At 69.0% G+C, this 57671-nt stretch carries 27 protein-coding genes (1 of these 27 running past the window's edge); 17 read left to right on the top strand and 10 right to left on the bottom strand.

Translation table 11 applies throughout. The features are described from left to right. A protein-coding gene (locus AWB89_RS25630; RefSeq protein ID WP_372515208.1) for an acyltransferase family protein crosses the window boundary here: on the top strand, positions 1–1145 show its 3' portion. It extends 1039 nt beyond the left edge of the window; only the last 1145 of its 2184 coding nucleotides appear in the window; its start codon lies off the left edge, out of view; the stop codon is at positions 1143–1145. Positions 1146–1155: 10 nt separating this feature from the next. On the opposite strand, the gene AWB89_RS25625 is transcribed toward AWB89_RS25630, so the two are convergent. Next, a complete protein-coding gene (locus AWB89_RS25625; protein ID WP_085177493.1) occupies positions 1156–2796 on the bottom strand; it encodes a GMC oxidoreductase in 1641 nt (546 codons plus the stop codon). A 135-nt stretch (positions 2797–2931) separates the two neighbouring features. Here AWB89_RS25625 and AWB89_RS25620 point away from each other — a divergent pair, with 135 nt between their 5' ends. Then, complete coding sequence (locus tag AWB89_RS25620) at positions 2932–3933, top strand: Gfo/Idh/MocA family protein (protein ID WP_085096515.1); 1002 nt, start codon at positions 2932–2934, stop codon at positions 3931–3933. 18 nt (positions 3934–3951) lie between these two features. On the opposite strand, the gene AWB89_RS25615 is transcribed toward AWB89_RS25620, so the two are convergent. Next, positions 3952–4746 (bottom strand): alpha/beta fold hydrolase, encoded by a 795-nt coding sequence (locus AWB89_RS25615; protein ID WP_085177491.1) that lies wholly within the window; start codon positions 4744–4746, stop codon positions 3952–3954. A 182-nt stretch (positions 4747–4928) separates the two neighbouring features. Between AWB89_RS25615 and AWB89_RS25610 the strand changes: the two genes are divergently transcribed. Both AWB89_RS25610 and AWB89_RS25605 read left to right on the top strand, forming a co-directional pair. Then, positions 4929–6311: a nucleotide sugar dehydrogenase gene (locus tag AWB89_RS25610; protein ID WP_085177489.1), complete on the top strand. Its 1383-nt coding sequence runs from the start codon at positions 4929–4931 to the stop codon at positions 6309–6311. Positions 6312–6360: 49 nt separating this feature from the next. Further along, the gene (locus AWB89_RS25605; protein WP_085177487.1) at positions 6361–7356 is read left to right on the top strand and encodes an NAD-dependent epimerase/dehydratase family protein; all 996 of its coding nucleotides are present in this window, start codon (positions 6361–6363) and stop codon (positions 7354–7356) included. A 6-nt stretch (positions 7357–7362) separates the two neighbouring features. On the opposite strand, the gene AWB89_RS25600 is transcribed toward AWB89_RS25605, so the two are convergent. Continuing rightward, a complete protein-coding gene (locus AWB89_RS25600) occupies positions 7363–9570 on the bottom strand; it encodes an acyltransferase family protein (RefSeq protein WP_085094637.1) in 2208 nt (735 codons plus the stop codon). Positions 9571–9751: 181 nt separating this feature from the next. Here AWB89_RS25600 and AWB89_RS25595 point away from each other — a divergent pair, with 181 nt between their 5' ends. Continuing rightward, positions 9752–11020, top strand: a complete 1269-nt coding sequence (locus AWB89_RS25595; RefSeq protein ID WP_085177485.1) for a glycosyltransferase — start codon at positions 9752–9754, stop codon at positions 11018–11020. A 5-nt stretch (positions 11021–11025) separates the two neighbouring features. On the opposite strand, the gene AWB89_RS25590 is transcribed toward AWB89_RS25595, so the two are convergent. Both AWB89_RS25590 and AWB89_RS25585 read right to left on the bottom strand, forming a co-directional pair. Beyond that, entirely contained in the window at positions 11026–13215 is a 2190-nt protein-coding gene (locus tag AWB89_RS25590; RefSeq protein ID WP_085177483.1) for an acyltransferase family protein, read from the bottom strand. A 267-nt stretch (positions 13216–13482) separates the two neighbouring features. Then, positions 13483–14445 (bottom strand): sulfotransferase, encoded by a 963-nt coding sequence (locus tag AWB89_RS25585; protein ID WP_085177481.1) that lies wholly within the window; start codon positions 14443–14445, stop codon positions 13483–13485. 455 nt (positions 14446–14900) lie between these two features. On the opposite strand from AWB89_RS25585, the gene AWB89_RS25580 reads away from it, so the two are divergent. Next, positions 14901–15242 (top strand): hypothetical protein, encoded by a 342-nt coding sequence (locus tag AWB89_RS25580; protein WP_241520607.1) that lies wholly within the window; start codon positions 14901–14903, stop codon positions 15240–15242. Then, positions 15239–15973, top strand: a complete 735-nt coding sequence (locus AWB89_RS25575; protein WP_085177478.1) for a hypothetical protein — start codon at positions 15239–15241, stop codon at positions 15971–15973. Before AWB89_RS25580 ends, AWB89_RS25575 begins: the two co-directional genes overlap by 4 nt. 108 nt (positions 15974–16081) lie before the next feature. Here AWB89_RS25575 and AWB89_RS25570 read toward each other — a convergent pair whose 3' ends face one another. Both AWB89_RS25570 and AWB89_RS25565 read right to left on the bottom strand, forming a co-directional pair. Then, positions 16082–17143 (bottom strand): NAD-dependent epimerase/dehydratase family protein, encoded by a 1062-nt coding sequence (locus AWB89_RS25570; protein WP_085177476.1) that lies wholly within the window; start codon positions 17141–17143, stop codon positions 16082–16084. Positions 17144–17271: 128 nt separating this feature from the next. After that, the gene (locus tag AWB89_RS25565; RefSeq protein WP_085177474.1) at positions 17272–19482 is read right to left on the bottom strand and encodes an acyltransferase family protein; all 2211 of its coding nucleotides are present in this window, start codon (positions 19480–19482) and stop codon (positions 17272–17274) included. A 224-nt stretch (positions 19483–19706) separates the two neighbouring features. On the opposite strand from AWB89_RS25565, the gene AWB89_RS25560 reads away from it, so the two are divergent. From AWB89_RS25560 to AWB89_RS25540, 5 genes are all read left to right on the top strand, one after another. Next, on the top strand, positions 19707–20843 hold the full coding sequence (locus AWB89_RS25560) for a class I SAM-dependent methyltransferase (protein WP_241520606.1): 1137 nt from the start codon (positions 19707–19709) through the stop codon (positions 20841–20843). A gap of 21 nt (positions 20844–20864) precedes the next feature. Beyond that, complete coding sequence (locus AWB89_RS25555) at positions 20865–22133, top strand: glycosyltransferase (RefSeq protein ID WP_085177472.1); 1269 nt, start codon at positions 20865–20867, stop codon at positions 22131–22133. A gap of 81 nt (positions 22134–22214) precedes the next feature. After that, a complete protein-coding gene (locus AWB89_RS25550) occupies positions 22215–23450 on the top strand; it encodes a glycosyltransferase (protein ID WP_085094647.1) in 1236 nt (411 codons plus the stop codon). Positions 23451–23756: 306 nt separating this feature from the next. After that, positions 23757–34793 carry a type I polyketide synthase gene (locus AWB89_RS25545; RefSeq protein WP_085177471.1) on the top strand — a complete coding sequence of 3679 codons (11037 nt, stop codon included), beginning with the start codon at positions 23757–23759 and terminating at the stop codon, positions 34791–34793. Positions 34794–34954: 161 nt separating this feature from the next. Next, positions 34955–35917 (top strand): sulfotransferase, encoded by a 963-nt coding sequence (locus AWB89_RS25540; protein ID WP_139830524.1) that lies wholly within the window; start codon positions 34955–34957, stop codon positions 35915–35917. A gap of 13 nt (positions 35918–35930) precedes the next feature. Here the strand turns inward: AWB89_RS25540 and AWB89_RS25535 are convergent, their stop codons facing one another. Then, positions 35931–36797 (bottom strand): class I SAM-dependent methyltransferase, encoded by an 867-nt coding sequence (locus tag AWB89_RS25535; RefSeq protein ID WP_085177470.1) that lies wholly within the window; start codon positions 36795–36797, stop codon positions 35931–35933. Between the two features lie 757 nt (positions 36798–37554). Between AWB89_RS25535 and AWB89_RS25530 the strand changes: the two genes are divergently transcribed. Genes AWB89_RS25530 through AWB89_RS27190 form a run of 3 tightly spaced genes read left to right on the top strand, consistent with a single transcriptional unit; the run spans position 37555 to position 54933 of the window. After that, positions 37555–37785 carry an MbtH family protein gene (locus AWB89_RS25530; RefSeq protein ID WP_085177469.1) on the top strand — a complete coding sequence of 77 codons (231 nt, stop codon included), beginning with the start codon at positions 37555–37557 and terminating at the stop codon, positions 37783–37785. Between the two features lie 5 nt (positions 37786–37790). Next, on the top strand, positions 37791–42350 hold the full coding sequence (locus AWB89_RS25525; RefSeq protein ID WP_085177467.1) for a non-ribosomal peptide synthetase: 4560 nt from the start codon (positions 37791–37793) through the stop codon (positions 42348–42350). Beyond that, entirely contained in the window at positions 42337–54933 is a 12597-nt protein-coding gene (locus tag AWB89_RS27190; protein ID WP_142282642.1) for a non-ribosomal peptide synthetase, read from the top strand. The genes AWB89_RS25525 and AWB89_RS27190 overlap by 14 nt, the downstream gene beginning before the upstream one ends. A 29-nt stretch (positions 54934–54962) precedes the next feature. Here the strand turns inward: AWB89_RS27190 and AWB89_RS25515 are convergent, their stop codons facing one another. Further along, positions 54963–55619, bottom strand: coding sequence for a methyltransferase family protein (locus tag AWB89_RS25515; RefSeq protein ID WP_085094659.1), 657 nt, complete (start codon positions 55617–55619; stop codon positions 54963–54965). Between the two features lie 277 nt (positions 55620–55896). Further along, positions 55897–56154, bottom strand: coding sequence for a hypothetical protein (locus tag AWB89_RS25510; protein WP_085094661.1), 258 nt, complete (start codon positions 56152–56154; stop codon positions 55897–55899). Between the two features lie 298 nt (positions 56155–56452). Here AWB89_RS25510 and AWB89_RS27185 point away from each other — a divergent pair, with 298 nt between their 5' ends. Then, positions 56453–56770 carry a hypothetical protein gene (locus AWB89_RS27185; protein WP_139830526.1) on the top strand — a complete coding sequence of 106 codons (318 nt, stop codon included), beginning with the start codon at positions 56453–56455 and terminating at the stop codon, positions 56768–56770. A gap of 228 nt (positions 56771–56998) precedes the next feature. After that, positions 56999–57671 (top strand): PE family protein (locus tag AWB89_RS28370; protein WP_142282641.1); only part of this gene is annotated, 673 nt, incomplete at its 3' end.

Raw genomic sequence — 57671 nt, 5'->3', positions numbered from 1 at the left:
TGGGGCTGGCGGCCAGGTTGGCGGCGGCGCTGCTCTCCGGCGCGTTGGCGGTGCTCACCCTTCGCTTCATCGAGAACCCCCTGCGATTCGCCGCGCCGATACGCCGGTCCGCCTGGGCCAGCCTCGCGCTGGGCGGTGCCGCCACCGCGGTTGCGGTATGCGTGGGCCTGGTGCTGCTGGAACATGTGCCGACCCCCGTCGGGCGTGGCCCGGCGGCTGCGACGCTGACCGTCACGGCGGCGCCCGTCCCGGCGGGCTCGGGCATCGAGGCCTACGACGCGGCCGTGCGGCAGGCGTTCGGGCAGGTGCAGGCCGCCGTCGCGGCGTCGGCCGACCTCAAATTCGTCCCGTCGAACCTGAGCCCGCCGCTCGCGCGGTCCGGCGACTTGTTGTTCAACGGTTGCCTGCGCAACATCGCCGAAGTCGGACAGCCCGAGTGTGCATCCGGCGATACCGCCTCGACGACGACGATCGCCCTCGCCGGCGACTCGAACGCGGCGATGTGGAACCCTGCGCTGCAGGAGATCGCCGGCCAGCGGCACTGGCGGCTGGAGACGCTGGCCAAGGGGGCCTGCCCGTTGATGGACCTGCCCAGCAGCGTCCCTCTGCACCACCTGGCCGAACGATATTCACACTGCCAGCAATGGCGCGAGCAGATCATGGCCCGGTTGCGTGCCGAGCACCCTCGGCTGGTGGTGCTGAGCATGTGGCGGGGCTACACCGCCGACGGCGAACGGCTATTGGGAGTCGACGCGTACGGCCGGGCCTGGCTCGACAGCCTGACCCGTCTCGTGCAGCAGCTGCGCGGCACCGGCACCAAGGTGCTGGTGCTCGGGCCGATCCCGGATCCGCAGTCCGAGGTGCCGATCTGCCTGTCCGGCCACCTCGATGACGCGACGGCCTGCTCGCCGCCCACGTCGGCGGCGATCAACCAGCCCGGCATCGCGGGCGAGTCGGCCGCCACCAGGGCCGGCGGCGGACAATACGCCGACCTCACGGAGCTGTTCTGCACCAAGGCCCGCTGCCCGGTCATCGTCGGCAACACCCTGGTTTACCGCGACTGGCGACACATCACGTTGGAATACTCGCGGGTGTTGGCGCCGGCGATCGGGGCGCTGACCGACCGCGCGCTGGCCGGCGGCTGACCTCGGACGGTCAGGTGGCGAAGTGCGCCTGGTTGACGTGGGCGGCCACTCGCAGGGCGTTGGCCGCGACCGTCAGGCTGGGGTTCAAACCGGCGCTGGACGGGAAGAACGACGTGTCCACCACGTAGAGGTTGTCCACTTCGTGCGCACGGTTCTGCGGGTCCAGCACGCTGGTCCTGGGATCGTCGCCGAAGCGGCAGGTGCCGCAGACGTGGCCCAGGTTGGTGTTGTCTTTGCCGTTGCCCAGGGTGAGGTGGCGAAACGGCTGCAGGACCTCCTTCAGCCGCCGCACGAACGCCGCGCGGCGCTCGACCTCGCTCGGGTGTAGCCGGTACCGCAGTCGCAGCCGCTGGCGATCGTCCGCGCCGGGCCGATCGCTGGGCAGGACGCGGTTGTCCAGATACGGCAGGTCCTCCATGATTCCGGCCAGCACCAGTCCGCCGGTGACGAACCGCCGATACAACCCGCGTCCCGCGGGGTTCGTCGCGCGCAGCGCCTTCCCCCGCCAGCCGGGGCGGTTGGCCAGCCACTCCAGGGGCGGTATCTCGCCGAACGACTGCACGGTGCCGTATTTCTGCCCCTCGACGAAATAGAAGTCGTTGAGCCCGATCTCCTTGTTGGCGGCCGCGGTCCTGCGTTGGGGGTTTGGCCAGACCTCGATCGGCTCCAGCAGGTGGCGCATCAGGTTGCGGCCCACCCAGTCCGAGCCGTTGGCCAGTCCGCGCGGCCACTGCCCGGACCGGGAGTTGAGCAACAGCACCGGGGTGGCCAGCGCGCCGGCGGCCAGCACCACCACGTTGCCCTGCAACGCCAGCATGTCGGAGCGATACTGGGCGATCACCCGCTGCACCCGGGTCCGGTCCGCCTCCAGATGGACGACCCGGCATTCGGTCAGCAGGCCGGCGCCATGCTCGGCAATGGCGGGCAGCACGCCATTGCGGGCGGCGTCGTTCTTGCACGACCGCTCGCACAGATAGGTCTGGCAGGTGACACACCCCTCGGTGTAATCGCAGGCCATCGGCAGGTGGTAGGGGTGCAGCCCGCGGCCGGTCAGGTAGTTGACCAGCGGCTGGTTGTCGAGTGAAAACGGCGGGGCCGCGGGCAAACCGACGGCGGCGGCCTCGGGGCGCAGCGGATCGGGCGCGCCGCGCACGTTGAGAAGTTTTTCGGCTTCGGCGTACCAGGGACTCAGCTCGTCGTAGGTGATCGGCCAGGCCTCGGGCACGGTGGAGTCACCGGGGTCGCGGAAGTTCTGCCGCGGCGTGAAGTCTCGGGCGAAGAATCGTTCGCAGACCATGCCGTACAGCGCCGACGAGCCGCCGGTGCCGCTGCCGATGAACGGCGTGAACCGCTTGGGGGAGCGCCCGCTGATGTCTTCGATCTCGTCCGTGCAGCGCCCGGCCCGGGCCAGGGCGTCGTAGTAGGCCTCAGCGGAACGGGCGGCCTTCGGTTCGGCCAGTTCGGGGATGGCCGCGCGGATCGTGCCGGCCGTGCCGGGCAGTGTCGAGCGGCCCTTTTCGACGAACAGCACCCGCCGGCCCGAGCGGGCCAGCGAGTAGCCCAGCATCCCGCCGCCCATGCCGGTGCCCACGACGATCGCGTCCCACACCACGCGTTCGGCCTCGCGCGCGCTCAACTCGCGGTCAGCCAATCGAGCTCCTCGGCGGATGGTGTCCAACGCTTTGCCCGGTCGGGGCGAATCGCGATCCTAGCACCGCCTTGCCGCCGTCCGACCCGTTCAAAAATGTTGCGGTGGCCAGCGGCGGCGGCTGTTAGCATCGCCCCCATGTCTGCAGGCGGCGCCCCGGTACGGATCGGCATCCTCGGCGCTTCGCGTTGGGCGCCGACGACGTTTCTCACCCCGGCCAAGGAGAACTCCGAGGTCGTCGTCGCCGCGGTGGCCTCACGCGACGCCTCCCGCGCTCGGGACTTTGCCGCCAAACACGGCATCGCCCGCGCGCACGACAGCTACGAGGCGCTCGTCGCCGATCCGGACCTGGACGCCGTCTACAACCTGCTGCCGACGAGCGTGCACGGCCGGTGGACCCGCGCCACGCTCGACGCGGGGAAGCACGTGCTGTGCGAAAAGCCGTTCACCGCCAATGCCGCCGAGGCCCGCGAGATCGCCGAACTCGCCGACAAGTCCGACCGGGTCGTGATGGAGGCGCTCCAGTACCGCTACCACCCGCTGACCGCGCGGGTCGAGCAGATCATCGCGTCGGGGGAGCTGGGCACGTTGGAGCGGGTGGAGGTCGCCGTCTGCGTGTTGCTGCCGAAGCGCTCCAACGCCAACGTCTACGACTACTCCCTGGCCGGGGGCGCGGTGATGGATGCCGGCGTCTACACGGTCGACATGCTCCGGACGTTCGGCGGTTCGACGCCCGAGGTCGTCTCGGCGAAAGCGAAGCTGGACGGCCCTCAGGTCGACCGGGTCATGACGGCGGAGATGCGGTTCGCCGAGGGGCACACCGGCCGGCTGCACTGCGCGCTGTGGTCGTCGAACCTGTTTTGGGCGAACGCCAAGATCATCGGGGATCGCGGCCAGCTGAGCTACTTCAGCCCGGCGGCGCCGCACCTGTTGCCCCGGCTGTCGATCCGCTCGGCCGATTCCAAGCGGGTGGAGCGCTTCCCCCGGCGCACCACCTACGCGTATCAGCTCGACGCTTTCGCCGGGGCGGTGCTGCGCGGGGAGCCGGTGAAGACGACGTCCGAAGGCGCGATCGAGAACATGACCGTCATCGACGCGATCTACCGGGCGGCCGGCCTCCCGCTGCGCCAGCCGGGCTGAGTCGCCGACCGGCTCCGATCAGCGACGGGCCGACCTCGGCGGCGCGATCTCGGGCGGCAGCGCGCCATCGGTGAACCACGCGTCGACGGTGCGCGCGAACAGGTCCGGGTAGCGCGTGGCCCAATCGTGCGGCATGCCGGTCGCGACCCGGTCGACACCGTTGGGCATCTGCTGTGCGAGGGCCGCGGCCCAGCGGCGCGCGACCGGCAGCTCCTTGCCGCCGGTCAGGAACAACGTGGGTGAATCCGATTGGCCGAGGTTCTCGGGCAGCGTGAACCCCGAGGACGCCATGATGACGTCGGCGAGCTGTCCGCTGGTGATGAGGCGCACGTCCTCGCGATAGTCGTCGACATGGGCGGGGGGAACCTTGCCCTGCCAGGCGGTCCGGTAGCGCCGCACCATCGCGCGGTACATCGAGTTCCGGGCGGGCAGCGACAGCAGGCGCCGCGTCAACGGCACGAACGGCACCCTGTTGATGGCGGCCCCGCACAGCACCGCCCGGTCGACGAGTTTGGGCTCGGTCGCCAGCAACTGCACCCCGACCTGAGCGCCGAGCGACAGGCCCACTACGTGTGCCCGCCCGGTCTCCACCCGGGAGCGAATGAGGTCCGCCACCGCGGCGGCGGCCCGTCCCATCTCGAAGGGGCCGTGTTCAAAGCTCTTGCCGTAGTGGGGCAGATCGGGGACCAGGCAGTGGTATTGCTGCATCCGTTCGACCACCGGCTCCCAGAACCAACCGCTGGTATACGCGCCGTGCAGGAAGACGATCGCGGGTGCCCCGACCGGACCGGATTCGCGCACGAACAGGTCCATGCGGGCGACCCTATCAGCCGTCCTGCGACCTTTCCGGCCTACCGAGCGGTCATCAGCCACGGTGTTCCCAAACTTCTGGTCTATTGCACTGGTGTTGGATAGACTGCCGGACGAGTTAGCCGGGGGCGGGAGGCCCCCACCATTCCACAACGCGCACGGGGGACCGAAGGGCAAGGTTCCGGATGGCTGAAGGTGTGTTCGGGCGCAGCGACGCTGAGACCGATCTACTGGTCCGTGGCATGCGGTCGGGGATCGCGGTGGTGGGCTTCGGCTACATCGGCACGGTGATCGGTGCGGTGCTGGCCGATCGCGGCTGGCCGGTGACCGGAATCGACGTGCGGCAGAACGTCGTCGAGGAGATCAACTCGGGCAAGACCAGCGTTCCCGAACCGGGGCTGGGCGAGATGGTGGCCAACAACGTGCGAGTCGGCCGCCTGCGCGCCACGACCGATTTCGGCGCCCTGGCGCACAACGACTTCGTCATCGTCACCGTCGGCACGCCACTGGGTCCGGATTACGAGCCCATCGTCGATGACATCAAGGCGGCGGCGCGGGCGGTGGGGGAGCACCTGCACCGCGGTCATCTCGTCATCCTCAAGAGCACCGTGCCGCCCGACACCACCGAAAACCTGGTGCTGCCGATCCTGGAGGAGGCCTCGGGGCTGCGGGCCGGGGTGGACTTCGGGTTGGCGTTTTGCCCGGAGCGGCTCGCCGAGGGCCAGGCCATCAGCGAGCTGACGTCCATCCCGGTGGTGGTGGGCGCGGTCGATGAGGTCACCGCGCGGGCCTGCTCGACGCTGTGGCGACACGCCCTGGGTGTGGAATCCATCGTCGTGGACGATCCGCGCACGGCCGAGATGGTCAAGCTCGCCGACAATCTGTGGATCGATCTCAACATCGCGATGGCCAATGAGCTGGCCAAGGTGTGCGACCGGCTGAACATGGACGGGCTGCAGGTCATCGACGCGGCCAACTCGATGCCCAAGGGCACGCACAAGGTGAACATCTTGCGGCCGAGCATGGGCGTGGGAGGGTACTGCCTGACCAAGGATCCCTGGTTCGTCAACCATCTCGGAGAGTCGCTGGGGTTGGAGCTGGGCATCCCGCGCACGTCGCGCACGGTCAACGACACCATGCCCGCCTACACCTATGGGCTGCTCACGCAGCTGCTCGCCGAACAGGACAAGGTCATCGAGTCCAGCAAGATCGCGGTGTTGGGCATCGCGTTTAAGAACAACACCGGTGATTGCCGGCTCACGCCCACCAAGTACGTCGTCGAGTTACTCGAACAGTCCGGCTGCGAGCTGTCCATCCATGACCCCTGGGTGCCCGACGAGGAGGCGCCCACGGTGACAACGATCCCACTGACCCCCGACATCGAGTCCGCGGTCAAGGATGCCGACGCGCTGGTGGTCCTCGCCGGTCACCGAGAATTCCACCAGATTCCGCTGGCCCGGCTCGCGGATCTGACGGCGTCGGGGTGCGTGTTCCTCGACGGTCGCAACAGCTTCGACCCAGCGGCCGTGCGCGCCGCCGGTTTCGTGTACAAGGGCATCGGCCGGTAGCCATACTGCAGGCGAAGGTAAACCCGTACACAGAACTGAAAGAGCGAATATGTCTCATGTCGTCGTAACGGGCGGCTACGGCTTGATCGGGTCGCATTTGGTCTCCGCACTGCTGGGGCGTGGCGACTCGGTGACGGTTTTCGACCAGGCAAAGAACACCCGCGACACCAGCATCGACTTCGACCGGCACCCCAACTTCCGGTTCGTGCAAGGCGACGTCACCGATCTGAGCGCCCTCGAACAGGCCCTCACCCCCGGCGTCGACAAGGTCTTCCACCTGGCCGCGGTTGTCGGCGTCAAGAACTACATGAAGGATCCGCTGCAGGTTCTCGACGTCAACGTGACCGGCACCCGCAACGTCCTGGAGCTGAGCCAGCGGCACGGCACCCGCGTGGTGTTCGCCAGCACGTCCGAGGTGTTCGGCAAGAACCCCAACCCGCCGTGGGCCGAGGACGACGACCGCGTGCTCGGTTCGACCAAAACGGCGCGGTGGAGCTACAGCACCAGCAAGGCCATGGCCGAGCATCTGGTGTTCGCGATGCACACCGCCTACGGACTGCCGGTGACGGTCGTTCGCTACTTCAACGTCTACGGCCCGCGGCAGAACCCGATCTTCGTGATTTCGCAGACCGTGCACCGCATCCTCAACGGGCTGCGGCCGTTGCTCTACGACTCGGGTGACCAAACCCGGTGCTTCACCTACGTCGACGACGCCATCGCCGGCACCCTGCTGGCGGCCGACAGCGACGCGGCGATCGGCGAGGCTTTCAACATCGGCAGCATGACCGAGACGACCATGCGCGACGCCATCGAACTGGCGATCAAGATCGCCAACGTCGATTCGGTGTCCGAGGCCGAAGTCGTCGACACGGCGGAGCGCTACGGGGGTCGCTACGAGGACATCCCTCGCCGCATCCCGGACTCGACGAAGGCGCAACGCGAGCTGGGCTGGCGCCTGAAGGTCGACGTCGAGGAGGGGATTCGCCGCACCATCGATTGGGCGCGAGCCAACCCCTGGTACCTGAAAGGACCCGCGGGGGATTAGGGCGCGCTAGCCGCGGGCGAGCGCGCGGTCGGCGAGCGCTCCCATCGCCGGTGCCAACTGCCGGGAGTAATCGGCCGTGATGTGGTTCCAGTCGAGGTAAACCATGGCGTTGCCGACGATGACGGGGCAGCGGGTCGTGGTGCAGAACAGCTCGGTGAGGTCCGCGTACTGCCCGCCGCTGGCCTTGGTGGCGGCGGTCTCGGCCGCGATGCCGGCGTCGCTGACCGCGGTCGACCGCGGCGGCGCGCAGGCCGTCGCGTCGTCGAGGTGCCCGGACAGGCAGTCCGGTACCGCCGTGGCCGGGTCGGGGACCGGCCCCAGCACCAGCACCGTGGCGCCGGTGCTGCGCAGCTGCTGCACCAAGCGGCTCAGGCTGGCGATCCACGCCGGGTCGTAGGGCGTGTAGCCCGCCTGCCAGCTGCCCTCGCTGCGCTCCCGCGACATGCTCACCATGACGAGCCGCGGGTGCTCGGCGCGGAGCCGGGCCAGGATCAAGGCGCGCCACTCGTCGCAGTGCATGAAGCGCTCGATCAGGCCATCGAGGTGTTTCGCGATGGGCACGTCGAGCAGCGGGCAGCCCGCCTTGGCCATCATCTCCAGCCGCCAGTGCCGTTGCGCGGCGATCTGTTGAAACGCCGGGTTCCACATCGCGGCGTGCGAGTCGCCGACCAGGGCCACCGTCGTGCTCGAGGCGGTATCGCCCGTCGCGCACTCGGGCTGGCCGCCTTGGTTGGCCCCGCGAAAGCAGCCGCTGGACCACATCGCGTTCTGGCCGGCCGTCGCTTCGGCAACCGGCGGCTGCAGGTTCGACGGCACGGCCTTCAGGTCGGCCGACGCCGCGACCGCGGCCTGCGCCTGCGCGAACGCTTGCTGCACCGCCGCGTCGTACGCGTCGATGCCGGCACCCGCGGGGACCGGCGCCACGTTGATCGTCAACGGCGCGCCCGGGGCGCCGCGGCCGACCGGGATCGGGATCCACGCCAGCATCGCCACGCCCACGCCGACGGCGACCGCGGTGGCGGCGGCGCCGACTGCGAAGCTGGCCAGTGGAGACTTGCGCAGGGCGCCGGCGTATCGCAGCGGGCTTTCGACGTAGCGCAGCGTGAGCATCCCGAGGCCGCCGGAGAGGAGGACCGCCACCAGCCTGCCGGCCAGCCCCAGCTGGTGGCCCAGCAGGGGTACCGCGAGGACCAGCACCGGCCAGTGCCACAGATACCACGAATAGGACAGCCGGCCCATCTCGCGCATCGGCTTGACCGCCAGGATGCGGCCCGCCCCCTGCGTCGGCGTGGCGCAGCCGGCGCCGATCACCAGGACGGTGCCCAGCAGCGGCCAGATCGCCGCGGTGCCCGGATACGGCGTGGCCGGGGTCAGCTGGTTGCAGACCAACACGATCAGGGCCAGCCCCGCCCAGCCGGTGATCGCGGCCGCCCGCGCCGGAAGCCGGCGCCACTGGCCGGCCGTCAGCGCCAGCATCCCGCCCACGGCCAAATCCCAGGCCCGGGTGGGCAGCGAAAAGTACGCCGCCGGCGGCACCAGGTAAGTGGTCAGCAGCGATAGCGCGAACGACAGGACCGCGACCAACCCGAAGACGATCAGGAAGGAGCGCTTCGGCGACTTCGCTGAAGTAGTAGTAGTAGTGGCGCCGGTACGCCGGCGGGCACGGCGGATCACCCACCACGTGCCGATGATCAGCAGCGGCCACACCAGGTAGAACTGCTCCTCGACGCCCAGGGTCCAGTAGTGCTGGAAGGGCGACGGTGGCTGGTGGCCGCCGAAGTAGTCGACGTTTTCGTGAATGAACCAGTAGTTGCCGACATACAAGGCGCAGGCGATGCCGTCCTCCGTGACGCTTTTGGCCTGCAGGGGCGACAGCAAGACGGCCGAGGCGATCACGGTCACGCTGCCGATGAGGGCAGCCACCGGCAGCAGGCGGCGGACCCGCGCCGCGTAGAACTTGCGCAGCCCGAGGGTGCCGGTGTTGTTCACCTCGCGCCACAGCTGCCCGGTGATGACGAAACCCGAAATGATGAAGAAGATGTCCGGGCCGACGAACCCACCGCTGGCGCCCGGCACGTCGGCGTGAAAGAGCAGGATCGCCACGAGCGTCACGGCGCGCAGGCCCTCGATGTCCGGGCGGAATTCCTTGTGCGCCGATCCCCGACCTTGCGCTACCCCGGCAGGGCTAACGCTTTCGGCCTGGACCACGGTCACCCACTTGTCTGAGGAGGCGTTTCATCGAATCGAGGCATTATCACACACACGTTCAATGCCGCTCGGCCGAATCGGGTTCAACATCCCCGATGCCCGGTTATGCTGCTGGGCGGCTGAGCCGGGGACGCGAGCTGCCGCTTCCATTCCCCAGAATGCGCACGGGAAGGCTAGGAACTCGCCGATGAAATTTGTGCTGGCGAACTGGGGGACGCGCGGCGAGGTGGAACCCTACGTCACCGTCGGTCGCGAACTGGTGCGCCGCGGGCACGACGTGCACATGGCCGTCGCGCCCGAAATGGTCGGCTTCACCGAGGCGGCCGGGCCCACGGCGGTCGCCTACGGGCCGGAGTTGAAAGCCATCCTGGACCCGCATCGCGATTTCTGGGCGGGTCTGTTCGCCAACCCTTGGAAGATCCGGGAGCTGGGCAGGTTGTCGGGCGAATATTCGGCGCCGCTTTCCCAATGCCGGCCCGAGGTCGCCGGGACGCTGACGTCCCTGGCGGAGGGGTCCGACCTGCTGTTGACCGGCATGAATTTCGAGGACGACGCGCTCAACGTCGCGGAGTATTGCGACATCCCGCTCGCCACCCTGCACATCTTCCCGCTGCGGGCCAACGGTCAGCTGCTGCCGTATCTGCCGGCGCCATTCGCCCGCTCCGCGACACGCGCGCTCGACTGGCTGGCCTGGCGCGGAGGCAAGAAGCTCGAGGACGCGCAGCGCCGCGAATTCGGTCTGCCGGAGGCGACGAACCCCTGGCCGCATCGCATCTCCGAACGCGGATCGCTGGAAATCCAGGCCTACGACGAGGTGTGCTACCCCGGGCTGGCGGCCGAATGGGCGAAATGGGGCGGCCGGCGGCCGTTCGTCGGCGCGCTGACGATGGAGTTGCCGACGGCGGCCGACGAGGAGGTCGCGGCGTGGATCGCGGCGGGCACGCCCCCGATCTGCTTCGGATTCGGCAGCGTGGGCGTCGAATCCGCCGCCGACACGCTCGCGATGATCAGCTCGGCGTGCGCGCAGCTGGGCGAGCGCGCGCTGGTGTGCGCCGCCGGGTCGGACTACAGCGACGTCCCGCACTCCGAACACGTCAAGGTGGTGGGCGTGATGAACTATGCGGCGGCGTTGCCCGCCTGCCGCGCGTTCGTGCACCACGGCGGCTCGGGTACCACCAACGCGGGACTGCGCGCGGGACTGCCGACGTTGATCCTCTGGACGCTGCCCGATCAGGGACTCTGGGGGGCCCGGGTCAAACGGCTCAAAGTCGGTACCGGGCGGCGCTTTTCGGCGACCACCGAGAAATCGTTGGTCGCGGATCTCCGCACCATCCTCGCCCCGGAATGTCTCACCCACGCCCGCGACCTCGCCGCCCGGATGACCAAACCCGCCGAGAGCGTCGCGATCGCCGCGGACCTCGTGGAGAACTTCGCGCGCCTCAAGCGAGTGGGCTGATCGCCTCAATTGTGGGCGAGGGTGCGGTCCGCGAGCGCCGCGATCGCCGGCGCCAACAGCCGGGAGTATTCGAAGGTCAGGTGGCTCTGGTCGAGATAGACCAGGGTGTTGCCGACGATCACCGGGCAGCGGTTGGCGGTGCAGAACAGGTCGGTGAGGTCGGCGTATTGCCCGCCGCCGGCCGCGGTGGCGGCGGATTCGGCGGCGATGCCGGGTTCGTTCACCGCGGTCGATCGGGTCGGCGAGCAGGCCGTGGCGTCATCGAGGTGGCCGGACAGGCAGATCGGTACGTATGACTGTGGGTCCGGGATGGGCCCGAGCACCAGCACCTGGGCGCCGGTGCCGCGCAGCTCCCGCACCAGCCGGAAAAGACTGTTGTTCCACGCCGAGTCGTAGGACGTGAAACCCGACGGCAATCCGTAGCGGGCACCGTATCGGCGCATTACGTCGAGCAGGATCAGCCGCGGGTGTTCGCTGCCCAACCGGTCGACGATCTGCCCGCGCCACCGCGTGCACTCCGTGTAGTCCCGGTGCAGGGTGGGGCTGACGATGCGCAGGTCCAGCAGCGGGCAACCCGCCTTGGAGAGCATCTCCAGCCGCCAGTGCCGCTGGGTGGCGATCTGCCGTAGGGCCGGGTTCCACATCGCGGCGGTGGAGTCGCCGACGAGGGCGACCGTCGTGGTCGAGGCGGTGTCGCCCGCGGCGCACTCGGGCTGTCCGTCTTGGAAGAAATTGCGCATGCAGCCGTCACGGAACAGGACCCCGTGTTGGGCCGCGGCGTCGGCCAGGGAGGGTTCGAGGTTCGACGGTACGGCTTTGAGGTCGGCCGATGCCGCCACCGCGGCGTGCGCCTGCGCGAACGCCTGCTGTACCGCTGCGTCGTAGGCCGCGATGCCGGAGCCCGCGGGCGCAGGCGCCGCGCTGATGCTGAGTGGGGCGGCCGGTCCGCCGTGGCCGACCGGGGTGGGCACCCACGCCAACAGCGCCACGCCCACACAGACCGCTACCGCGGTGGCGGCCCCACCGAGGGCGAGACTGACCCGCGCCGAGCGGCGCACGGGATCGGCGAACCGCAGCGGATTCTCGATGAACCGCAGCGTCAGCACGGCCAGCGCTCCGGAGATGATCGCCGCCGTCAGCCGGGCGACCAGCCCCAACGGGTGACCCAATAGCGCCGGTGCGAGCAGCAGCACCGGCCAGTGCCACAGATACCACGAATAGGAGATCCGGCCGATCGCGCGCATCGGCGCCAAGCCCAACACTCGGCCGCACCCCTGCGACGGTGTCGCACAGCCGGCGCCGATCACCAACATCGCGCCGACCGTCGGCAACAGCGCGGCGCTACCCGGATACAGGGTGGCCGGACTGAGCTGGTTGCTCGCAACAAGGATCGCCACCAACCCGGCCCAGCCGGTCAGCGCGGCGGCTCGTGCCGGCAGCCGCTGCCACTGCCCGGCCGTCAGGGCGACCAGCCCCCCGGCGGCCAATTGCCAGGCCCGGGTGGGCAGCGAAAAGAACGCGATCGGCGGTGCCACCTGGGTGACCTCGAACGACAGCGCGAATGACGCGGCCGCGACCAGCGCCAGCACGACGAGATAGGGGCGTTGCGAGGAGCCGGTCGCGGGCTGGGCGCGCCGGCGTGCACGCCGCACGAGCCACGCCGTCCCGATGATGAGCGGCGGCCAGATCAGGTAGAACTGTTCCTCCACACCGAGCGACCAGTAGTGCTGGAACGGCGACGGCGGCATCATGCCGCCGAAGTAGTCGACGCCTTGCTGAATGAACCAATAGTTGCTGACGTACAGGGCGCTGGCGATGCCGTCGAAGATGACGCTGCGGGCCTGCAGCGGGGGGAGCAGGATGGCCGAGCCGATCAGGGTGATGACGCCGACGGTGGCCGATGCTGGGAGGAGTCGGCGGGCCCGGGCCCCGTAGAAGTTGCCCAGCCGGACGGTGCCGGCGCTGCTCACCTCCCGCCACAGCAGCCCGGTGATCAGGAAGCCGGAGATGACGAAAAATACGTCGACTCCGACGAACCCGCCGTCCATCCCGGGCACGTCGGCGTGAAAGAGCACCACCGCCAGCACCGCGACCGCGCGCAAGCCCTCGATGTCGGGGCGGAACCGCGACTGCGCCGGGCGCCGGGCCCGCGTTTCTTCGGCAGGGCGAACGCTGTCGGACTGGCGCAAGGTCACCTACCTGGAACGAGGACTCGTTCTTCGAACCGAGGAATTATCACACACGCGTTCAACACGCCCGCCCGACTTGGGCACTATTCGAAACCGCGGTGCCGATAAGTGTGCGATGACCGCTGCCGGCGGTGTGAATTTTCGAAGCGGGCCGGACAGTCCCGGCCTCCCGCGGCAAGCAGCGTCCCCATTCGGTGCATCCAGCTAGGAGGGGTTTTCCCGACAATGGCCGGGCTGCGGTCGATGGTGCAGAACAGGGAGCTGAGGTGACTCTCACCAGCCGAGATCTGAGTAGAACAACCTCGACACGTCACTTGTCCGTTCTTTGATGGTGAGAATTTCGCGGTCGCTGAGTCGAGTCTTCCAGTTTAATATGTTCGCTTTGCTGTTGCGTTTAAGGCTAAATTCATCCCCGGTCACCGGCTGGGATGGGTTCTGCTCGCCCGAGCCCTCCTCAATTGCGGTTCGGACGTTCGGTAGGAATTCGAGTCCCAGCTCGGCGTAGACTTTTCGAAAACTTTCCACGGGATCCATAGATAATTCTTCGTGTTTAAGGAAGAGCCACCCTGGATAGCGCATGCGGTACTGATTTATCACCGTGTAGATGCAGTTCCATAAAAGGGCGCCTTGAAGGATGATATCTTGTTCGTTCTCGGCATAATAGCGGATATCCGATGCGAAATCCCGCAATCGAGTTTCTCGCATAAGCTCTGGTTGCCTCACGAAGTTGTTGAAGTCGAACTTCCAGTTCAATACTTTGAGGCTAGAGCAGAACGCGACAGGGTGCCTGATCATCACCACGACATTCATATCGAAGTGGTGGGCCAGCCAGGGGGCGGAAAACACTGCGAGCGGATCTTTCATGACGGCCGTGTGTTTTCGCAACCGGTGTGTGGAAAGATTTGCGAAAGCCAACAAAACGCGCGCCGCTTCTCGTGCACTTTTGGAGTGAACAAGATTTGTTCTCACCGGGTATTTAAATTCAAGCAGATCCTCGAGGTATTTCTCGAACCTGCCAGAATTCTTGTCCGTTATGTACTGAAACTTTACTTTGAGAGGATCGGCGAAGCCGCACAAGTCGCCGTTTTCTGGAGTGAACGGCTCGTGGATGTAACCCATATCGGGTGCAAGGGCAATCATTCGGCCGACCCAGGTCGTGCCCGTTCGGGGCGCACCGGTAACGAGAATCCGCCTTCTGCCTTTAAGCGGATCGACGAGCTCCTGCTTTATGGGCATCTGCGTTTTCCCTTCGCATCGTTCAGTCCGCCTGGCGCAGCCGGCGCCAATTGGCGGCGCCACCCCCTATGTGGGAACCGCTCGGCGGTACCCCGGGAAGGGGCAAGCGGGCCACGGGGGTAGAGACGCGCAGAAGCGTCACCGGATGGGGCCATGAGGAGTAGGGCGCACCGGCCTTGGCGCCCTGGCACGCTTATGGCGGGGGCCCCGCCGTGCCGACGACGCGCCGGCGCCGTGTTCACGTTCAAATGCATTTGTAGCCTTGACCTCCCACGCGAACCTGACCTGGTCGCCGTACGTGCGACTTGTCCGGATTTCCGGCTCATTGACCCCGACATGTCGGGGACCGTAGCATCAAAAAATCCGGTTTTCCGGACAATCAGTTCGAAATCGTGGACTGGACTGAATCCGGAAAACCGGACCAGATGTCCGCCCGGTGGACGTACCATCGGGCCATGGCGACCCGTGACGGCCCGAAGCAACTCGACACCGTGCTGTCGTACCTGGTCGGTAGGCGGCTCTCCACGAAGGAGCTTTGCGAGGCCCTGGAGATGAGTCGCACGACCTATTACGAGCAGCGCCAGGACGCCAGGTTGATCTGCGCGGACAATCTGATCAGGGCCGCACGTAACCTGGGCCTTAACGAGGTTGATCTGCTCGTTCGTTACGGCCTGATCGCCGCGGGCTCGGCGGTCGAGTATGTCGAGGAGATCTCGTCCAGGCCTCTCGTGGGGACGAAGGAAAAGACCCAGACCAGACGCGGGGCCAGCATCGACCTAGATGCGCCGGGCTTATGATCGCTCTCGCTTTCTACCTCGTCGCCTTGGGTGTCGTCGGCTGGGCACAATGGGTGCGCCGCGGCACCTGGCGTATGCAGTGGGAAGCGCCGACAACCGGTGCGAGCCTGATGCTCGCAATCTCGTTAGTGCTCATTGCCCCAGCCGCCGATCCTGTGATTGGCCGAGCACTGTTCCTGGTCACCGGTCGCTACCACGTGGATGACCTACTCGGTCACATCATGGCGCCCGCGGCGCTGGCGTCGAGCACGCTTGCCGGTCTGATGCGCATGCCGTCGATGCGCGACCGGATCATCCCCCTCTTGCACTGGCCTTTCACCCTGGCCGTCGGCGCCATGGTCGCGCTGTTCACCCGTACGAGCGCTTCCCATGACCCCACGCCCGACATGTTCCAGATCCCGCACGACCACCACTGGATCGAGGCGTACTTCGCGGTCGTTTGGTTGCTGCTGCTCTACTTAGGAGCCCTCAACGCCTGGGTCGCGCTCAGGCTGCGACGAGACCCCCGCTCGCGCCCGGTGGCCCGGGCATGGCTGATCGGAGTCGGCTTCGGCGCCGGCGGCATGGTCGGTTGGGCACTCCCATGGCTGCACCTCACCGCCTGGTACGACTGGGGCCGACTCGCCATGTGTGCGGCAACAACCGTATTCGCCATCGCCACAGCCCGCTCATGGCAACGCAAATTGGACCCCTGGCGCGACCTCCTCAAGGCCACACGAGCCCGGATCTGACGCCCAGATCAGGAATTTGTCGGGCGCACGACCGCCGACCTGGTTGGGGATTGCGCGCACCGCAAGCGTTCTAGCCGGTCGGCGATGTCGACACTTTCAAGTGGGTACTTACGCCTGCTCGCCGATCCAGTCGAGCAGCGCGGGCAGCCCGTCCTCGAGGGTCCACTTGGGGCGCCAGTCCAGCTCATTCTTCGCCGGGTCGATGTCACACCGTGCGGCGCGCACGTCACCGTCGCGGAACTTCCCGACGACGTTCGGTTGCGGGGCGCCGCAGATGGCGGCGATCTGGTCGGCCAGCTGGTGGATGGTGGTCGGGATCCCCGACCCGATGTCGAGGCAGCGCGACCCGTTCGCCGGCTTCTCGATCGCGGCGAACAGCGCCTCGACGATGTCGTCGATGTAGACGAAGTCGCGCAGGATCCGTCCGTCCTCGTAGACCTCCAGCGCTTGCCCCTGGCGCGCTAATCGCGCAAATAGAGCGACGATCCCGGTGTACGAATTGGTCAGCGACTGGCCCGGCCCGTAGACGTTCTGCAGCCGCAGCATGCTCAGATTGGTGTCGTGGGCGGCGGTCCAGGCGGCCAGGATGTGCTCCTGGGCGAGTTTGGTCGCGGCGTAGATGTTGGTGGGCCGCGGTTCCGTTCGGGCCGCTGAACTCGCCAGCGGGACCACCGGATCGTCCGTGGGCCCCTGGGGATCCCAAATGCCGGCCAGCAGCTGGGCGTGGCTTCTGGGCTGCGGGTAGAAGATCTGGGAGCCGGATTGCCAGGCGCCCTCGCCGTAGACGGCCCGTGACGACGCCAGCACCAGTTGGTCGGGCGTGTGTCCCGAGCGGCTCAAGGCGTCCAGCAGCTGGGTCGTGCCCACCACGTTCACCGAACCGTGGCGCGTCGCCTCGGACAGCGACTGCGCCGTTCCCGTCTCGGCCGCCAAATGGACGATCTGGGACGGACGGAACAGCCGGAGCACGGCATCGCAGTCGGGGGCGTGGGTGACATCGCCGGTGAAGAACCGCGCCGACGGCGGCAGGTCGATCGCCGCCCGGTCGCCATGCACCTGCGGGTGCAAGACGTCCATGACGGCGACGTCGTAACCGGCGTCGAGGAGACGGCGCGTGAGCGCAGACCCGATGAAGCCCGCCCCGCCGGTGATGAGAACGCGTGTTGACAACGGACGACGCCTCCGGTTACTCGGTGCCGGAAATTCGGTGACCGGCACGCGTTGCCAGGGGTGCGGTCCGGGTGATCATACCGAGACCCCACCTGCTGATCGGCCGTATCGACGGGAAGACAACTGGCTCAACCCCCGGTCGGCGTGTGGTCGGCCAGCGGCCGGGCGCTGGCGAGCGTGCGGTCGGCCAGCGCGCCCATCGCGGGTGCGAGCTCCCGCGCGTACTGGCTCGTCAGGTGATCGTCGAAGTACACCATGGTGTTGCCCACCACGGCCGGGCACCGGTCGGCGGTGCAGAACAGCTCGGCAAGGTTTTCGTAGTGTCCGCCGCCGGCTTTGGTGGCGGCGGACTCGTCCGCGATGCCGGCCCGGTTCAGCGCCTTCGACCGCGGCGAGGAGCAGGCCGTCGCATCGGTAAGGTGGTCGGACAGGCAGATCGGCACCGACTCGTAGGGATTCGGAACCGGCCCCAGCACCAGCACCTGCGTGCCCATCCCGCGCAGCTGCTGCACCAGGCGGGTCAGCCCGTCGGACCATGCGCGGTTGTACGGCTTGGGCAGGTAGTCCAGGCCGCCGTAGCCGCGGGACATGCTGACCACGACCAGCCGGGGGTGCTCGGTGCGCAGCCGGTCCATCATCGCGCCGCGCCACTGCTCGCAGCGTTGAACGTAGTCGACCATGCGCCCGACGAAGCCGTTGACGGGCAAGCTCATCGGCGGGCACGCCCCCTTGGTCAGGGTCTCCAGCCGCCAGTGCCGCTGCTCGGCGACCTGCTGGAACGCCGGGGACCACATCGTGGCATGCGAGTCACCCAGCAGGGCAACGGTCGTCGTCGACGTGGTGTCTCCCATCACGCACCCGGGTTGTCCGACGCCCAACAGGTTGCGCTGGCAGCCGTTGTAGAACTCGGCTCGGTATTCGGCCGCCGCGTCGGCAAGCTGCGGTTCGAGGTTCGACGGCACGGCCTTGAGGTTCGCGGCCGCCATCACCGCGGCGTGCGCCTGCGCAAACGTGTCGCGCACCGCCGCGTCGTAGGCGTCGATGCCCGCGGCCGCCGGGGGAGGCGACGCGATGATGGTCAACCGCGCGGCCGGCGCGCCGCCACCGACCGGGTTGGGCACCCGGTCCACCAGCACCACGCCCACGCAGACCGCGACCGCGGTCGCGGCGGCGCCCAGCGCGAGGCTGGCGAGGGAGGACCGGCGTATCGGGGCGGCGAATCGGAAGGGATCCTCGATAAAACGCAGCGTGAGCACGGCCAGTCCGCCGGAGATGAGGACCGTCGCCAGCCTCTCGGCCAGCCCCAGCCGGTGTCCCAGCAGGGGTGCCGCGAGCAGCAGCACCGGCCAGTGCCACAGGTACAACGAGTAGGAAATCCGTCCGATGCTGCGCAGCGGCGTCGTCGCCAGCAGGCGCCCGCATCCCCCGGCGGGAGTGGCGCAGCCGGCGCCGATCACCAGCACCGCACCCAGCACCGGCAGCAGCGCCGCGGTGCCGGGATAGAGGGTGCCCGGGCCCAGCAGGCTGCAGGCCAGCAGGATCACGGCCAGACCCGCCCACCCCAGGATGGTGGCAGCGCGCGCCGGCAGGCGGCGCAACTGGCCGGCCATGAGGGCTACCAGGCCGCCCGCCGCCAGCTGCCACGCCCGGGTGGGCAGCGAGAAGAACGCCACCGAGGGCGCCACGAAAGTGGCGGCCAGCGACAGCGTGAAGGAGACGGCCGCGACCAGGGCGAGGACCACCAGATACGGGGCTTGCTTGGAAGGGGCTCCGCCCTTGCTGCGCCGGCGCACGAGCCGGATGAGCCACGTCGTGCCGATGATCAACGCCGGCCACACCAGGTAGAACTGCTCCTCTACACCGAGCGACCAATAGTGCTGAAACGGCGACGGCGGTTGCGCCGGGGAGAAGTAGCTCAAGCCCTCGTGCGCGAAGTGGTTGTTGCTGACATACAGCGCGCTGTAGATGCCGTCCTCGAGCACGCCGCGCGCCTGCAGCGGCGGCAACAGCGCGGCGGAGCCGATCGCGGTGATCACGCCCACCACGGCCGAGGCCGGCAGCAGCCTGCGGGCCCGTGCGCCGTAGAAGCGGCTCAACTTCACCGTGCCGGCGGAGCTCACCTCGCGCCAGAGAAGCCCGGTGATCAGGAAGCCCGAGATGACGAAGAACACGTCCACGCCGACGTACCCGCCACCCACGCCGGGCAGGCCGGCATGAAAGAGGACGACAGCCACGACCGCGACGGCGCGCAGGCCTTCGATGTCGGGACGAAAGCCCGAGGCTACTGAGCGCTGACGCAGCGGTCCGTCGACTGGGCTAACGCGGTCGGCGTGGAGCAAGGAAGCAACCTAGAAAGAAGAAGAATGAGGACGTGTTCCCCCGGTCCGGGGAAGTATCACACACGTGTTGAACGCATTCGGTATGTTTGCGAATCATTGTTCATCGTCTTCGGCTCGGGAGCCCCGCGCTCCGTGGGCTGCCAAGAGCTGACGGAAGGCGGCCCGAAGGTTGTCCCGTTTGAGGTCGGAACCCGGAGCGCGCCCGTGAACCTGGAGGTGGACCGGTGAGCGTCGTCCATAGCCCGAAGGTGGAACGTCCACACGTGGACCGGACCAACCTTCATAGCGTATGGAAAGCGGTTCTGGTCGGGGTCGCGCTTCTGCTGGTCGCGGCGTGCTATGCCCAGCCGCTGCTGCTCGTCGCGCTCGCCGTGCTGCTGGTGTTCTTCGCGGTGGCGCGCCTTGTCTACCGGGACCGCGACCGCTACATCCCGAACCTCTATGCGCGGGACACCAGGGTGTATGACGAGGCGTATCGCGCGTTCATCCGCCGCACGCTCGAGGACATGCGGCGGTGCAAGATCGGCGGCCACACGCTGCTGTGGGAGGCCTCGCGCCTGCCGGCGCCAAGCCCGCAGGGCTCCGACGAACTGATGCTCGACCTGGGCGTCTGGCTCGGCTGGTCGACGCGGCTGATGTCCGACGCGTCCGGCCGCCAGGTGTACGGCTTCGACACCTTCGAGGGCCTCGTCGAAGACTGGCAAATCGACGACCAGGCCCTGATCAAGCAGGGAACCTTCTCCCTGTCCGAACCGCTCGCGCAACGTTCCATGCAGGACACCGGCGTGAGCCTGCAGGACGGGGTGCCCGCCGCGCTCGGTCGCAAGGTGCAGTTCGTCAAGGGCAGCACCTACGACACGCTGGCACCGTTCCTGGCGGATCGACCGGGCGCCCCGATCGCGTTGTTCCACATGGACCTGGACACCTACGAGAGTTGCCTCCATGCGCTGGAAACGTGCAAGGAGCGCTTCGTCGAAGGATCCATTCTCGTCTTCGACGAATACCTCGTCACCAACGCCGAAATGCTGGCGTTCTTCGAGTTCCAGAGCAAGTACGAGCTGGAATGGCGCTACCGGGCGTGGGGCCTCGAGATCATGGAGATGAACCTGGAGATGGTCGTCTCCCGGTGGAAGCGCGCGACCTACTACCTGCCCTGGATCGCCGGGTATTGGTTGGTGGGCGACGGCAGCTATGTCTGGAAGTTCTTCCGCAAGCGGTTCTGGCGGTTCTGGCTGGGCGCACCGATCGGCGACATCTTCTTCATGCTCGGCGCCGCCGGACAGCGGAAGTCGGTCAGCCTCGAAATCACCGGTCTCGGCAAGCTGGACCCGAACCGCCGGCGTGACCGAAACAGTAGCTGACCGGCAGTCCCTAGGGCCGCGATGAAGTTTGTGTTGGCAAGCTGGGGAAGTCGCGGTGATGTCGAGCCCAACCTCGCCGTCGGGCGGGAGCTGGCGCTCCGGGGGCACGACGTGTGCATGGCCGTCCCGCCCGATCTGGTCGGCTTCGCGGAGGCGGCCGGGGTCGCGGCGGTCGGCTTCGGACCGGAATCGCGGTCCATCCTGGACTCGCACCGCGAATTCTGGACCTGTTTCTTCAGCCGCCCCTGGCGGATCAGGGATCTGATGCGGGCGCGCGGCGCGATTGGCGGACCGCTACTCCAAGGCTGGCGGGAGATGAGCACCACGCTGAGGTCGCTGGCCGACGGCGCGGACCTGATTTTCACCGGGATCAATTTCGAGGACGCCGCCGCCAACGTCGCGGAGTACTACGACATCCCCCTCGCCACGCTGCACTACTTCCCGCTGCGTCCCAATGGTCAGACCCTGCGCTTCCTGCCGGCGCGGTTGCGCCGTTCGGCGGTGGCGGCGTTCTGGTGGGTGTCGTGGCGCGGGATGAAGAAGGTGGAAGACGCCCAGCGCCTTGACCTCGGCCTGCCGCAGGCGACAGGGTCCGCACCGCGGCGGATCACCGAACGCGGCTCGCTGGAAATCCAGGCCTATGACGAGGCCTGCTTTCCCGGCCTTGCGGCCGAATGGGCGCAATGGGATGCCCAGCGCCCCTTTGTGGGCACGCTGACGCTGGAAATGCCGACGGACGCCGATCACGACGTCGCGTCCTGGATCGCCGCGGGTACGCCGCCGATCTTCTTCGGGTTCGGCAGCATCCCGGTCGAATCGCCGGCGGACACGATCGCCATGATCGCCGCGGCCTGCGCGCACCTGGGCGAGCGGGCATTGGTCGGGGCCGGCGGAACCGATTACAGCGACGTCCCGCCCTTCGACCACGTCAAGGTCGTCGGCACGATGAACTACGCGACCGTGTTCCCCGCCTGTCGCGCGGTCGTCCACCACGGCGGCTCGGGCACCACGCCTGTTGCCATGCGTGCGGGTGTCCCGCAAGTCATCCTTTTCTGGGACCTCGTGCACGCGGTGTACGGGGCGGCCGTGAAACGGCTCGGGGTCGGCACCGCCCGGCGCTTTTCGACCGCCAGCGAGAAAACGTTGACCGAGGATTTGCGCACCATCCTCGCCCCGGAGTACGTCGTCCGCGCCCGCGAGCTCGCCACCCGGATGACCGAACCCGCCAAGAGCGCTGCGGCCGCCGCGGACCTCCTGGAGAATTTCGCCCGCCGCAAGCGTGGTGGTTGATCGGCAATTGCCCGGCAGCCGCCACGGCCAGGAAGTATGGTTTAGCACTTGTTAGACACAAGTAGAAGGGCAAGGAGCTCCATGAAGTTTGTGCTGGCGTGCTGGGGAAGCCGTGGCGATATCGAGCCCGTCGCCGTCGTCGGCCGTGAGCTGGCGCGCCGCGGGCACGACGTGTGCATGGCCGTCCCGCCCGACCAGATCGCCTTCGTCGAGAAGCTCGGGCTTTCGGCGGTCGCCTACGGGGTCGACTGGTCGGAAAGCATGAAGCCGTTGCGCAGCTTCATGAGCCTGTTCTTCCGCGAACCCTGGCGAATCCGCGGCCTGATCAAGTTCTGGCGCGACAGATGGGACGTCTTCACCACGTGCTGGGCCGACATGAGCCGGACGCTCGTGGCGGCGGCGGAGGGCGCCGACCTGCTGCTGACCGGCCAGAGCTGGGAGGAGCAGGCCAGCAGCGTCGCCGAGTACTACGACATCCCGCTGGCCACCCTGCACTACAACCCGATCCGGGCCACCGCCGCCCGGCAGGTCAGGGCGTACGAGTGGGGATATTGGCTGCTGAGCAAGAAGGTCGAGGGCGCTCAGCGCCGTGAACTCGGCCTGCCGAAAGCCACCAAGCCCGCGCCCCAGCGGATCGTCGAGCGCGGCTCGCTGGAGCTGCAGGCCTACGACGCGGCGCTGTTCCCCTGGTTGCCGGCCCAATGGGCGGAATACACCAAGGAACGGCCCAACGTCGGCACGCTGACGTTGGAGTGGCAGACGGATGCCGACGACGAGATCGCGGCGTGGATCGCCGAGGGGGAGCCGCCGATCTCGTTCGGATTCGGCAGCATCCCGGTGGACGACCCGATCGAGATCATGGCCATGATCGGCGCCGCGACCGCGGAGTTGGGCGTGCGGGGGCTGGTGGTCTCCGCCGGCAGCGACTACAGCAACGGCCCGCACTTCGACCACGTCAAGGTGGTGGACACGATGAACTACGCGCGGATCTTCCCCACCGTCCGCGCGATCGTGCATCGCGGGGGTTCGGGCACCACGAACGCCGCCCTGCGCTCGGGCGTGCCCGCGTTGATTCTGTGGAAGCTGCCCGATCAGTTCTTCTGGGGGAACCAGATCAAACGCTTGAAGGTCGGCACCGCCCGGCGCCTTTCGACCGCCACCAAGGACACGCTCGTCAAGGACCTGCGCACCATTCTCGCCCCGGAGTACGCGACCCGGGCGCGCGAAGTCGCCGCCCAGATGAGCGTCGCCTCCAAAGGCACCGTGGCCGCCGGCGACCTGGTCGAAAACTTCGCCCGCTCGCGGGTGGCCGGCTGACGGCTGACCGGGGAGCCGGCGAGCATGGGCGAAAGCGCCGCTCGCCGCCGGTCAGACCGGCCGAATGGGGTGAGCTGCGAGCCGCTTCGCCCGCGCGTCGACGAGCAATCTGCGTGACTGCCGTCTCAGTTACCTATTCGCGTGACAGGCGTCTCACCCAGCAAGTATGGTCTAGAACTTGTTATACCCATGTCGAGTAGACGGTCTGGAGACGCGGTTGAGCATCAATCCCTTCGATGACGGCGGGGGCTGCTTTTTCGTCCTGGTTAACGACGAGAAGCAACAGCAGATGATCGGCGGTAGGAAATGACCGAACTACAGAACGGTCTCGAGACAGCAAAGCCGGTACGTGGATCGCAGGGGACGGGCGACAGCTTCGCGATCGTCGGCTACGCGGTGCGCCTTCCGGGCGCACCCGATGCGGACGCCTTCTGGGACGTGCTGCAGCAGGGGCGCGACGCGTTGTCGGAGGTGCCCGCGGACCGCTGGGACGTCGACCAGTTCTACGACCCGGATCCCGACGCGCCCGGAAAGATCGTCAGCCGCCGGGCCGGCTTCATCGACGACGTAACCGGGTTCGACGCACCGTTCTTCGGGCTGTCGAACCGGGAAACCATGCTGATCGACCCGCAGCACCGCATCCTGCTGGAAACGGCGTGGCAGGCGGTCGAGCATTCGGGAACCGCCCCGTCGGATCTGGCGAACACCAAGACCGGCGTGTTCATGGGTCTGGGCACCCATGACTACCTGGGCTTGATCTCCGAACAACTGAGTTACGAGGAGATCGAGGCCTACGTCGCGATCGGGACGTCGTCCGCCGCGGGTGCGGGCCGGATCAGCTACGGGCTGGGCCTGCAGGGCCCGGCGGTGTCCGTCGACACCGCGTGCAGCTCGTCGCTGGTGGCCGTCCACCAGGCGTGCCAGGCCCTGCGCTTCGGGGAATGCGACCTCGCACTGGCCGGCGGGGTGAACGTCCTACTCAGCGCGAAAACCGCGATGACCTTCTCCCACGCGCACATGCTGGCACCGGACGGCCGGTGCAAGACCTTCGACGCGGCCGCCGACGGCTATGTGCGCGGCGAGGGCTGCGGTGTCGTCGTCGTCAAGCGCCTCGAGGACGCCATCCGCGACGGCGACCGGATCCGGGCCGTGATCCGCGGCAGCGCGGTCAACCAGGACGGCGCGTCGGGCGGATTGACGGTGCCCAACGGGGTCGCCCAACAGCGGGTGATCGCCGAGGCGCTGCAGTGCGCGGGTGTCGCGCCGGGCGACGTGGGATACCTGGAGGCGCACGGGACCGGCACCTCGTTGGGTGACCCGATCGAAGTCCAGGCCGCCGGTGCCGCATTGGGCAAAGGGCGCGACGCCGACCGGCCGCTGCTGATCGGGTCGGTGAAGACGAACATCGGGCACCTGGAAGCGGCCGCGGGAATCGCGGGACTGATCAAGGTCATCCTGTCGCTCGAGCACGAGGTGCTGCCGAAGCACCTGAACTTCAGCAAGCCGTCGCCGCACATCCCGTGGGACCGGCTTCCCGTGAAGGTGGTCGACGAGGCCCAGCCCTGGCCGCGCGACGGCCGGCCGCGGATCGCCGGGATCAGTTCGTTCGGGTTCTCCGGAACCAACTCGCACGTCATCCTCGAGGAAGCGCCGGCGGTGGCGCCGGTCGCCGCGGCACCCGAGGCGCCGGCGGACGACAGGCGGTTCGCCCTGTTGCCGCTTTCGGCGCGCACCCCGGTCGCCCTGGCGGAGCTCGCCAAGGCATACAGCGGTTGGCTCGCCGACCACCCGGACGCGTCGCTGGCCGACCTGTGCTTCACCGCCGGGTCCGGGCGATCGCACTTCGAGCACCGGGCCGCGCTGGTGGTGAATTCGACGGAATCCGCACGCGAGCAACTCGCCGCGCTGGCCGACGATCGCCCGGCGCCGGGCCTGCTGCGCGGTGACTGCACCGATCGGCCGAAGACGGCGTGGTTGTTCACCGGCCAGGGCAGCCAGTACGCCGGCATGGCGCGGGAGCTCTTCGAGACCGAACCGGTGTTCGCCGAGACGATGAGCCGGTGCGCGGCCGCGGTGGCCGACGTGCTCGAAAGACCGCTGCTGGACGTGATTTTCGATCCGGATGGCGACGACGCCCTGCGGCAAACCAGCTACGCCCAGCCCGCCTTGTTCGCGGTGGAGATGGGCCTGGCCCGGCTGTGGCAGTCGTGGGGCTTCGAGGCCGACGTGGTGATCGGCCACAGCGTCGGCCAGTACACGGCGGCCTGCGTGGCGGGCGTGTTCAGCCTCGAGGACGGGATGCTGCTGATGGCCGAGCGCGGCCGCCTGTTCGGCAGCCTGCCCGACGGCGGCCGGATGGTCGCGGTCTTCGCCGCCGCCGAGCGCGTGGAGGGCATCACCGACGAGTTCCCGAGCCTGTCGGTGGCCGCCTACAACGGGGCCAACACCGTGCTGTCGGGGCCCGTCCAGGATCTCGACCAGGCGGTGGCCGGCCTAGAGGACGACGGGGTGCGCTGCGACTGGCTGGACACCAGCCACGCGTTCCACTCGGCCCTGCTGGATCCGGTCCTCGACGAATTCGAGTCGTATGCGAACCGGTTCGAGTTCGGCGCGCCACAAAAGACATTGGTGTGCAACCGCACCGGCGCGGCCCTGGGCAGGAGCGCGAAACTGGACGGCGCCTACTGGCGCCGCCACGCGCGCCAGCCCGTCGAATTCGCCAAGAGCGTCCGCACCCTGGCCGAACTGCACTGCACCATGCTGCTGGAGATCGGCCCCCAGCCGATCCTCACCGCCGCGGCCATGCGGGCGTGGCCGGACCCGGCCACCGCGCCCCGGGCGATCGCATCGATGCGTCGGAACATCGCCGATCACCGCCAGATCACCGAGGCGCTGGCCAACGCCTACATCGTCGGGCACCGACCCGACTTCGCCGCGCTGGCGCCGGCGACCGCGCGCAAGCTCGACCTGCCCACCTATCCGTTCCAGCACCGCCAGTACTGGTTCCGCGAGCAGCGGGTCGCGTCGGCCCCGGCCGCCGGTCAGGTCTCCGCCGCGCGCACCGAGGCCGTCGGGCTCCTGGAGGACGGCCGGATCGAGGAGCTCGCGGCGCTGCTGGGCGGCGGGACCGCCGATCAGCAGGCCATCGATGTGCTCAAACAGCTTGCGGCAGAACACAACCAGCAGCGCAATGCCCAGTCCATCGCGGACTCCCGCTACGAGATCCGCTGGGAGAAATCCGCCGCCAAGGCCTCGGGCACGACGGCCGGCGAGGGCACGGCGTGGCTTCTGGTCAGCGACGACGCCGAGGCGGTCGCGCCGCTGGTCGACGCGCTCACCGCGCGCGGGGACCGGCACCGCATCGTGGGGCTCCCGGTGTCCGACGCCGACGCGGATCGGCTCAAGGAGACGCTGCGCGCCGCGCTCGCGGACGACCCGACGCTGCGCATCCTGCATCTCGCGGCCCTCGGATCCGACACGGCGCCGTCGACGCAATCGCTGCTGCGGATGCAGCACCAAATCCTGAGCGGTACGCGGCGGCTCTTCTGCGCCGCGGTCGCCGCCGACCTGCGGGCACCCATCTGGCTGATAACCCGTGGCGGACAACGGGTCACCGCCGAGGACAAGGTGTCACCGGCGCAGTCCTGCCTGTGGGGGTTCGGTCGCGCCGCCGCGCTGGAACACCCCCGACTGTGGGGCGGCCTGGCGGATCTGGCCGCGGGCGGCGCCGCGGACGGCGGGGTGTGGTCCCGGCTGATCGACCAGCTCGTGGCCGCGCCGGCCGGCGAAGACCAACTCGCGCTTCGGGACCAGGCGGTCTACGTTCCCCGGCTGACCCGACGCGCGGGGCAGCCGGCCGGGACACCGCTGGCGCTCCGCGGCGACGCGACCTATCTGGTGACCGGCGGGCTGGGTGCGATCGGACTGGAAGTCGCGGCGTACCTGGCCGCGCACGGAGCCCGGCATCTGGTGCTGACCAGCAGGCGCGCGCCCAGCGACGCCGCGCAACACAGCATCGACGCGATACGCGAAGAGTCCGGCGCCGAAGTCCGGGTCATCGCCGCCGACGTCTCCAACCCCCACGACGTCGCGCACGTCCTGGCCACCGTGCGGGCCGAACTGCCGCCGCTGGCCGGCGTCGTGCACGCCGCGGGCGAGATCAGCACCACCCCGCTGCAAGCCCTGGACGACACCGAAGTGGATCGGGTGTTCGCCGGGAAGGTTTGGGGCGCTTGGAACCTGAGCGAAGCCACGGTCGACCTGAAGCTGGACTTCTTCCTCAGCACCTCCTCGATCGCCGGGGTGTGGGGCGCCGGCGGTCAGACCGCCTACAGCGCGGCCAACGCCTTCCTCGACGGGTTGGCCTGGCGGCTGCGTGAGCAGGGCGTTCCCGGGATCAGCGTCAACTTCGGCCCGTGGCTGAACGCGGGCATGGCCGACGAGGCCGCCCGCGCGGAACTGGACAAGCGCGGGGTCCGGCCGTTGTCGCCGGCCGATGCGCTGGCGGGGATGGCCGAAATCATGGCGTCTTCGGGCAAGGGCACCTCGCACGGGGTGGTGGCCCGGATCGACTGGGCCAGCTTCCTGCCGCTCTACCAGATGGCGGGCAAGCGATCGTTCTTCACGCAGTTGCAGGCTGAGGTGCCCGAATCGGAACAGGCACCGTCGGAGTCCGGGACCACGCAATTGGTCGACCGGCTCACCGCGGCCCCGGTGCAGCAGCGCAAGAAGCTCGTCGTGGACTACCTGCGCGACGCCGTCGCGGACGTGACCCGCATCGACCCCGCGGAAATCCGCGAGGAGGCCGGGCTTTTCGACCTCGGCATGGATTCGCTGATGGCGGTCGAACTGCGGCGCCGGCTCGAGCGCGCGGTCGGCGCGGAGCTGCCGTCGACCCTGGCGATGGACTACCCGCGTATCACCGACGTGGCGAATTTCCTCATCAACGACGTCCTGCGCCTCGACGCGCCGGCGCCCGCGAGCGCGGCGGCGCAGCCGGCGCCGGTCGCGGCCGCGGTGACGGCGCGCACGGACGAGCCGATCGCGATCGTCGCGGTCGCGTGCCGCTTCCCGGGTGCGCCCGATCCCGAGGCCTACTGGGACCTGCTGTCCGGCGGTGTCGATGCGATCCGGGAGATCCCGGATGACCGCTTCGACGTCGACGAGTATTACGACCCGGATCCCGAGGCGGCGGGCAAGATCTACACCCGCTACGGCGGATACCTGGAAAGCATCGACGGGTTCGACCCGGAGTTCTTCGGCATCTCCCCGCGCGAAGCCGTGTGGATGGATCCGCAGCAGCGGCTGATGCTGGAGATCGCGTGGGAGGGCCTGGAGCGTGCCGGGTACGCGCCGGCGGCGTTGCGCGGCAGTCGAACCGGCGTGTTCGTGGGCGTGGCCGCCAACGAGTATTCCCAGCTGCTGAACGCCAACTCGGTCGAGACCATCGAGGCCCACTTCATCACCGGCAACGCCCTCAATGTCATCGCGGGCCGGGTGGCGTTCGCGCTCGGGCTGGAAGGCCCGGCGATGGCGGTGGACACCGCGTGCAGCGCCTCGCTGGTGGCCGTGCATCAGGCCTGCCAGGCCCTGCACTCCGGTGACTGCGACATGGCGCTGGCCGGTGGGGTGAACGTCTTGGTGAGCCCGGCATCCATCGTCGCCACCGCGCGCGCCAGGATGCTGGCCGCCGACGGCCGGTGCAAGACGTTCGACGCCGCCGCGAACGGCTACGCGCGCAGCGAAGGCTGCGGCATCCTGGTGCTCAAGCGGCTCAGCGACGCCCAGCGCGACAACGACCAGATCTGCGCGGTCATCCGGGGCAGCGCGGTCAACCAGGACGGTGCCTCCAGCGGCCTGACCGTGCCGAACGGCGGTGCGCAGCAACGGCTTATCGCCGCGGCGCTGGCTCGCGCCGGCCTTGTCGGCGGGGACGTCGATTACCTCGAGGCGCACGGCACGGGCACCTCGCTGGGCGACCCGATCGAGGTCCAGGCCGCCGCGGCCGCCTACGGCGCCGGCCGCGAGCCGAACCGGCCGCTGCTGATCGGCTCGGCCAAGACCAACATCGGGCACCTCGAGTCGGCCGCGGGGATCGCCGGTCTGATCAAGGTCGTGTTGTCCTTGCAGCACGAGGTCCTGCCGCGAAACCTGCACTTCGAGAACCCGTCGCCGAACATCCCGTGGGACTCGCTGCCGGTCCGGGTGGTGGACCAGCCGATTCCCTGGCACGCCAACGGCAGGCCGCGCCGCGCCGGGACGAGCTCGTTCGGGTTCTCCGGCACCAACGCGCATGTCCTGATCGAGGAGGCGCCGTCGCCATCCGAAGCGGCCGACGCCACCGCGGCGCCGGAGCCCGTTACCGAAGCCGAATCCATTGGCGTGCTGCCGCTGTCGGCGCGGTCACCGGAGGCGCTGACGGTGTTGGCGCAGCGGTACGGGGCCTGGCTGGAGGAGCACCCGGAGGCCGACGTCGCCGACGTGTGCTACACGGCGGGCGTCGGGCGTTCGCACTTCGAACACCGCGCGGCGTTGGTCGTGGACTCGGTCGCGGGAGCCCGCGAGCTGCTGGCCGGGTTGGCCGAGAACCGGCTGGGGCCTGGCGCCGTGCGTGGCGTGTGCGGCGACCCGCCGAAGACGGCGTGGCTGTTCACCGGTCAGGGCAGCCAGTACCCGGGAATGGCGCGCGAACTGTTCGACACCGAACCGGTGTTCGCCGACACGGTGCGGCGCTGCGCGGAAGCGGTCGATCCGATGCTGCCGCGTCCGCTGCTCGAGGTGCTGTTCGACACCGACGGCGACGCCGGAGAAACCCTGCGGCACACCTCGTTCGCGCAGCCGGCGCTGTTTGCCGTCGAGATGGGCCTGGCCCGGCTGTGGCAGTCGTGGGGCATCGAGCCGGACGTGGTGCTGGGGCACAGCGTGGGCCAGTACGCGGCGGCGTGCGTGGCGGGCGTGTTCAGCCTCGAGGACGGGGCACGCCTGATCGCCGAACGCGGCCGGCTGTTCGGCAGTCTGCCCGAGGGTGGGCGGATGGTCGCGGTCTTCGCGGACGCGCAAAAGGTGGACGGCGTCGCCGAAGAATTCCCGCACATTTCGGTGGCCGCCTACAACGGCCCCAACACGGTGCTGTCGGGCCCCGGCGCGGACCTCGAGGAGATCGTCGCCCGATTGACCGGTGAGGCGGTGCGCTGCACGTGGCTGGACACCAGCCATGCCTTCCATTCCGAGCTGCTGGACCCGGTGCTTGACGAATTCGAATCGTACGCAAACACATTCGAATTCGCCGTCCCGACGCTGCCCCTGGTGTGCAACCGGACCGGCGCGCTCCTCACCGCCGATACCCCGCTGGACGGCCAATATTGGCGGCGGCACTCCCGCCAGCCCGTGCAGTTCGCCGAAAGCGTGCGCACCGTGGCGGCGCTGGGCTGCTCGGTGTTGATGGAGATCGGTCCGCAACCGGTCCTGACCAACGCCGCCGTGCAGGCGTGGCCGGAATCCTCGGCCGCGCCGCGGGCGATCGTGTCACTGCGCAAGGACGCCGACGCGCGGCGCCAGATGGCGGACGCGCTGGCCGCCGCTTACGTCAGCGGCCACCGTCCCGTCTTCGCCGCGCTGCACCAGCGGCCGCGCCGCAAGCTCGAGCTGCCCACCTACGCGTTCCAGCGCCGTCGCTTCTGGCCCAAGAACGCCGACATCCGCGGCATCGACGGGCATGGCGCCACCGGATCCGGAATCCTCGGGAACGCAAAGGATCTCGCCTCCGGCGACTCCGTCTACACCAGCCGGTGGTCGGTCAACACGCAGCCGTGGCTGGCCCATCACGTCATCTACGGCGTCGTGGTCGTTCCGGGCGCGACGTACGCGGCGATGGCCCTCGCCACGGTCGGGGCGCCGGCGCAGGTGCGCGAAGTGTTCTTCTACGAACCGATCATCCTGGGCGACAAGAGCTCCCGGGAGGTGCAGCTGACGGTGCATCCCGTCGATGACGGCTGGACCTTCCAGGTGCACAGCCGCCCGTACGGTGATCGTGACGCCGAGTGGTCGCTGAACGCCGACGGCCGGATCGCCGGCGGTGGCTCTGATGTGCAAGACGAGCCCGCCCTGGAGCCGACGGAATCCATCGACGCGGCCTGCGAGCGGCTGGGCCGCACGCGTCCGCAGCAGCTGTTCGACACCTTCGCGGACATGGAGCTGACCTGGGGTCCCACCTGGTCGACGTCGCTGAAATCGCTGTGGGCCGGCGACGGCGAGGCGATCGGCGACATCGCCATCGGCGAGGAGCTCGCCGAACAACTCGGCAGCGAGCCGATCCACCCGGTGCTGCTCGACCTGTGCACCGGAATCGCCTTCCCGGCTTTGGAGGCCGCGCTCGCGGCGACCGAGGACGGCGGGGGATTGAGCGACCTGTTCTTGCCGCTGCGGTACGGCCGGGTGGTGCTGCACGACGAGATGCCGCGGCGGTTCTACTGCCGGGCGCGGTGGCAGAACGGCGGCCTCGACAGCGAAACGCAGGTGTTCGACCTCGATTTCGTGGATCGCGACGGGCGCCAGCTGGGCGAGATTCGCGACTTCACCGTCAAGCGCGCGCCGCGGGAGGCGTTGCTGCGCGGGCTCGGCGGCGATGCCACCCGCAACCTGTACACCCTCGGCTGGGAGGAAGTGCCGGCACCGGCCTCGGGCGGCGCTGCCGGCAACGGCGAGGGCACCTGGCTGATCGCCGGGTTCGACGAGCTGGCGGCCGGCGTCCCCGGTTGTGTCTCCATCGAGCGCGGCTCGGATCCCGAGCGCTGGAAGCGGGAGTTGGCCGAAGCCCAGGAGCGCGGCGCGCCCGTCTCCGGCGTCGTCTGGCGCAGCCCCGGGCGGCCCGACGCGGAAGAGTCGGGCGCCGAATTCGCCACGCGGCTCGAGACCGAGATCGATGAGCTGCTGACGGTCGTGCGCGCGCTGTTGGCCCAGCAAGACCTGAAGCTCACCGGCGGACTGTGGATCGTCACGGAACGGGCGGTGGCGACCGAGCCCGGCGAGCCGGTGGACTCGGCGCAGTCGGCGCTGTGGGGCCTCGGGCGGACCGTCATCACCGAGCAGCCGAGCCTGCGCTGCCGGCTGGTCGACTCCGACGGGGCCGACGATGCCGTGCGCTCGCTGGCCGGCCTGCTCGGCGCGCCCGCCGACGAACCCGAACTCGCACTGCGACAGGGAAGGTACTTGGTGCCGCGGCTACTGCCGTGGGCGCGCAGCGGGCACCTGCCGGTGCCGCGCGCCGCGGATTACAACCTGGAGCCGACCGAACGCGGCGCGATCGACAACCTTCATCTGGTCGAGACGCACGTGCCGCCGCCCGGCGCGGGCGAGGTGCAGATCCGGGTCGAGGCCGCGGGCCTCAACTTCCGGGACGTGCTGAACGTGCTCGGTCTGTACCCGGGTGACCCGGGGCGGGTCGGCGGTGGCGACCTCGCCGGGGTCGTCACGGAGGTGGGCGCCGGTGTCACCGGATTCGAGGTCGGCCAGCGCGTCTTCGGCTTCATGCCGGGCGGGTTCCCGACCCGGGTCAACGCGCCGGCCCAGTTCCTGGCGCCGGTGCCGGACGGGGTGAGCGCGGTGGGGGCGGCGACGATACCCGCCGGGGCGCTGACCACCCGGCTCGCCTTCGACTGGGCGAAGGTGGGACCCGGTGACCGGGTGCTCATCCACGCCGCCAGCGGTGGCGTCGGTCTGGCCGCGATCCAGATCGCGCAGCAGCGCGGCGCGACGGTCTTCGCCACCGCCAGCACCTACAAGCGGGCGGCGCTGCGCAAGATGGGCGTGGAACACATCTACGACTCGCGCAGCACGGATTTCGCGGACCAGATCCTGGCCGACACCGGTGGCGCCGGCGTGGACGTCGTGCTGAACAGCCTCACCAACGAGGGGTTCATCGCGGCGACGGTGCGCGCGACCGCACAGGGCGGCCGGTTCGCCGAGATCGCCAAGCGCGACATCTGGACTCGCGAGCAGATGGCGGAGGCCCGTCCCGATATCGACTACGAGATCATCGCGCTGGACGCCTGCATCGAGCACGAACCCGAGCGGACGGGGAAGTTGCTGGCCGAGGTGGCGGACAGCATGGCCAAGGGCGAGTTGAAGCCGATCGCCGCCGAGGTCTACCCGGTGACGGAGGCCAAGACCGCGTTCCGGCGGATGCAGCAGGCTCGACACATCGGAAAGATCGTGCTGCAGATGGCGCAACCGCTGCAGCCGCGCGGGGATCGGAGCTACCTGATCACCGGCGGACTCGGGGCGCTCGGCCTGTACACGGCGGCCCACCTGGCGCAACTCGGGGCGGGCGACATCGTCCTGACGAGTCGGCGCCTGCCCGATGCCGAGGCGCAACGGGCAATCGACGACATCACGGAGCGCTACCGGAGCCGCATCCACGTCTTCGCCGCCGACGTCGGCGACGAAGCGCAGATCACGGCGGTGCTGGACCGGATCCGGGCGGAGTTGCCGCCGCTCGCGGGGGTGGCGCACCTGGCCGGCGTCCTCGACGACGCGCTACTGCCCCAGCAGAGCCTCGAAGGCTTCCGGAAGGCGCTGGCGCCGAAGGCCTTCGGCGGCTGCTACCTGGATCGCCTCACGAGGGACGACGATCTTGACTTCTTCATCGTCTACTCGTCGGCCTCCAGCGTGATCGGTTCGCCCGGCCAGGCCAACTACGCGGCCGCCAATGCGCTGCTCGACGGGCTCGTTGCGGAGCGCAGGGCGCAGGGCATGCCCGCGACGGCCATCAACTGGGGGCCGTGGGCAAAGGGCGGCATGGCCACCTCGCACGCCGCGCGCGCCAATCTCAGCGCGCAAGGCCTCATCCCGCTGGAACCCTCGGCCGCGCTCAACGCGCTCGACGAGATCATTGCCCAGGGAACCGGGCAGGCGACCGTCATCAAGGCCAATTGGCAGCGCGCCGCGAAGGGGCTGGGCGCCTCGCGCCCGGCGATGCTCGACCACGTGCTGCCGAGCGCCGTCACCGCGACGCGCGGGGACAGCGAGCTGCTGCGGCAGCTGCACGAGGTGCCCGAGGCGGAGCGCGGCAGCTTCCTCACGGAGTACCTCCGCTACGAGGTCCAGAATTTCCTGAGGCTCGCGCAACCGCCGGCCGCAACCAGCCGGTTCCTGGAGCTGGGCACGGATTCACTGATGGCGGTCGAATTCAGCAACCGGTTGCTTCCGCAGTTCGGTGGCGCCTTCACGATCAGCGCGACCGCGGTGTTCGACTACCCGACGATCGGGTCGCTGGCCGAATACCTGGCCGGTCAGGTGCCGGAGTCGGATAAGGCCGATTCGGTCGGTTTGGCCGAGCCCACCTAAATCCAGGCCACGAAATCGCCGGGCGAGGGTAGCGATCGCGTGCGGTTCAGTTCGGGAAAGGAGGTCGGTCAACCACCGACCCAATCGAGAATCGGGAGCCCGATAGCCGTTCCACTTGAGCCTCGCCAGGCAGCCAAGAAAGCAGACGGGAGTACGCGGACGTGGCCGTAGCACGCGAACCCGTCATGCCACTCGAGGGCAGCAAGCGGATTCTCGTCACCGGCGCACCCCGATCCGGCACCACCTGGACCGGCCGCATGATCGCCCACGCGCCCGGCATGGGTTACGTGCACGAGCCCTTCACCACCGAGAACGGCGACTTGTGCGGCTTCGCGAACCCTATTAAAGAACAGTTTCAATACATCACCGACGCGAATTCTCACCAATTCGACAGGTACCTCGAGGGCCTGGTCAATTTCAGGTATCCGTTGCGGACGAACCTCGTGCACTCCAGGAGTGCCAGGCAAGCATCCCGAAGCCTGTTAGCGTTTGCGAATCTATCCACGCACCGGCTGAAGAAAAAGACGGCTGTCATGAAAGATCCGGTGGCCGTATTTTCCGCCCCCTGGTTGGCCCGCCGATTCGATATGAAGGTCGTGGTCATGATCCGGCACCCCGCCGCGCTCTGTTCCAGCCTGAAAGTATTGAATTGGAAATTCGATTTCAGCCATTTCCTGAGGCAGCCGCAACTAATGCGCGAAACCAGGCTGGCCGATTTCCAATCGGACATCCGCTATTTCGCCGAGCATGAACAGGAAATCATCCCGGTTGGGGCCCTGTTATGGAACTGCATATACGCGGTGGTAAACGAGTACCGCACGCGCTATCCGGGATGGCTGTTCCTCAAACACGAAGAACTATCCATGGATCCCGTGGGAAGTTTCCAGAAAGTCTATGCGGCGCTCGGCCTGGAATTCACGGCCAGCGTCCACACCGCCATCGAAGCGAGCTCGGGCGAGCAGAACCCCTCCGAGCCGATGCGGGGGGATGAATTCAGTATCAAGCGCAACAGCAGGGTGAATGTCTCGAACTGGAAGGGTCGGCTCAGCGACCGCGAGATTGTCACGATCAAAGAGCGGACCAGCGACGTAGCGAGGCTGTTCTATTCGGATCTCGAGTGGTGATGTCGCGGCGACGCTACGCGGCTTCGGCGCGCAACTGAGACCTCAATATCCGGTACTCCAACAAGCCGGCCCGCATCTGTTCGTAGATCGCGGATCCGGGCAGGGAGAGGAAGTTGGCGACACGGGCATTCCTATCGCCATAAACCTCAGCCCAGGTGTCACTTGCTTGATCGCGCGAGGCCAGTACGTTAGCGGTGATATCCCGGTCGCTTTCGGTGACGAAGCCCGATCGCTTGAGACGCATCCTGACCTGGTCCCAGTCCTCGGGGCTTAAAAAGTCCGTGTGTAGGAACCATCCGGCGGGCCGGCAAATCCTGCGGACCTCGCCGAGGAACTTCGGCAAATTGCCGTAGGAGTGCGAGGACTCCACGTTGATGATCGCGTCGCACGACGCATCGGGGAGGGGAATGTTCAATGCATCGCCGACGCGGAAGTCGATGGGTCGCTTGACGTGCGTCTTGCTGCAGAAGGCGATCGCTTCGGAGGACATGTCGATGCCGATCACCTCGGCGTTGAACTTCTCCGCGACCAGTGCGGAGTTGCCGCCGCGGCCACATCCGATTTCCGCGACGGTGCGGTCGTTGAGGTCGACCGATCCGATGACTTCGAACACCAGCCGGACCGAGTTGGCGTTGAAGGTGCCGGGGCGAATGGTGAACGCGGACTCGTCGTTGGTGCCCAGCGAGGCGTACCCGTAATTCAGAAAGAACGACGAATCAGCGACTCCGGCGTCCTCGAGCCGACGGCTCAGCAAATTGTAAAAGCTTTTCCATCCCCCGGCGGTCGTGGAGAGCAGATCGTCGGCCAGGTGCTCCGACATTGCAACGGATGGATTATCCTTCGATTCAACCTGCGTCGAAGGTTCGCTGTGGTTGTCCATTTATGTCGCCCCAACCGGATCTGCTTTGGCCCATGATCGGTCACATGGTGTCTTTATTGTGGATATTTTGATTCGGAATACACCGGTCCAACGTGCCGCCCAATCACGATGCATGCTACACGACCGGCTCCCCTCTGGTAGGGGGTCAACCTTTGCGTTAGGCGTCATAAATTCATGTGGTCCCGATCCCGCAAATTCGGCTCGAGCGGCTCCGCCGGCTCGTCGGCCACGTCGCCTCACGAAAATTGCGCTGTCGACCGGTCCGTCGTCGTCGGCGGCGCGCAGCCTCGACGATCTCCGGCGTGGTTCGCGCCGTCGCAGCTGGGCGGGCGACCGCCGGCGGCGCGCCAGATGGAGCCCACCTAATACATATAGTGCGTCCGCGACTACATATAGTGCGTCCGCGACCGCGATCGAGCCTCCCCGGCTCCTGGCGGCGGCGCCGCGGCATAGCGGCCACCGTCCGCGGTGAAGAGCCACGTCGAGGCGCCGCCGGGCGGGCGGACGGTCCAATATCGTGTCGCGATTCTTTCCGGTGGCGGCCGGTGCGGGGCAACAGCCGCTGCTCAGCAGACTGCGAGTGAGGGATCAGCGGCGAAACCATACCATTAGTTCGTCTAGACAACCTTTCGTGTGCGGCGGTGCCAGGAGAACCGGGGTCACCTCAAATTCCTCGAAGGCTTAGACAAGCTCTGTGGGGCTCCAGTATGGTTTAGAACTTGTTATACCCATGTCCAGTAGACGGTCTGGAGACGCGGTGAGCACTAATCCTTTCGACGACGACGAGGGCACTTTCTTCGTCTTGGTCAACGACGAGGAACAACACAGCCTGTGGCCGGCGTTCGCCGATGTTCCGGCCGGCTGGCAGGTGGTGTACGGCGAAGCGGACCGCGCAGCGTGCCTGGACTACATCGAACAGAACTGGACCGATATACGGCCGAAAACTCTGCGCGAAAGGTTAGCGGCGGGACAGGGGTTTGATAGGTAACCCGGATGGAACTTGATGACCGGACTCTCCCGCTGACGCGGGGACAGCTGGACATTTGGCTCGCGCAGGAAACGGGTCGCTCCGGCACGGAGTGGCAGCTCGGCGTCCTCGTGCGATTCGACGGCGCGGTAGACCGCGAACTGCTGCAGCGCGCGATCCATCACGTGATGCGGGAGGCCGAACCGGCCAGGGCCGCCATTTTCGAGGTGGACGGCCACGTCTTCCAGAAGGCGATCGATTACCCGGACTTCGAGATGGCCTTCCACGACCTGAGCGACACCCGCCATCCGGTGCAGGAAGCCCGTCGCATGGCGCTATCGATCCAACGCACACCGATGCCCGCGTCCGGCCCGCTGTTCAAATTCGCTTTATTCCAGACATGGTCCGACGAATTCTATTTGTTCGGTTGCTTCCACCACATGATTGTGGACGGCTCCGGAATTACGCTGATCGCGAATCGGATTGCAACCGTCTACGCGGCCATTGTTGCGAACGCACCCGTTCCTCCGGCCTTCTTCGGGTCGCTGCAGGACCTGGTTCGATGCGAGTCGGAATACGAAGCGTCCGCCGACTATCTGGACGATCAGGACTACTGGGCCAGAAATCTTCCACCGGAAAGCGGCACCCCTAGCGGGTTCCTTCCGGCCGCGGATGAGGAGGACCAGTCCGCGCCTTCCGCGCCCGTTCGGCTGGACGCTGCCGTCCTCCGGCGCGTTCAGGAATTGTCCGACTCGTGGAAAATGCCCCGGTCGTCGGTCATCACCGCGGCGTGTGCGCTGCTGGTGCGTGGCTGGTGCTCCGAGGGCTCCGATGTGGTGCTCGACTTCCCGGTCAGCAGGCGAGTGCGACCGGAGTCAAAGACGCTGCCCGGCATGCTTTCCGGGGTCGTGCCGCTGGTGTTGGGTGTGTCGCCGGAATCCACGGTCGCCGCTTTCTGTGCGTACGTCGACGCGCGAATACGGGAGGCGCTGGACCATCAGCGGTTCCCCGTGCACGCGCTCGAACGCAAGGGCGACCCGCGCGGCGCGGGACAGCGAGCCGACCGGGTGAGCGTCAATTTCATGCCGTCGAAGATGACGATGGACTTCGCCGGCGTCGCGGCGTCGGCGTCGTTCACCAATCCCGTCCAGGTGGGCGCCTTCGCGCTGATCTTCTCCGGCGGCGGCGACCAGCTCTTCCTCAGCACGGCGGGCGCCGGGGGCCCGCTGGCGAAGCTCGACGTCTCGGAATTGGCGGGACGGCTGGGCCGGGCGCTGGCGGCGATGACCGCCGATCCGGGGCGGCGGCTCTCGTCGATGGATCTTCGCGATGCCGCCGAGCTGGACGGGCTCGACGGCTGGGGCAACCGCGCGGTGCTGAGCCGGCCGGGCGGCGCGTCGCGGTCGATTCCCGCGCTGTTCGCCGAGCAGGCCGCCCGCGCCGCGGATGCGGTGGCGATCACCTTCGGGGATTCATCGTGGACCTACGGCGAGGTTGACCGGACCGCTAACAGGTTGGCGCACCTCCTGGCCGGCCACGGGGTGGGGCCGGGGCAACGGGTGGCGCTGTTGCTGCCGCGGTCGGCCGAGGCGATCGTGGCGATTCTGGCGGTGCTCAAAACCGGAGCGGCGTACGTGCCGATCGACCCGGCGGTGCCGGCCGCCCGGGTCGAGTTCATGCTCGATGACGCCGCGCCGATCGCGGCGATCACCGCCGCCGGCCTGGCCGGCCGGCTGGACGGGCGCGACCTGCTGATCATCGACATCGCCGAGATCGCCGACCGTGCCGTCGGCGAATCCAGCCCGGCGCCGCCGGTGCCGGAGCCGGACAACATCGCCTACCTCATCTACACCTCGGGGACCACCGGGGTCCCCAAAGGGGTGGCCATCACCCACCACAACGTGACCCGGCTGCTGGAGTCCCTGGACGTCGAGCTGTCGCCGGGGCAGGTGTGGTCGCAGTGGCATTCGCTGGCCTTCGACGTCTCGGTGTGCGAGATCTGGGGTGCGCTGCTGTCCGGCGGCCGCCTGGTGGTGGTCCCCGAATCGGTGGCCCGGTCGCCCGAAGAGTTCCATGCGCTGTTGGTCAAAGAACGGGTCGAAGTCCTGAGCCAGACCCCGTCGGCGTTCTATGCGCTGCAGACCGTGGACGCGCTCGCGCCCGAACAAGGACGTCAACTGCAACTTCGGGCAGTCATCTTCGCCGGCGAGGCACTGGAACCGCAGCGGCTGCGGACGTGGCTCGACAATCACCCGGGATCACCGCGGCTGCTCAACTTGTACGGCACGACGGAGACGACCGTGCACGCGTCGTTCCGGGAGATCCTCCCCGATGACGTCGAGCGCTCCGCCAGCCCCATCGGCGTGCCGTTGGGCCAGTACGCGTTCTTCGTGCTCGATAGCTGGATGCAGGCCGTCCCGCCCGGGGTGGTGGGGGAGCTGTATGTGGCCGGCGGCGGCGCGGGATGCGGGTACTGGCGGCGGCCGGGCCTGACGTCGACCCGGTTTGTGGCGTGCCCGTTCGGGGAGCCCGGGACGCGCATGTATCGCACCGGGGACCTGGCGTGGTGGGGCGCCGACGGCGAGCTGCGTTACGTGGGGCGCGCCGATCAGCAGGTCAAGATCCGCGGCTACCGCATCGAGCTCGGTGAAGTCCAAGCCGCCCTCGCCGAACTGGACGGGGTCGAGCAGGCGGTGGTGATCGCGCGCGAGGACCGCCCCGGCGACAAGCGCCTGGTCGGGTACGTGACGGGCACCGCCGAAGCGGCCGCCGCGCGCGCCGCACTGGCCGAGCGGTTGCCGGCGTACATGGTGCCGGCCGCGGTGGTGGTGATCGACGCGGTGCCCCTGACGGTCAACGGCAAACTCGACAAGCGCGCCCTGCCCGCCCCCGAATACCAGGACGTCGATCGGTACCGGGCCCCGGGCAACGCGGTCGAGGAGATCCTGGCCGACATCTACGCGCAGGTGCTGGGGCTGGAGCGGGTCGGGGTCGACGAGTCGTTCTTCGAGCTCGGCGGGGACAGCATCTTGTCGATGCAGGTGGTGGCGCGCGCGCGGGCCGCCGGGGTGGTGTGCCGGCCGCGCGACATCTTCGTCGAGCAGACCGTGGCCCAACTGGCCCGGGTGGCCGACGTCGCCACCGGCGACGCCGACGTGAGCGACGAGGGCCTCGGCCCGGCGGTCGCGACACCGATCATGCGCTGGCTGCGCGAAGTCGAGGGACCGGTCGACCAGTTCAACCAGACGGTGTCCGTGCAGGCCCCCGCCGGGGTGACGGAGACCGACGTGGTCGCGGTGTTGCAGGCCGTGCTGGACCGGCACGCCACGCTGCGGCTGCGCGTCGAGGACGACGGCGCCGGGGGCTGGTCGTTGACGATGCCCGAGCCCGGCTCGGTGGATGCCCGCGGGTGCGTGCGCACGGTGCCGGCGCTGTCCGACGAGGCGGTGATCGAGGCGCGGTCGCGGCTGAATCCGGCGGCCGGGGCCATGCTGAGCGCGCTGTGGGTGGCCGACACCGGGCAGTTGGTGCTGATCGTGCACCACCTGGCCGTCGACGGGGTGTCCTGGCGGATCCTGCTCGAGGACCTCAACATTGCGTGGGCCCAGCACCGCGGTGGGCAGCAGTTGGTGTTGCCGTCGCCCGGAACCTCGTTCGCCCGCTGGGCGTCGCTGCTGGCCGAGCACGCGCGCCGCCCGGAGGTGGTGGCACAGGCCGACGCCTGGCGGCAGATCGCGGCGGCGCCCTTGGCGCTGCCGGCGGTGCGCCCCGACATGGATACCTATGCGAGCGCGGGCACCCTGTCGGCGCAGCTGGACGCCGAGACCACCCGGGCGTTGCTGGACGAGGTGCCGGCGGCCTTTCACGCCGGGGTGCACGACATCCTGTTGATCGCGTTCGCCTTGGCGGTCGCCGAATTCGTCGGCGGCGGCGGCGCGCCGATCGTCATCGACGTGGAGGGTCACGGGCGCCAGGAGGAGCTGGCCCCGCATGTCGACCTGTCCCGCACGGTCGGCTGGTTCACGACCAAGTACCCGGTGTCGCTCGCGGTGGAGGGGCCGGACTGGGCGCGGGTGGTGGCCGGTGACGCGGGGCTGGGGGCAGTCGTCAAAGACGCCAAGGAGCAGCTTCGCGCGCTGCCGGACGGCTTGACCTATGGGGCGTTGCGCTACTTGAACAGCGACGTCGATCTGGCCCCGGCCGACCCGCCGATCGGCTTCAACTACCTGGGCCGGCTGGGCGCGGCGGCCGAGGTGTCGGGCGACGTTTGGCGGCTCAGCCAGGATGGCTGGTCGGTCACCGACGTGGCCGCGGCCATCCCCATGCCGCTGATGCACACCGTGGAGCTCAACGCCAGCACGGTCGACGGCGCTGCCGGCCCGCAGCTGCACGCCCGCTGGACGTGGGCGCCTTCGGCCTTGGATCAGGCGCTGGTCAGCCGGCTGAACCGGTTGTGGTTCGACGCGTTGGCCGGCATCTGCGCGCACGTGCGAGGCGGCGGCGGCGGGTTGACGCCCTCCGACATCGCCGCCGGTCTCAGCCAGCAACAAATCGACGAGCTTCAGCGGCAATATGCGGATAGCTGACGTATTGCCGCTGACCCCCTTGCAGCAGGGGCTGTGGTTCCATGCCATCACCGCTTCGGGCGGTGACGACATCTATGCCGTGCAGCTGGAGATCGCGCTGAGCGGTCCGGTCGATCAGGACCGCCTGCGCAAGGCGGTGCACGCGGTGGTTATCCGCCACCCCAACCTGGCGGCCCGATTCTCCGACAAGTTCGACCAGCCGGTGCAGATCATTCCCGCCGATCCCGTGGTGCCGTGGCGCTATGTCGACCTGAGCGGGGACCGCCCGGACCTCGACGAGCAGATCGAGCAGGTGTGCGCCGCCGAACGCGCCGCGGTCTGCAACCTCACCAACCAGCCCGCATTCCGCGCCGCGCTCATCGGCACCGCCGACGATCAGCACCGACTGGTGCTGACCAATCACCACATCGTGCTGGACGGCTGGTCGCTGCCGATCCTGCTGGCGGAGATATTCGCCAGCTACCACGGGCAATGGCTGCCCGCCGCGGCGAAGTACCGCAGCTTCGTGACCTGGCTGACCGGCCGTGACCTCGATGCCGCGCGCGGCGCCTGGCGTGAGGTGCTGGCGGGGTTCGACACCCCCACCCTGCTGGCCCCGCCGGGCCGGCCGGGCCTCGGGCCGCGAGGCGTTGCGTCGTTTCGGGTGTCCGAGGAGATCACGCGGGCGCTCGGCGAGCTGGCGCGCTCCAGCCACACCACCGTCAGCACCGTGGTGCAGGCCGCCTGGGCGCGGCTGCTGGTGGCGCTGACCGGCCGGCCCGACGTCGCCTTCGGCACCACGGTCTCGGGGAGGCCGCCCGAGCTGTACGGCGCGGACTCGATGGTGGGCCTCTTGATCAACACGGTGCCGGTGCGGGCGAACATCGCGGCGTCGACCACCACGACCGACCTGCTCGACCAGCTGCAAAACGCCTACAACCACACCCTCGAGCACCAGCACCTGGCGCTCAGCGAGATGCACCGCGTCACGGGCCTGGACCAGCTGTTCGACACGTTCTTCGTCTACGAGAACTACCCGCTCGACGCGGCCGCGCTGTCGGGCGCGGACGGGTTGGCCATCACCGACTTCACCCATCGCGAATACAACCACTACCCGCTCGCGGTCCAGGCCATGCCGGGCACGGAAATCGGTCTTCGCGTCGAATTCGACACCGAGGTGTTCGACGCGGCCGACATCGAAACGCTGATCGAGCGGTTCAAGCGGGTGCTGGCGGCGATGACCGCCGACCCGGGGCGGCGGCTGTCGTCGATGGACGTGCTCGACGCCGCCGAGCACGCCCAGCTTCAGCGATGGGGCAATCGCACGGGGTTGACCCAGCCGGTCGGTGTCCCGGTGTCGATCCCGGTGCTGTTCGGCGCGCAGGTGGCGCGGACGCCGGACGCGGTGGCGATCAGCGCGGGCGAGCGTTCGTGGACCTACCGCGAGGTCAAACAGGCGGCCAACCGGTTGGCGCACTTCTTGACCGACCGGGGCGTGGGCCCGGGCCAGCGCGTCGCGCTGTTGCTGCCGCGGTCGGCCGACGCGGTCGTGGCGATGTTGGCGGTGCTCAAGACCGGGGCCGCGTACGTGCCGATCGATCCGACGGTGCCGGCCGCCCGGATGGGATTCGTGCTCGACGACGCCGCGCCCATCGCCGCGATCACGACCGCCGGCCTGACCGATCGGCTGGACGGGCGCGACGTGGCGGTCATCGACATCGACGACCCCGCCATCGACCGCCAGCCCAGCACAGCATTGCCCGCACCGGCCCCGGACGACATCGCCTACCTCATCTACACGTCGGGCACCACCGGAACCCCCAAGGGCGTGGCGATCCCGCATCGCAACGTGACCCGGCTGCTGGAGACGCTGGACGCCGACCTGGAGCTCGCGGGCCAGGTGTGGTCGCAGTGTCACTCGCTGGCCTTCGACTTCTCCGTGTGGGAAATCTGGGGCGCGCTGCTCTACGGTGGCCGGCTGGTCATCGTGCCCGACGCGGTGGTCCGTACGCCGCAGGACCTGCACACGTTGTTGGTGGCCGAACAGGTCACCGTGCTGAGCCAGACGCCGTCGGCGTTTTACGCGTTGCAGACCGCCGATGCGGCACAGCCCGAGCCGGAGCCCCGCCTGAAGCTCGAGGCCGTGGTGTTCGGCGGCGAGGCCCTGGAGCCGCAGCGGCTGCGGAGCTGGCTGGACAACCATCCCGGCCAGCCGCGGCTGATCAACATGTACGGCATCACGGAGACGACCGTGCATGCGTCGTTCCGGGAGATCGTCGTCAGCGACGTCGACAGCGTCGTCAGCCCCATCGGGGTACCGCTGGCCCATCTCGAGTTCTTCGTGCTCGACGGGTGGTTGCGGCCGGTCCCGCCGGGCGTGGTGGGGGAGCTGTACGTGGCCGGCGCCGGGGTGGCGGACGGCTACGTGGGGCGGGCGGCGCTGAGCGCGACGCGGTTCGTGGCCTGCCCGTTCGTCGGCGCGGGGGAGCCCGGGCAACGGATGTATCGCACCGGGGACCTGGTGTGGTGGGGCGCTGACGGGCAGCTGCGGTACGTGGGACGGGCCGACAAGCAGGTCAAGATCCGCGGGTACCGCATCGAACTCGGCGAAATCCAGGCAGCGCTCGCCGCGCTGGACGGCGTCAAGCAGGCGGCGGTGATCGCCCGTGAGGACCGCCCCGGCGACAAGCGCCTGGTCGGCTACGTCACCGGGATCGCGGAACCGGCGGCGTTCGCCGCGTCGGCGCGTGCGGCGCTGGCTGAGCGGCTCCCGGCCTACATGGTGCCGACCGCGGTGGTGGCGATCGAGGCGCTGCCGCTGACCGTCAACGGCAAACTCGACACCCGGGCGCTGCCGGCGCCCGAATACCAGGACGGTGACCACTATCGCGCCCCGACCAACGCGGTCGAGGAGCTGCTGGCCGGCATCTACGCGCAGGTCCTGGGCGTGGAGCCGCCGCGGCTGGTCGGGGTGGACGAGTCGTTCTTCGACCTCGGCGGGGACTCGCTGTCGGCCGTGCGCCTGGTCGCCGCGGTCAACAGCGGCCTGGACGCCGGTCTTTCGGTGCGCACGTTGTTCGAGGCGCCCACGGTTGCCCAGTTGGCGACGCGCATCGGCGGGGAGGAAGCCCGGCTGGAGCCGTTGACGGCCGTGGAGCGGCCCGCGGTGATTCCGCTGTCGTTCGCCCAGAGCCGGTTGTGGTTCATCGACCAGTTCCAGGGTCCCTCGACGATCTACAACATGGCGGTCGCCCTCCGGTTGCGCGGGCGGATGGACGCCGTCGAGGAAGAAGCGCTGGGCGCGGCGCTGGCCGACGTGGTGGCCCGCCAGGAGAGCCTGCGCACGCTGTTTGCCGCGCGCGACGGCATCCCGCGCCAGCTGATCGTTCCTCCCGAGCGGGCCGACTTCGGTTGGGCCGTCGTCGACGCCGTCGGCTGGCCGGAAAGCCGGCTGGCCGAGGCCCTCGACGCCGTCGCGCATCACCCGTTCGACCTGGCGGCCGAGATCCCCCTGCGGGCAAGGCTTTTCCGGGTCGCCGACGACGAACACGTGCTGGTGGCCGTGGTGCACCACATCGCCGCCGACGGCGCGTCGATCACCCCGCTGGTGCGGGACCTCGGGGTGGCCTACGCCAGCCGCCGGGTGGGACAAGCCCCCGACTGGGCCGACCTTCCGGTGCAGTACGCCGACTACACGCTGTGGCAGCGCGCGCAGCTCGGGGACCTCAGCGACAGCGGCAGCCGCATCGCCGCGCAGCTGGCCTACTGGCAAGAGGCCTTGGCCGGGATGCCGGAGCACCTGCAACTGCCCACCGATCGGCCCTACCCGCCGGTCGCCGACTACCGCGGCGCGAGCGTGTCGGTGGACTGGCCGGCCGAGCTGCAGCAGCAGGTGGCCCGGGTGGCCCGCGAACACAACGCCACCAGCTTCATGGTTATGCAGGCTGCCATGGCCGTGCTGCTGGCCAAGCTCAGCGCGAGTTCCGATGTGTCCGTTGGGTTTCCGATCGCCGGGCGCGGCGACCCCGCGCTGGACGAGCTGGTGGGCTTCTTCGTCAACACCCTGGTGTTGCGGGTCGATCTGACCGGTGATCCCAGCGTCGCCGAACTGCTCGCCCAGGTGCGGGCCCGCAGCCTGGCCGCCTACGAGCACCAGGACGTGCCCTTCGAGGTGCTGGTCGAACGGCTCAACCCGACCCGAAGCCTGACCCACCACCCGCTGGTCCAGGTGATGCTGGCCTGGCAGAGCGGGCAGGGGCAGGGCGCGACCGGGCCGGCGGCCGGGTTGGCCCTGGGCGGCCTGCACGCCACGCCGTTGCCGCTCGACACCCGGACGGCCCGCACCGACCTGGCGTTCTCGCTGGGCGAGACGTGGACCGACGGCGGCGAGCCCGCCGGAATCGCCGGGTCGGTGGAATTCCGGACCGACGTGTTCGACGCCGCCGGCATCGAAACGCTGGTCGCGCGGCTCCAGCGGGTGCTGGTCGCCATGACGGCGGATCCGGCGCGGCGGCTGTCGTCGGTGGATCTGCTCGACGAGGCCGAGCACGCCCGCCTCGACGAGGTGGGCAACCGCGCGGTGTTGGCGGAGCCCGGGCCGGTCGCCCTGTCGGTACCGGAGCTGTTCGCCGCGCAGGTGGCCCGCGCCCCGCAGGCGCCCGCGGTGACCTTCGCGGGCCGGTCGATGACCTACCGGGAACTCGACGAGGCAGCTAACCGGTTCGCGCACTTGCTGTCCGGCCACGGTGTGGGCCCGGGCGCGTGTGTGGCGTTGCTGCTGGAGCGGTCGGCGCAGGCCGTCGTGGCGATGCTGGCGGTGCTGAAGACCGGCGCGGCCTACCTGGCGATCGACCCGGCGCTGCCGGCCGCCCGGGTCGGGTTCATGCTGGACGATGCCGCGCCGGTCGCCGCGGTCACCACCGCCGGGCTGGCCGAGCGGCTGGCCGGGCGGGAGCTGACGGTCATCGACGTCGACGACCCCGCCCGCGAGGCGCAGCCCGCCACCGCGCCGCCGGCACCGGCGGCCGACGACATCGCGTACCTGATCTACACCTCGGGGACCACCGGAACGCCCAAGGGTGTGGCCATCGCCCACCGCAACCTGGCCCACCTGGCGCCGTCGACGCCCACATCGCTGCCGGTGAACCAGGTGTGGACGCAATGCCACTCGTACGCGTTCGACTTCTCGGTGTGGGAGATCTGGGCCGCGCTGCTCGGCGGCGGGCGGCTGGTGGTGGTGCCCCCGTCGGTCGTCACCTCCCCGGACGACTTCCACGACCTGCTGGCCCGTGAACGGGTCAACGTGCTCACCCAGACCCCGTCGGCGGTGGCCGCGCTGTCGCCGCAGCGGCTGGAGTCGGAGGCGCTGCTGCTCGGCGGCGAGGCTTGCTCGGCCGAGGTGGTGGACCAGTGGGCGCCGGGGCGGGTGGTGATCAACGCCTATGGCCCCACCGAGGCCACGGTGTACGCCTCGATGAGCGCGCCGCTGCGGCCCGGGTCGGGGGCGGCCCCGATCGGTGCGCCTGTCTCGACGGCGGCGCTGTTCGTCCTGGACGAGTCGTTGCGGCGGGTGCCGGCCGGCGTGGTCGGGGAGTTGTATGTGGCCGGGCGGGGCGTGGGCGTCGGATATGTCGGCCGCACCGCGCTGACCGCCTCACGCTTCGTGGCCTGCCCCTTCGCCGGCGCGGACGCGCCCGGAACCCGCATGTACCGCACCGGCGACCTGGTGCGGTGGCGCGCCGATGGCCAGCTGCAATACCTGGGCCGCGCCGACGAGCAGGTCAAGATCCGCGGCTACCGCATCGAACCGGGCGAAGTCCGGGCCGCCTTGGCCGCGTTGGACGGCGTGGAGCAGGCGGTCGTCGTCGCCCGCGAAGACCGTCCCGGCGATAAGCGTCTGGTGGGATACATCACCGGGACAGCGGACCCGGCCGCGGCGCGATCCGCGCTGGCCGAGCGGCTGCCCGCGTACCTGGTTCCCGCCGCGGTGGTGCGGTTGGCGGCGCTGCCGTTGACGGTTAACGGCAAGCTCGACGCCCGGGCGCTGCCGGCGCCGGAATACGACGCCACCGATCGTTACCGCGCACCGACCAACCCGGCGGAGGAGATCCTGGCCGGCATCTACGCCCAGGTGTTGGGCGTGGAACGGGTCGGGGTGGACGACTCGTTCTTCGACCTGGGCGGCGATTCGCTGTCGGCGATGCGGCTGGTCGCCGCGATCAACAGCGGCCTGGGTGCCGCCGTCGCCGTGCGCGCCGTGTTCGAGGCGCCCACGGTGGCTCAGCTGGCGACGCGCATCCACGGTGGCGAGGGCGGGCTGGAGCCGCTGGTGGCCGGCCCGCGGCCCGAGGTCGTCCCGTTGTCGTTCGCCCAGAACCGGTTGTGGTTCATCGACCAATTGCAGGGTCCGTCACCGGTGTACAACCTGGCGGTGGCGTTGCGACTGCGCGGGCGGCTGGACGCCGACGCGTTCTGCGCGGCGCTGGCCGATGTGGTGGGCCGCCATGAAAGTTTGCGCACGCTGTTCACCGCCCCGGACGGAATACCGCAACAGCTGGTGCTGCCCGCCGAGCGGGCCGACTTCGGCTGGGACGTCGTCGACGCGACCGCGTGGTCCCCGGACCGGCTGCAGGACGCCGTCGAGGAGACCGCGCGGCACAGCTTCGACCTGGCGGCCGAGATCCCTTTGCGGGCAAAGCTTTTCGGCGTCGCCGACGACGAACACGTGCTGGTGGCCGTGGTGCACCACATCGCCGCCGACGGCCTGTCGATCGCCCCGCTGGTGCGTGACATCGCCGTGGCCTACGCCAGCCGATGCGTAGGGCAAGCCCCCGGTTGGACGCCGCTGCCGGTGCAGTACATCGACTACACGCTGTGGCAGCGCGCGCAGTTCGGCGATCTCAGCGACAGCGACAGCCCGATCGCCGCGCAGCTGGAGTACTGGCAGCGGGCCCTCGCCGGGATGCCCGAGCGGCTCGGCCTGCCCACCGACCGGCCCTACCCCCCGGTGGCCGATCAGCGCGGCGCCAGCGTGGCGGTGCGTTGGCCCGTCGAGTTGCAGCAGCAGGTCGTCCGCGTGGCCCGCGAGCACAACGCGACCAATTTCATGGTGATGCAGGCCGCCCTGGCGGTGCTGCTGGCCAAGCTGAGCGCGAGTTCCGATGTGGCCGTGGGCTTCCCGATCGGCGGGCGCCGCGATCCCGCGCTGGACGAGCTGGTCGGTTTCTTCGTCAACACGTTGGTGTTGCGCGTGGATGTGGCGGGCGACCCGAGTGTCGCCGAGCTGCTGGCTCAGGTGCGGGCCCGCAGCCTGGCCGCCTACGAGCACCAGGACGTGCCGTTCGAAGTCGTCGTCGAGCGGCTGAACCCGACCCGATCGCTGACCCACCACCCGCTGGTGCAGGTGATGCTGGCCTGGCGAACGCTGCACAACACCACCGGCGATCCCGCCGCCGGGTTCGCGTCGGGAGAGCTCGAGCTCACCCAGATGCCGGTGGACACCGGCACCGCCCGCATGGACCTGGCGCTCTCCCTGGAAGAGCACCTGGACGCGGACGGCGAGCCGGCCGGCATCGCCGGCGTGGTGGAATTCCGCACCGATGTGTTCGACGCGGCCAGCATCGAAACACTGATCGAGCGTTTGCAGCGGGTGCTGGTCGAGATGACCGCGGACCCGACCCGGCGGCTGTCGTCGATCGCCGTGCTCGACGACGTCGAGCGTGCCCGGTTGGACGACTGGGGCAACCGGGCGGCGCTGACCGGGCCGGCGAGCGCGCCGGTGTCGATTCCGGAGCTGTTCGCCGCCCAGGTGGCGCGCGTGCCCGACGCGGCGGCGCTGACCTTCGAGGGCCGCTCGATGACCTACCGCGAGCTCGATGAGGCTTCGAACCGGTTGGCGCACCGGTTGGCCGGCGGCGGCGTCGGGCCGGGCCGGCGGGTGGCGCTGCTGCTGCCCCGATCGGCCGAGGCGATCGTGGCGATCCTGGCGGCGGTGAAGACCGGCGCGGCGTACGTGCCGATCGATCCGGCGGTGCCGGAGGCCCGGATGCAGTTCGTGCTCGGCGACGCGGCGCCGGTCGCCGCGATCACCACCGCCGAGTACCGCCCCCGGCTGGACGGACGCGATCTGCTGATCATCGACGTCGACGACGCGGGTGACCCCGCCGTCGACGGCCGCGCCGCGCGGTCCGTGGCGTGCCCGGACGACGTCGCGTACATCATCTACACCTCGGGCACGACCGGAACCCCGAAGGGGGTGGCGGTCCCGCATCGCAACGTGACCCGGCTGCTGGAGACGCTGGCCGGCGACATGGAGCTCGCGGGCCGGGTGTGGTCGCAGTGTCACTCGCTGGCGTTCGACTTCTCGGTGTGGGAGATCTGGGGCGCGCTGCTCTACGGCGGGCGCGTCGTGGTGGTGCCCGACCCGGTGGTGCGCTCGCCCGAAGACCTGCACGCGCTGCTGGTCGCCGAGCGGGTCAGCATCTTGAGCCAGACCCCGTCGGCGTTCTACGCCTTGCAGGCCGCTGATGCGTTGCAGCCCGAGCTGGGGTCGCAGTTGCGGCTGGATGCCGTGGTGTTCGGCGGCGAGGCGCTCGAACCGCAGCGGCTGCGCGCGTGGCTGGACAGCCACCCGTCCCGGCCGCGGCTGATCAACATGTACGGCATCACCGAGACGACCGTGCATGCCTCGTTCCGGGAGATCGTCGCGGGCGACGTCGAGACCGCCGTGAGCCCGATCGGCGTGCCGCTGGGACACCTCGGTTTCTTTGTGCTCGACGGGTCGTTGCAGCCCGTGCCCCCCGGTGTGGTCGGCGAGTTGTACGTCGCGGGCGCCGGGCTGGCGCACGGGTACGTCGGCCGCTCGGGTCTGACGGGGACGCGCTTCGTCGCGTGTCCGTTCGGCGGGCCGGGAGCGCGCATGTATCGCACCGGCGACCTGATGTGCTGGGGCGCCGACGGTCAGCTGCGGTACATGGGGCGCGCCGACGAGCAGGTCAAGATCCGCGGCTATCGCATCGAGCTGGGCGAGGTCCAGGCCACGTTGAACGGACTGGACGGCGTGGAGCAGGCGGTGGTGATCGCCCGCGAGGACCGCCCCGGCGACAAACGCCTGGTGGGCTACGTGACCGGAACGGTGGATCCCGCCGAGGCGCGTGCGGCGCTGGCCGAGCGGCTGCCGGCCTACATGGTGCCGGCCGCGGTGGTGGCGTTGGACGCGCTGCCGCTGACGGTCAACGGCAAACTCGACACCCGCGCGCTGCCGGCGCCGGAGTATCAGGACGTCGATCACTACCGCGCCCCGGCCGACGCGGTCGAGGAGATCCTGGCCGGGATCTATGCCCAGGTGCTGGGGCTGGAGCGGGTCGGGGTCCAGGAGTCGTTCTTCGAGCTCGGCGGGGACAGCATCCTGTCGATGCAGGTGGTGGCGCGGGCGCGGGCGGCCGGGGTGGTGTGCCGGCCGCGCGACATCTTCGTCGAGCAGACCGTGGCCAAGCTCGCCCGGGTAGCCGGGGTGGTCGCCGACGACGCCGAGGCGATCGACGAGGGCTTCGGCGCGGTGGTGGCCACCCCGATCATGCGCTGGCTGCAGAGCGTCGACGGCCCGGTGTCGGAGTTCAACCAGACGGTGCTGGTGCAGGCCCCGGTGGGCGTGACATCGTCCGACGTGGTGGCGGTGTTGCAGGCGTTGATCGATCGGCACGCGACGTTGCGGCTGCGCGTCTCAGACGACGGGGCCGACGGCGCCGAGGGCTGGTCGCTGACGGTGCCCGAACCGGGTGCGGTGGACGCGCGCGGATGCCTGCAGACGGTGGACGTGCTCTCCGACGACGCGGTGCTGGCGGCCCGATCGCGGTTGAACCCGGCCGCCGGGGTGATGCTGAGCGCGCTGTGGGCGGCGCCCACCGGCCAGTTGCTCTTGATCGTTCACCATCTGGCGGTCGACGGGGTGTCCTGGCGGATCCTGCTCGAGGACCTCAATCTCGCCTGGGCGCAGCACCGCGGCGGGCAGCAGGTCGTGTTGCCGGCGCCGAGGACGTCGTTCGCCCGGTGGGCGGCGCTGCTGGCCGAGCACGCCCACCGCCCCGCGGTGGTGGAGCAGGCGCCCGCGTGGCGACAGATCGCCGCGCAGCCTTCCCGATTGCCGGCGGTGCAACCGGCGGTGGATACCTATGCGACCGCCGGGAACCTGGCGGTGGAGCTGGACGCCGAGACGACCCGGATGCTGCTCGGTGAGGTGCCGGCCGCGTTCCACGCCGGGATACACGAGATCTTGTTGATCGCGTTCGCTCTGGCGTGCGCCGAGTTCCTGGGCAGCGGCGCCGCGCCCATCGTGATCGACGCGGAGGGGCACGGCCGCCAGGAGGAGCTGGACCACAACGTCGACCTGTCGCGCACGGTGGGGTGGTTCACCACCAAGTATCCGGTGGCGCTCGCGGTCGGCGGGCTGGACTGGGCGCAGGTCCTCGCGGGCGGCGCCGGGCTCGGGGCGGTGATCAAAGACGCCAAGGAGCAGCTTCGCGCCCTGCCCGACGGTTTGACCTACGGGCTGCTGCGCTACCTGAACAGCGACGTCGACCTGGAGGGGTCCGACCCGACGATCGGGTTCAACTACCTCGGGCGGCTGGGCGCCGCGGCGACCGAGGTGTCCGGCGACATCTGGGAGATCCGGCAGGACGGCTGGTCGGTGACCGGCGTCGCCGCGGCGACCCCCATGCCGCTGATGCACACCGTGGAGCTCAACGCCGGCACCCTGGACGCCGACACCGGCCCGCGGCTGCGCGCTGGCTGGACGTGGGCGCCCTCGGCCCTGGATCAGGCGCAGGTCAGCCGGCTGAGCCGGTTGTGGTTCGACGCGCTGGCCGGCATCTGCGCGCATGTGCGAGGCGGTGGCGGCGGGTTGACGCCGTCGGATATCGCGCCCGCGCGGCTGAGCCAGCTGCAGATCGACGAGCTTGCCCGGCAATACCGCATCGCCGACGTGCTGCCGCTGACCCCGCTGCAGCAGGGGCTGCTGTTCCACGCCAGCACCGCCCAGGGTGGCGACGACGTGTATGCGGTGCAGCTCGATGTCACGCTGAGCGGCCGGCTCGACCAGCACCGGTTGCGCGACGCCGTGCACACGGTGGTCGCCCGCCACCCCAACCTGGCGGCCCGCTTCAGCGCGCGGTTCGACCAGCCGGTGCAAATCATCCCGGCCGATCCCGTGGTGCCCTGGCGGTATCTCGACCTCAGCGGGGGCGATGTCGACCCCGATGAGCAGATCCAGCAGATCTGCGCCGCCGAACGCGCCGCGGTCTACGACTTGGCCGACCATCCGGCCCTGCGGGTGGCCCTGATCCGGACCGCGGAGGACCGGCACCGGTTCGTGCTGACCAATCACCACATCGTGCTCGACGGGTGGTCGCTGCCGATTCTGCTCGGCGAACTGTTCGCCAGCTATTACGGGCAGCGCCTGCCCGCGGCGGGGTCGTATCGCCGGTTCGTGTCCTGGCTGGCCGGTCGTGACCTCGAGGGCGCCCGCGCGGTGTGGCGCGACATGTTCGCCGGCTTCGACGCCCCGACGCTGGTCGGGCCCCCGGACTGGTTCGGACTCGGCCGGCGAGGCGTCGCATCGTTCCGTGTGCCCGAACAGACCACCCGGGCGCTCACCGAGCTGGCGCGCTCGCGGCACACCACCGTGAGCACCGTGCTGCAGGCCGCCTGGGCGCAGCTGCTGATGTGGCTGACCGGCCAGCGCGATGTCGCCTTCGGCGCCGTGGTCTCGGGGCGGCCGGCCGAGGTGCCCGGCGCGGACTCGATGGTCGGCCTGTTCATCAACACGGTGCCGGTGCGGGCGAGCATCGGCAGCGGAACCACCGCCGCCGACCTGCTCGATCAACTGCAGGGCGACCACAACCGCACGCTGGACCACCAGCACCTGGCGCTGAGCGAGATCCACCGTGCCACCGGCCACGCCAGGCTCTTCGACACGGTTTTCGTGTACGAGAACTACCCGGCGGACGCCGCCGCGTTGTCGGGGACCGACGGGTTGGCCATCACCGAGATCAGCAACCGCGACTACTACCACTACCCGCTGACGGTCCAGGCGCTGCCCGGCCGCGAGCTGGAGCTGCACGTCCAATTCCGCGCGGACGTCTTCGACCAGGCCGACATCGAGGCGCTGATCGAGCGGTTCCAGGACACGTTGGTCGCCATGACCACCGACCCGGCGCGGCCGCTGTCGTCGGTCGAATGGCACGACGAGGGAAGGCACGCGCGCGCCGACCGGTCGGGCAACCACCTGCCGGCACCCGCGGCGTCGGGACCCGAAAACCACCACAACGGAGACGGCCACCACGCCCCGACCAGCCTGGTTGAGCAGATCCTGACCGGCATCTACACGCAGGTGCTCGGGGTGGACCGCGTCGGTGTCGACGAGTCGTTCTTCGACCTCGGCGGGGATTCCCTGGCCGCGATGCGTGCCACGGCCACGATCAACACGGCCCTCGACGCCAACCTCGAGGTAACCGCCCTATTCGAAACCCCGTCCGTCAGGCGCCTGAGCCAGCGGTTGGGCGGACCGGCCCGCGCGGTCGAAGAAGTTCCCGTCATTCCCGACCTCTAGAACCGCGCCGGCGCGACCGGAGCGGGTCGCTACCACATCGACGGCACGAGGCGATAGCGAACTTTCTGGGTGTACTCGAGGTAGCCGTCCAACTCTTTTTGGAGCAGCTTCTCCTCGTCGCGGATGCGCGAGGCGAGCACCAGCAGGCCGGGAACGACGAAAACCAGTCCCCAGTACGAACCGAGTGCCAGGGGGATGCCGACCATCATGATCACGTTGCCGGTGTACATCGGGTGCCGCACCAGCCCGTACAGGCCGCTGGAGACGACCTTTTGGCCCGCCTGCACCTGAACGGTCGCGGCCGCGTAGCTGTTCTGAATGATGACCAGCGCCACCACGCCCAGTCCGACCGCGACCAGGACGTCCCCGACCACGCAAATCGCCGCCGGCACCGGCGACCAGCCGAAGCGATGGTCAAGGGCGCTCACCACGACCATCGCGGCCAGCGACACATACAGGCCGGCGATGATGACCCGCTGCGCCGTCCGGGCCTCGGCCACCGGACCCCCGCGCATCCGGGCCTCGAGCGCGGCGGGGTTCATCCGTCGCAAGTACACCGCGGGGATCCAGGCAGCGATTCCCACGACGACGAGAAAAACCCATGCCTGCCAGTAATTGAACGTGCCCGCCGGAAAAAACAGCAGCGCGCCGAACGCGACAAACTCGACAACACCGAACAGCAGCATCTTAGGAATGGTGTTCACCCATCCTCCTTCGTCCGTCCGTGGGGCGCCATGAGCAGCCTCCATTGCCGGCGGTCAGACCAGCGGCACAGGATGAAACTACCGTCGCCTACCCGAAGGATGTGCGCGATTCGTCATCGACGTCTTGCGGTCTCGGCGGCATCCGCCGGTGGTGGCCCGAAGGTCACCGACGGCCGGTGGCCCGAGCGGAGCGAGTCGGATCGAAAATGGCTGCGCCACAATCCCTTCGAGCCCGCCGGCCTGCCGGCGGGCACCGGCGCTACAGGAAGGTACGCAGAATCGCCTTCGGTGGAATGACGGGGGAGCATTCCCGGGGATCGTCATGGGATGCTCCGCCGCGCCGCAGCTTCTCGATCGCCGTGAGCACCTGGCGACCTACCGCCATCTGGTACTCACGCAGGTACTGCACGCGGCGAGGGTCATCTTCTGCCAGGTGGTGGGTGAGCGGATGCTGCGTCTTCCACACCGCGTCCTGCGCCGCTTCCCCCACCGCGACCAGAAAGTCGTCCTCGTCCATGCTCCCCCGATCGCACGCTACCCGTCAGTAGCGGTAATTCTTCCCGTGCGATCGGGTTTTCGCAATTGTTCACATCGGCATTTCGCGTATTAAACGCCTGTGCAGTAGAAATTGGACCCAGTAAACTTTTACGCATCGATAACTATCGCCTGTTAATGACCGACCCGGCGGACGTTACGAACTTATCTCCCTGCATAACGGGGCATCTGGTCTCGAGCCGAGGGGACCAAGGGTCGATGGTACGGGTCCTTAGGCCCGGGCAGGGCAAATTCCTTTTGCGGGCCCGAAACTGTCCGTGATGCAAATTATGATTTTCAGTTGGTTTGCCGACGCGAAGAGCGGCAGGGTTGGGAAATTCGACTCCACCTGCCCGAACAACGGGCCAAGAGACGGGCGCGCGGGGGCCGGCGAAATTGCGGGCGAAGTGCGGCTCGGCGGTCCGCGGAAGCGGAACTCCGTCGCCGCCGCGCCGGCCGACCCGCCGGTGACGCCTCGTGTCGCCGCGCGCGGCGACGCCCTCGGCACAAATTCGGGCTTTCCGTCAGGCGCCGAGGAGATACGCAAAGTTGAGAATGCGGCGCGCAATCATGATTTAGGATCGATTAAAGCGAAGTGAGATGAATGACGTTATGTATGCCATCGCCGCCGGGCGGCGGCCGTGCTCGCCGATTCGAGCGAGGTCGGGTGTCCGGCCGGGTCTGCCGCCGCAGGTGCGGAACGCGTCGGACCAAATCTCGGGAAACGTTGTAAGGCACGTGTGCAACGGGATACGTTTTCAGTCGTCAGTGGATGGTGATCGTCGTGTGGAGGCCTGCGAGCCCGAGGCGGTCTTCGGAGGTCAGCGATGTCGTATGTGATCGCAGCGCCCGATGCGCTCGCGGCGGTGGCAGCGAAGGTGGCGAGCATCGGCTCGTCCGTCAGCGCCGCGAATTCGGCGGCGGCGGCCTCTACCACCGGCGTGGTTGCCGCCGCCGGTGACGAGGTGTCCGCGGCGGTCGCGTCGGTGTTCTCCGACGCCGCGAAGGAGTTTCAGGCGTTAAGCGCCCAGGCGGCGGCGTTTCAAAACCAGTTCGTGCAGGCCCTGACCGGGTCAGGCGGCGCGTACGCGGCCGCCGAGGCGACCAATGCGGCCGGAATTTCGCCCTACTCGCCTTTCGCGCCGATCTGGAACGCGGTCGCGGAGGCCTCCGGCCCGGCCCCGCCGCCCAGGACGGACATCTTGGCGACCGTGATGTACGAGTTGAACCAGACCAGCCAGCAGCTGGCCGGGGCCCCCCTGTTTGCCAACGGCGCTGACGGGACGCAGGCCAGCCCGAATGGCCAGAACGGCGGGCTGCTGCTCGGCAGCGGCGGCAAAGGCTGGGATTCCACCGTCGCCGGCGTGAACGGCGGCAACGGCGGCCAGGCCGGCATCTTCGGCAATGGGGGCGCCGGCGGCCAGGGCGGCGCCGGCGCGGCCGGCGGAAATGGCGGGGCCGCCATCTGGGGTGGCAACGGCGGGGCCGGCGGGGCAGGCG

Origin of the sequence: Mycobacterium paraense (genome assembly GCF_002101815.1) — a bacterium.
GTDB lineage: Bacteria > Actinomycetota > Actinomycetes > Mycobacteriales > Mycobacteriaceae > Mycobacterium > Mycobacterium paraense.
Note: the sequence above shows the minus strand (reverse complement) of the source record. Positions and strands in the feature narration are given on the sequence as shown.

What these genes read in the sequence shown, in the direction of transcription:
- AWB89_RS25525 (WP_085177467.1), top strand. Translation starts at nt 37,791, where the DNA reads ATGGAACTTGATGACCGGACTCTCCCGCTGACGCGGGGACAGCTGGAC.
- AWB89_RS25595 (WP_085177485.1), top strand. Translation starts at nt 9,752, where the DNA reads ATGAAATTTGTGCTGGCGAACTGGGGGACGCGCGGCGAGGTGGAACCC.
- AWB89_RS25580 (WP_241520607.1), top strand. Translation starts at nt 14,901, where the DNA reads ATGGCGACCCGTGACGGCCCGAAGCAACTCGACACCGTGCTGTCGTAC.
- AWB89_RS27190 (WP_142282642.1), top strand. Translation starts at nt 42,337, where the DNA reads ATGCGGATAGCTGACGTATTGCCGCTGACCCCCTTGCAGCAGGGGCTG.
- AWB89_RS25605 (WP_085177487.1), top strand. Translation starts at nt 6,361, where the DNA reads ATGTCTCATGTCGTCGTAACGGGCGGCTACGGCTTGATCGGGTCGCAT.
- AWB89_RS25555 (WP_085177472.1), top strand. Translation starts at nt 20,865, where the DNA reads ATGAAGTTTGTGTTGGCAAGCTGGGGAAGTCGCGGTGATGTCGAGCCC.
- AWB89_RS25545 (WP_085177471.1), top strand. Translation starts at nt 23,757, where the DNA reads ATGACCGAACTACAGAACGGTCTCGAGACAGCAAAGCCGGTACGTGGA.
- AWB89_RS25535 (WP_085177470.1), bottom strand. Translation starts at nt 36,797, where the DNA reads ATGGACAACCACAGCGAACCTTCGACGCAGGTTGAATCGAAGGATAAT.
- AWB89_RS25515 (WP_085094659.1), bottom strand. Translation starts at nt 55,619, where the DNA reads ATGCTGCTGTTCGGTGTTGTCGAGTTTGTCGCGTTCGGCGCGCTGCTG.
- AWB89_RS25585 (WP_085177481.1), bottom strand. Translation starts at nt 14,445, where the DNA reads ATGCCCATAAAGCAGGAGCTCGTCGATCCGCTTAAAGGCAGAAGGCGG.
- AWB89_RS25510 (WP_085094661.1), bottom strand. Translation starts at nt 56,154, where the DNA reads ATGGACGAGGACGACTTTCTGGTCGCGGTGGGGGAAGCGGCGCAGGAC.
- AWB89_RS25550 (WP_085094647.1), top strand. Translation starts at nt 22,215, where the DNA reads ATGAAGTTTGTGCTGGCGTGCTGGGGAAGCCGTGGCGATATCGAGCCC.
- AWB89_RS25615 (WP_085177491.1), bottom strand. Translation starts at nt 4,746, where the DNA reads ATGGACCTGTTCGTGCGCGAATCCGGTCCGGTCGGGGCACCCGCGATC.
- AWB89_RS25620 (WP_085096515.1), top strand. Translation starts at nt 2,932, where the DNA reads ATGTCTGCAGGCGGCGCCCCGGTACGGATCGGCATCCTCGGCGCTTCG.
- AWB89_RS25610 (WP_085177489.1), top strand. Translation starts at nt 4,929, where the DNA reads ATGGCTGAAGGTGTGTTCGGGCGCAGCGACGCTGAGACCGATCTACTG.
- AWB89_RS25575 (WP_085177478.1), top strand. Translation starts at nt 15,239, where the DNA reads ATGATCGCTCTCGCTTTCTACCTCGTCGCCTTGGGTGTCGTCGGCTGG.
- AWB89_RS27185 (WP_139830526.1), top strand. Translation starts at nt 56,453, where the DNA reads ATGCAAATTATGATTTTCAGTTGGTTTGCCGACGCGAAGAGCGGCAGG.